This is a genomic window from Metabacillus rhizosphaerae (assembly GCF_037201795.1).
Classification (GTDB): domain Bacteria; phylum Bacillota; class Bacilli; order Bacillales; family Bacillaceae; genus Metabacillus; species Metabacillus rhizosphaerae.
The window spans coordinates 1,305,001-1,362,671 of record NZ_CP147403.1 but is presented as its reverse complement, the minus strand read 5'-3'; the positions used below and the strand labels follow the sequence as shown (position 1 = coordinate 1,362,671).

Below are 57,671 nucleotides of genomic sequence, written 5' to 3'. Positions count from 1 at the left end.
CGCTTCCCCAGATAAACCGAAGATTCCCATAATCGGGGTAATCAGCGTTGCCAACCAATCTAGTACAGGCGTATGCTGTAGCAAACAAACAATTAACGTGATTGGAAAGATCACCTTTCCTAATGTCCAGGTTGTCTGGATCCCAGCTTGAAAGCCGCTTTTTAAACTATTCCCCATAGCCAACCTCTCCTTGATGTGTAATACCTTTATTGACTTGAATCTAAGTATCTTACGTTAGAATGTCCTTTTACTCGGCGGAAAATCATGATTCCTACAGCAACTGCAATTAAAACAATCGAAATAACCTGAGCAATTCGTAAAGTCTCTGTAAGCATCAAGCTATCTGTTCGGAGACCTTCTATAAAGAAGCGACCGACCGAATACCAAATGACATAAGTTAAAAACAGCTCTCCACGTCTAAAATTAGCTTTTCTTAACAAAAGCAAACCGATAACTCCTGCAAAATTCCACAAGGATTCATATAGGAAGGTTGGATGATAATAAGCGCCATTTATATACATTTGATTCACGATAAAATCAGGCAGCATTAATCCCTCTAAAAACTCCCTTGAAACTGTATCGCCATGTGCCTCTTGATTCATAAAGTTTCCCCAACGACCAATTGCCTGACCTAGGAGAATACTTGGTGCACCGATGTCAGCAAGCTGCCAAAAGGAAATTTTCTTTACTCTCGCATAGATTGCACCAGTAATAATTGCCGCAATAAGCCCGCCATGAATAGCGAGACCACCATTCCATATTTTTATAATGTCACCGGGATTTTGAGAATAATAGTCCCATTGAAAAATGACATAGTATGCCCTTGCCCCTAAAATTGCCATTGGGATTGCAAATAACACCACATCAACAAACGTGTCTTTATGTAACCCTCTTCTCTCACTTTCTCTAACTGCAAGTAAAAGCCCGAGTAATGCTCCAACACCAATAATGACTCCATACCAATGAATTTGTATCGGTCCTAATTCAAGAAATATTGGATCAAGAGGCTGTAAATTCTCTTCCATTCTCTCAACTCCCTCTATACTTATTTTTAATATATATAATCTATGTACTATCTTAGGGTCTGACCCCTCAAAACAACACCCTTAGATATGAGGGGTCTGACCCTTTCTAAAACAAAATCCTATTCTTCCTCGCGATCAGCATCTTCTATGACACCAGCGAGCTTATTTGTAAATTGCTCTGCAGCATTTACACCCATACGCTTTAATCGGTAATTCATTGCCGCAACCTCGATAATGACAGATAAATTTCGTCCAGGTCGAACTGGAACAGTTAGCTTTGTCACATCTGTATCAATAATTCGCATTTTGTCTTCTTCAAGACCAAGGCGATCATATTGTTTATTTTGATCCCATAGCTCAAGGTTGATGACAAGTGTAATCCGCTTAAAGCTACGAACAGCACCTGCTCCAAATAATGTCATGACATTGATAATCCCTAACCCACGAATTTCCAAAAGATGCTCAATTAACTCAGGAGCGCTACCAACTAATGTATCTTGGTCTTCCTGACGAATTTCAACACAATCATCTGCAACAAGACGATGACCACGTTTGACTAGCTCAAGAGCTGTTTCACTTTTACCAACACCACTTTTACCAATTATTAATACACCGACTCCATAAATATCTACCAATACACCATGTACTGCAGTAGTTGGAGCTAGCTTTCCTTCGAGAAAGTTTGTTAAATGACTAGATAATCGCGTCGTCTTCATAGGTGACCGTAGAACAGGGACACCATCACGATTTGATGCTTCAATCAATTCAGCAGGTGGTTCATTTTCTCTCGTAAGAATGATTGCAGGTGTAACATCTGTACAAAGCTCGTCCATTCGATGCTTTTTCTCTTGTTCTGTTAATTGATGAAAAAATGAAAGCTCAGTTTTTCCGAGCAATTGAACTCGTTCCTTTGGATAATATGTAAAGAACCCAGCCATTTCAATACCAGGACGAGACAAATCACTTGTAATGATTGGTCGATTAATTCCCTCTTCTCCACTAATTACCTCAAAATTAAATTTATCAATAAGATCCTTTGTGCGAACTTTAGGCACGATTTATCCTCCTTTATGACAAGGGCTTTAACTATAGTTTATAACAAGCTTGGATATACCCTTGTATTCCTTTTCAAATGTTAAGAAAGACTCTGTTTATATTTTAGCATTAGAACATAACATTCCAAAATATTATTTTACTTTAACGCTACTCTCCTGCACTAAACTCCCTATATAAACAGTGAAGAAACTTATAGGAGGGTAAATTGATGAAAATCATGATTGATGCAGGACATGGGTACGATACACCTGGAAAAAGAACGGTAGATGGCATGAAGGAATACGAATTTAATCGCGCTGTTGCAAATGAAATGAAAAAACTTTTTTCAACCTACGAACATGTAACCGTGCAATTTTCACATTCAGACAAAAAAGATATTCCATTAAGTGAAAGGACTGCTAAGGCAAATCAAGCGAAGGCTGATCTATTTGTTTCAATTCATGCGAATGCACATGGAAACGGGAAAGAATGGACGTCAGCCGCTGGTATCGAGACATATGTTTATTCATCGAAACCTAAGGCTGCTTATGAATTAGCAAAAATTGTCCAAGCTAACCTTGTAAAAGAAACTTCTAGGAAAGATCGTGGCGTCAAGACTGCTAATTTTCATGTGTTAAAAGCAACAAGCATGACAGCAATCCTTTGTGAGTGTGGATTTATGACCAACAAAGCTGAAGCAGGTCTACTACGTACAAGTGAGTATCGGAATAGATGTGCAGAGGCGATTGTTCAGGGGATTGTTTCATATTACAAGCTCAAAAGAAAGAGTAAAATAGAAAATCCAACTCCCGAAAACGATTTTTTCAAGGTGCAAGTCGGTGCTTTTAACGAAAAGGAAAATGCAAAAAATCTTGCTGAGGAATTAAAAAGCAAGGGTTATGAAGCTATCATTGTGACTAGTTAAGCTACCCTGCGAAAAAGCCAAATTCAGCTATTTGAATTTGGCTTTTTCAAGGTGAAAAAACAACCTTTTCATCTCGTATTTTCTTATAAACATTTATTTCAAAGTAACTTGTCGCAATCATTTTTTCCGTTCTTTTTACATCTATGTCCATTGAAAATGCATCCTTACCAGGGTATTTATCGGGATCGTAATAGAAATATTGATCCAGGTGGGGTGAGTATGTCTGAACATCAATTGAATTCGTCTCCTCATCAATATGAAGAAGACGGATAAAGCCGTTACCACCTTTAGGTCCCTTTTGGTAATCTGCAAGCAGTTGATAAACCTTACGATCGAAAATCCCATCAAAATTATCATCAATTTCATCCACTAACAATTCACTATTATGATAATGTCCACAAAGAACCGCAACAACATTTTTGTTTGGTACAACTACCTTTTCAAAAATTTCATTGCCTTGTTGACTTCTCTTACCGTTTTTTTCTAAGTATTCGTGCAACGCTAAGATCGCTGTACGGTCTGAATAACGCTTTAATATCTTGTTCATCCACTCTATGTCCTTTTCTTCGATATCCCAGCCCATATAAAGGAAAACATAATCTTTACCATTCGCAGAGATTAGATCATAATGGCCATGATTATTTTGATACGACTCACCATAATAATATTTTTCATAAAATCGATTCTCTCCGAAATATCGCTCATACTGCTTAAAGTCGTCACCTTTATCATGATTCCCTGGGAGTACTCCATACGGGATTTTCGCTACGTCTAATGTATTCATGTAAGTATCAGCACGTTTCCATTGCCTCTCATCGCCACCTTTATTGACGATATCACCAGTATGAAAGACATATTTAATTTTCATCACAGCTTTATTTTGTGAAATCCATTCTGTTAATGTCTTAAACACGGCAGGATGATCTTGTGCATAATATTGAGTATCAGACATCCAGACAAAAGAGTAATCATAGCTTTTTGACTGTGATAATCCTACTTGATCCTGAACAATGACACTTATCTTTTTATCTTTTACATATTCACCAGCTGAGACCGTTCCATTAAGATCAAACTGATATTTTCCGGCTAATTTCCGATCAATCTCCAGCCACTTTTGTTTCGCAACATTCCAACCATACATTGTTACCTGTCTTCCTGGTAAAGACTTTCCTTCCCAATGGACAGTAATATTATCTGATGGTTGTATATCATTATTCACCTTAACGTCAAAACGGTGATAAGGAAACTTTTTTACTGAATTAGTTTTATTTGACTCACTGTCGTTTTCCTTAAGCGCAAGGTATTTTTTAGTTGAAAATTCCTTTTCTCCTTTTGGGGCAAAAGTTTTCGGTGGTTCAGTACTTGTTGCATTTTCACTAACAAGTATGTGATTCTTTTTTGCGGAAGTATATTGATGAGCATGATAAAAATTTTTCCCATTGATCTCAACACTAACCAGATCTGTCGTGTTACTCTTCACAAGATGTGTTGGTATAAAGATTAGAATCATGATACATATGACAAAAAAAACACTGTTAAATTTGTACATGCTTTTCACCCAATGGTAGTATGTGCAGAAATTAGCTTTTTTACCATTAGAAAGCGCGGATTACCTATAAAAAAAGAGCGAGACAGACTCTCTACTCAAATTTAAACAAACGTTTATTTATTTTTTTGCAGCGGCTCAATGATCGCCTTCTGGATCATCAGATGAAGCAATGAAATAACAACGGCTGCAAGTATGGCTGTGCTGAAACCATCGATATTAAAGGCGTCCCCCATAAGACCCTCAGTAATCATCAAGGTGACCGCATTAATGACAAAGAGAAATAACCCTAAAGTTACAACTGTTACAGGCAATGTTAGCAGAATGAGAAACGGCTTAACAAGTACATTTAAAACCGATAAGATGAAGCTTGCCCCTAAAGCCGCTCCGATCCCACTTAAGTAGAATGAATCAAAGTAGCCAGAAACGACAATTAATATGACTGCATTCACAAGAATGCTAACTAGCCATCTCATCATCTTAAATAATGTCCGATTCTTCTGGCACAAGGAATATCCACGCAATATAGATAATACCTAATGGAAAAAATCCAGTTGGTATAAGCAATATGACAAATAATATCCTTAATATTGAAGCATCAATACCCAAATAATCTGACAAGCCTCCAAGTACACCAGAAAGCTTTCGATCTGAGCGAGATCGGTGTAATTTTTTCATACTCTTCACCCTTACATATTTTTAGTCAAAATTGATCCGGTTTTCGAATCAGCAAACATAGAAAGCTTTGTCTCCTTTGCTGTTCTGAACCTTAATTCCTTTTGAATCGTTTCATTCTTCTCAAGTGAAATGTCGATATCCTTTAGTTGTGCTGATAATGCACCAAGGTTGGATTTAAACTCACCTATAACTTTGCTTTCCTCTGGGACATTTATTTCAATATTCCCAGTTGTCGTTTTTGCATACAGTGCTTCACATGCCATATCTGCTAGTGTTAATTGAAGGTTGCCATTAAAGCTTTGTGCATCAATTTTCTCAGCAGATCCATTGAACTGAATGATTCCAGTGATCGATTCTACTTCTACCTTTTCATACTTAGAATTTGAAAGCTTAATTTGACCATTAGCTGTTTCAAACTCACCATGCTTACCATTAATAGAAGAGAATGATAATACACCATTTGCAGTCTTTGCCTTGATAGTGTCTACATTTAAATCTTCCCCTCTTATTGGACCATTAAACAGCTTTATCTTTATTTGATCATATGCTTGTTCTGGAACATACAATACGACATTGATTTTCATTGTCTTTTTATCAGAATGAAGAATAAGACGATTTCCCTCTAGTGTACATTCAACTTCAGATAAGAAACTTTGTCGTGCTTGCTCCATATTCTCTGCACGGTACACTTTCGCATCACATTCTACTCGAATATCCTGCTCAGTCCATGGTTGGATATTCACACTACCATTTGGAAAATTGATATCGATGTCATGAAAGGATGCACCTTGAAATTGAAAGATATGGTGGATATCAATCGATTTCCCAAAATTCAAATCAAGATCGAGCTCCTTTACCCTTTTCACCGCTGTATCAACCCAATCCATTAATTTCGTACCTAATGATGATTGCTTCTCATGGGTTTGTTTAGCATTATCTTCATGGTTAAAATCAATGACTTCTGTTGATAATGCTGTTATCTTTTCTTCTTTTAATTGTTCATCACGATCTAAAGCTTCAATTAAAGACAATGCTTCGTCCGCAGATAACTTTCCATCTTCAACAAGTTTTAAAATTCGTATTCTTTGTTCTTTCATCATATTTCCTCCCCTGATTTAACGTTTTCTAAAGGTTATTTTCTAAGAGATTGTTACTTTAAAAACAAAAACTATTTCAGGTTGATTGGAGCGGAAGTGCGAGACTCCTGCGGGAGTAGCGGGACAGGTGAGACTCATGCAGGCGTTTACGCCGAGGAGGCTCACCGCCCGCCCCGCGGAAAGCGAGCATCTGGAGCGGAAATCAACCACATCGCTTCACTTAGTAAATAGCAACAAAGTTTGCGAGTCAGCCTTTCTAAAAAAGCTTATATTCCTGATAAGAGTTTAATTCCTTTAACAATGTTCCAAATAAAAACAATCAGATTAATTAACCCAACAACAAGAAAACCTCCGAAGAATACGGTTAAAAAGGTTGCTTCAGAAGGATTAGAAAAACCGCTAAACACAATCATCCCTATCACGCCCAGCACCGATAAAAAGGGAATAATATGAGAAATAAGTGCCTTCTTAGCATGCTGCTTCACTTCACTATGGTCGACAATAAAATAGATCGCAATCGGCAAAAGAAACGGTGCAAAAAACACACTAAAATAGTTCAATGATGCTAGCGCTTTATTCGTTTTATCCAATTTCTTTTCACTCTCCTTATCTTTAATACGTATGAAAGTTGGAGAGGTTTCACTATTTTATTTTTTAGGTTTGTTAAAATATATTTCAAAAAAAGAGAGCATCGATTGTTACTTCGATGCTCTCTCTAACTGGATACCTTAGGAAATCAACTTTTTACTGCGCAACTTCCTCTTTCTCTTTAATTAACTTTTTCATTCGGTCACGGTCACGTTCAATTACTGGTTTTAAATATTTTCCAGTGTAGGACTTCTCATTGTTCATAATATCTTCTGGTGTTCCAACGCCAACGATTTGTCCGCCTTTGTCTCCACCTTCCGGACCTAGGTCTACAAGATAGTCTGCCGCTTTAATAATATCTAGATTGTGTTCAATGACTAATACAGTATCACCGTTTTCTACTAGTCTTTGTAATACTTTCAAGAGACGAGCAATGTCATCTACATGTAGTCCTGTTGTAGGTTCGTCAAGAATGTATAAGGAACGGCCTGTTGAGCGTCTGTGTAATTCTGAAGCTAGCTTTACTCGTTGTGCTTCACCGCCGGACAGTGTTGTTGCAGGTTGCCCTAGTGTGATATAGCCTAAGCCCACATCAAAGATGGTTTGAAGCTTACGTTTAATCTTCGGAATGTTTTCAAAGAATTCCACAGCATTTTCTACTGTCATTTCAAGAATGTCTGAAATGTTTTTCCCTTTATAGGTAACTTCAAGGGTTTCACGATTGTAGCGTTTGCCATGGCATACCTCACAAGGAACATACACATCAGGAAGAAAGTGCATTTCAATTTTAATGATTCCATCTCCACGGCAAGCTTCACATCGTCCACCCTTCACATTAAAGCTAAAGCGGCCTTTTTTATATCCACGTACTTTTGCTTCATTCGTTGTTGCAAATACATCGCGGATATCATCAAACACACCTGTATATGTCGCAGGATTTGATCTTGGTGTTCGACCAATCGGAGACTGATCAATATCAATTACCTTTTCTAGGTGTTCAATTCCTTTTACCTCTTTATGCTCACCAGGCTTGGCTTTTGCATGGTGAAGCTTTTGCGCAAGTGATTTATGAAGAATTTCATTAACTAATGTACTTTTTCCTGATCCTGATACTCCTGTTACAGCAATAAATGTACCTAGAGGGAACTTTACACTTACGTTTTTAAGGTTGTTTTCCTTGGCACCTTTGATCTCAATATATCGCCCATCATGCTTCCTACGTTCAAATGGTAATGGGATAAACTTTTTACCTAATAAGTATTGACCGGTTAACGAGTTAGCATCATTCATAACCTCTTCCGGTGTCCCTGCTGAAATAATCTGGCCCCCATGAATTCCTGCTCCTGGACCAATATCAATTAAATAATCAGCAGCAAGCATTGTATCTTCATCATGTTCAACAACAATTAGCGTGTTGCCAATGTCACGCATGTTTTGCATCGTCCCAATCAGGCGATCATTATCACGTTGATGTAAGCCAATTGATGGCTCATCAAGTATGTACAAAACACCTGTTAGTCGTGAGCCAATTTGCGTGGCAAGCCTAATCCGCTGAGCCTCTCCACCAGATAAAGTACCAGCTGCGCGATTCAAGGTTAAATAATCGAGTCCAACATTATTTAAAAACCCTAGGCGCTCACTAATTTCTTTTAAGATCTGGTTTGCAATGGTCTTTTCCTTTTCAGATAGCGAAACATGTTCGAAAAAGATAAGGGAATCCTGTACAGACAGCTTCGTAATCTCACCGATGTGATTTCCATCTATTAAAACAGCGAGCGTCTCTTTCTTTAAACGATATCCTTTACAAGAAGGGCAATTTTGCTGACCCATATACTTTTCCATTTGCTCACGGATATAGTCTGAGCTCGTTTCTTTAAATCGTCGTTCAACATTTCGAACAACACCTTCAAATTGAATATAGTTCTCTCTAATTTGTCCAAAATCATTTTCATAACGGAAATAAATTTCTTCTCCGTCACTGCCAAACAAAATTTTATCCAGCAAGTGCTTTGGAATGTCTTTAACTGGAATTTCCAAATCAATTCCATAATGATTACATACTGCCTCAAGCAATTGTGGATAATACTGTGAGCTTGTCGGCTCCCACGGTGCAATTGCATGCTGATGAAGCGAAAGATCTTTATTCGGAATAATTAGATCCAAGTCAACTTCAAGCTTTGTTCCAAGTCCGTCACATTCAGGACAAGCACCAAATGGGCTATTAAATGAAAACATTCTTGGTTCTAGTTCTCCTATCGAGAAGCCACATTGTGGACAAGCATGGTGCTCACTAAAAAGCAGCTCTTCTTCACCCATCACATCAATTATAACTCTCCCTTCACCAAGTCGTAATGCTGATTCAAGGGAGTCTGCTAAACGAGAGGCAACACCTTCTTTGACGACAATACGGTCAATCACAACTTCTATCGAATGTTTTTTATTTTTCTCTAATTCAATTTCATCAGATAGCTCCTGCATTTCACCATCAACACGAACACGGACATAACCTTGTTTCTTAATATCTTCAAATACCTTAGCATGTGTCCCTTTTCTACCAGAAACAATCGGTGCAAGAACTTGAAGCTTTGTTCGTTCAGGATAGTCTAGTATCCGATCAACCATCTGTTCAATCGTTTGCGAAGATATTTCAATTCCATGGATTGGACATGTTGGTCGACCAACTCTTGCAAATAATAGACGTAAATAATCATAGATTTCCGTTACCGTTCCAACTGTAGAACGTGGATTTCGACTCGTTGTCTTTTGATCGATCGATATCGCAGGTGAAAGTCCTTCGATTGCATCTACATCAGGTTTATCCATTTGTCCGAGGAATTGGCGCGCATATGCTGATAAGGATTCAACATAACGTCTTTGTCCCTCTGCATAAATGGTGTCAAAAGCCAACGAAGATTTACCTGAACCTGATAAACCAGTTAAAACAACAAGCTTATCACGCGGAATGGTGACATCTACATTTTTTAGGTTGTGAGCACGCGCTCCCTTCACAACGATATGTTCCATTGCCATAATTGTTTCATCCTTCCGCTTTAAGCTCTAAAATTAAATCACGTAATTCAGCAGCACGTTCGAAGTTCAAAGCCTTTGCCGCTTCCTTCATTTCGTTTTCCATTTCTGAAATGACTTTGTCTCGTTCCTTTTTCGTCATCTTTGTCAATTTCTTCGTGATCGATGTTTCATACTCTTCCAGTTCTTCAGCTGCAACTGTTGCACGAATTACTTCACGAATATCTTTTTGAATTGTTTGTGGTGTTATGCCATGTTTTTCGTTGTATGCCTGTTGAATTTCACGGCGGCGTTTCGTTTCATTTAAGGCCAATTCCATTGAATTCGTTATCTTATCTGCGTACATAATAACATGCCCTGCTGCATTTCGTGCTGCACGACCAATTGTTTGGATAAGGGAACGCTCTGAACGTAAAAATCCTTCTTTGTCAGCGTCTAGGATCGCGACTAATGATACCTCTGGAATATCTAGCCCTTCTCTTAACAGGTTAATCCCTACAAGAACATCATATTTACCAAGTCTAAGCTCTCTTATTATTTCAATCCGCTCTAATGTTTTAATTTCTGAATGCAGATAATTTATCTTTATCCCAATTTCCTTTAAATAGTTCGTCAAGTCTTCAGACATTTTTTTCGTTAGTGTTGTGATTAGTACACGTTCATTTTTCGCCACTCTAGCATGGATTTCATCAATTAGATCATCTATTTGTCCTTCAATAGGACGGACATCAATGGTTGGATCTAAAAGTCCTGTTGGGCGAATAATTTGCTCGATCATTTCTGGAGTGTGTTCCATTTCATAAGGACCAGGTGTTGCAGAAACAAACACAATGTTTTCAATATGCTTTTCAAATTCTTCAAAGCGAAGTGGACGGTTATCCATAGCTGACGGCAAGCGAAAGCCGTGATCAACCAATACTTGCTTACGAGCCTGGTCACCATTAAACATACCCCTGATTTGCGGTAATGTAACATGTGATTCATCGATGACAATCAAGAAATCATCGGGAAAGAAGTCAAGCAATGTATAAGGTGTTGAGCCTGCTGGACGAAGTGTTAAATGACGTGAATAGTTCTCAATCCCTGAGCAAAAGCCCATTTCTCTCATCATCTCAAGGTCATATCTTGTTCGCTGCTCAAGACGCTGTGCCTCAAGAAGCTTGCCATTTTCGCGCATTATGGCTAAACGTTCCTCAAGCTCAGCTTCAATATTGACGATGGCCTTCTCCATCTTTTCTTCTCTAGTTACGAAGTGGGATGCAGGGAAAATCGCAACATGCTCACGCTCTCCTAAAATCTCACCTGTTAATGCGTCGACCTCACGAATCCGGTCGATTTCATCACCAAAGAACTCAACGCGAATACATTGCTCATCTCGGGAAACCGGGAAGATCTCAACAACATCCCCACGAACCCGAAAAGTACCCCTGCGGAAATCTATATCATTGCGTTCATATTGAACATCAACTAATTTTCTCAATAACTGGTTTCTTTCAACTTCCATGCCTGTTCTTAAAGAAACAACAAGCTCTTTATATTCCTCTGGAGAACCGAGGCCATAGATACACGAAACACTGGCAATAATGATGACATCATTACGTTCAAATAAAGACGATGTAGCTGAGTGACGGAGCTTATCGATTTCATCATTAATACTTGCATCTTTTTCAATAAATGTATCGGTTTGTGGAACATATGCCTCAGGCTGATAATAATCGTAATAACTTACAAAATACTCAACAGCATTGTTTGGGAAAAAATCTTTGAACTCACTATATAGCTGCCCAGCTAATGTTTTGTTATGGGCAATAACCAATGTGGGTTTATTCACTTCTTTTATAAGATTTGAAACAGTAAAGGTTTTACCTGTTCCAGTTGCACCTAGCAATGTTTGATGTTTTTTTCCTTGCTGAATTCCATCGACTAATGACTGGATCGCCTTAGGCTGATCACCCTGTGGCTTGTATTTCGAGACTAATTCAAATTGCTCGCTCACGCAAAAGCCTCCATTCAGAAAGTTTCAATAGTAATAGTTTACCACATTTATATGGAAAAACACTAAAAATACGAACTATAGTTCGTATTTTTTATTTAGGTATGTAAGATCGGTGTAATTCGGGTGTTGATCGTTAATTTGATCTTGCAAGTTTGGCTTTGGATTTTGCAACTTTTTATGTTAATCTTGCAACTTTAGCTTAGAATTTTGCAAACTTGGGGAAATCTTGCAACTTTGGATGAAATTTTGCAACTTCTGCTCATAATCTTGCAACTTTTCATGATAATCTTGCAAATTCCGCTCATAATCTTGCAACTACTCCATCCTTTACCTTCAACCAAAGAAAAAAGAGCACCACCAGGTAGCTCCCATCTCTCTATTAAGTATATCTACTTTTGACGATACTCAAACCTATTTCTTCCTTATTAACTCTGCTTTCATTTTTCGCGCATATAAATATCCTACGACAAGTGAGATAATGTCCAATGCAATGATAAGCGGATCGTCTGTAAAACCTCTTACATATGAAGCTATAAGTAGAGCCGCTGTTAAGGATGTACCAACATAGTGGTTATAGCACACTCTAGTAAAGAGGATAACGAGTAAAAACGGAAGGAATAACGCTAATATAACTTTTAAAACCATTATTGATCTCCTATTCGAAAAATAGTTTGGATGTTACAGAGAAAGGTTGTAGAAAAATACGGCATCCTCTTTCACATAGCCTAACTGTTCATAAAGAGCTTGAGCCTTTGTATTATCCTTTGTTGTTTCTAAAAGAATTCCAGCAGCTTTTGTTTCTAAAGCAAACTCTTTTGCCTGATTCATTAATGCTTTACCAACACCATGGCGACGATATGTTTCGGCTACGAATAAATCATTAAGCAGCCATTTACGTTTCATACCTACTGATTTGAAAATGGGATACAGTTGAACAAACCCCATTGGACTTTCTCCATCCATTGCTAGAAAAATAACGGATTCATTAAATCTCATACGTTCTTCAATAAAGGTCTTTGCTCCTTCAAGATCAGCTTGCTTGCCATAAAAAATTCTGTACTCATTAAATAAGGTTGACACAAGATCTATCTCTTTCAAAGCGGCTCGAAAAATTTTCAACTAGCATCCCTCGCTTCTGATTAAAACTATGTATGATTTCACAAATAATCATACCATGTTCTATTTTAAAAACACATTAAATTAACGGCTCGTCTAAGAGACTTTGCTTTTAAAAACGAAAACTTATTAGGTTGATTGGAGCGGAAGTGTGAGACTCCTGCGGGAGTAGCGGGACAGGTGAGACCCCGCAGGCGTTTACGCCGAGGAGGCTCACCGCCCGCCCCGCGGAAAGCGAGCAACTCTCGCTGCAATCAACCAGACCGCTTCACTTGGTATATAGCAACAAAGTTTGCGAAAACGGCCTAATTTAAAAAGGCTAACTCCGAAGAATTAGCCATAAACATTATTTTTGTGATGTGACACCTTGGTAGTCATTCTCTTCTAAAAGATCAACTAACTCTATTTCCTTTTGATTTTCTAGGAAGTATCTTAGTGTAAATTCATTTTCAAAAAGAACAGCATAGGCACCAAAACGGTCGCGGACTAGCATGCTTCTTGAATCGAAGAAACGTTTTTCAAACTTTTCACTTTTAATCCATCGAGGAATTCGTTCTCCAAGTGATGTGAACTCGATATCGACATTGTATTCAGCCTTCATCCGGTATTCAAACACTTCAAACTGGAGCTGACCAACTGCACCAAGGATCATTGAATCATTTAGTTCCTGTCTAAATAACTGAATGGCACCTTCTTGAACAAGCTGTTCAATTCCTTTTCTGAATTGCTTCGACTTCATGACGTTTTTCGCTTGAACTCGTTTAAATAGTTCAGGTGGAAATTGTGGGAGCTCTTCATAATGATACTGCCCTTTTCCTTCTATTAACGTATCCCCGATTTGATAAATATTTGGATCATAAATTCCAATGATATCTCCAGGATAAGCTTCATCCACCGTATCACGGTCTTTTGCCATGAAGGCTTGTGTTTGGTTCAGCTTAATCGTTTTATTTGTACGACTTAGGTTTACACTCATTCCACGCTCAAACTTACCTGAACACACACGGAAAAAGGCAATACGATCACGGTGAGCCGGGTTCATATTCGCTTGAATCTTGAAGATATAGCCTGAGAATTGATCCTTTTCTGGTTCTACCAAGCCCTGGTCTGTTTTACGTGGCTGTGGCTGTGCAGCAAATTGTAGGAATGTATCAAAAAAGGTTTGTACACCAAAGTTAGCTAAAGCACTACCAAAAAAGACAGGTGTAAGCTCGCCTTTTTGAACACGCTCAGTTGTAAACTCATTTCCAGCCTCTTCAAGGAGTTCGATTTCACCTAATGTATCTTGATAAACAGGTTCATCTGCTAATCCATGGTTGGCAATTTCACTGATAGGGAAAACTTCCTCTTCCTCATCACCTTTAAAACGGACAAATTGATCATTAAAACGATCGTAAATTCCTAAAAATCGTTTTCCGCTGCCAACCGGCCAATTCATTGGGTATGACTCGATCCCAAGTACTTCTTCTATTTCAGAAAGAAGCTCTAATGGCTCTCTTCCTTCACGATCTAACTTATTAATAAACGTAAAAATTGGAATACCTCTCATGCGACAAACCTTAAAAAGCTTAATCGTTTGCGGCTCAACACCCTTTGTCGAATCAATAATCATGACTACACTATCAACCGCTGTTAATGTACGATACGTGTCCTCACTGAAATCTTCATGTCCAGGTGTATCCAAAATATTTACATGAAACTCATGATATGGAAAGCTCATTACACTTGATGTAACAGAAATTCCACGTTTTTTCTCAATTTCCATCCAGTCAGATGCAGCATATTTACCAGTTTTCTTTCCCTTTACTGTCCCAGTAGAACGAATAATCTGACCAAAATATAATAACTTCTCTGTTAACGTCGTTTTACCAGCATCAGGGTGAGAAATGATAGCAAACGTACGTCGTTTATTTATTTCCTGTTGTAAGCTCATTAGCAATACCTCTTTTAAATAAATTCGTGTTTCAAATATACTATAAAGATAAGGAAAGAACAATTTCTATATAGATGGAAATTGTTCTTTGAAACAGAAAAAAACAGGAGCTCGCCCCTGCTTTTCATCTTTCCTACCCTTTTTTTCTTTTATAATTGCTGATAGGATCTCCATCAGAGTAGAGCATATCCCATGAACTTTTGTAGCGATATTTTTTCCCCCATACATGGATTAGCATTCTCAATCCTGTAATAAGGCTTAAAAGTAAAAGCGCGACAATTAAAAACAAGATTTCATTCATATCATTTCCCCCAATCATCCTTGTAGCCATATATATGTTTTCGCGCTAAAAACATGCTAAAAGTTTTTGTTGGGGGGGAAATTTATTTCTTGATAATGAACTGACATTTACGCAGCACTACTACCTCTTAAACGATCTAATAACACTGCCGCTACAATCACACCGCCTTTTACAACTAATTGCCAATAATAATTAACATCCATAAGTGTTAACCCATTACTAATCACACCCATGATTAAAACCCCGATAATTGTTCCTTGAATTCTACCTTTTCCTCCAGTTAAGCTTGTTCCACCTAAAATAACCGCAGCAATGGCATCTAGTTCATACATTTGTCCTGCAGTTGGCTGCCCAGAATACAATCTTCCTGCTAATACAACGCCACCTAAACCAGCTAATAAGCCACTAATGGAATAAACATTTATTAATGATTTTTCAACCTTGATTCCTGTTAAGCGTGCTGCTTCTTCGTTTCCACCAATTGCATAAATATGACGGCCAAACATTGTATATTTCAAAACAAAAAACATCACACCATAGACAAGAAGCATGATATAGATCGGTGTAGGAACTCCTAAAATAGCTCCACCACCAATAAATTTAAAGGTTTCATCTTGCAAAACAATTGGATAACCACCACTTATGACATAAGCAAGACCACGAACATATGTAAAGCTCCCTAATGTAACGATAAATGAAGGTAGTTTGGTTTTTGCTGTAAAAAAGCCATTAATAAGTCCTACTGCATAACCTACCGCTGCACCTGATAGCATCGCAATAATTGGGTTGACTCCTGCAGCAGAAACCATAACAGAGATAACGCCAGATAAGGCAACTGTCGAACCAACTGATAAATCAATTCCACCTGTTAAAATAACAATCGTCATTCCTGCTGCTAATATTGCAATAATCGAAACCTGCTTTAGAACATTTAACATATTTGCTGTATCTAAAAAGTTTGGTGCTGTAAACGAAAGAACAACACATAATAATAATAGAATCATAATCATGCCAAGACGATTCCATAAAGCATGAAAGATTTTGCCTAATTGAATGCTTTGAGATGGTGAAGCGGTTTGAGTATTTACCCTCATTTTTCTTTACTCCCCTCTAGTAGCTAAGTGCATAATTTTTTCCTGTGTAGCTTCATCTCTCGAAAGTTCTCCCGTTAATTTTCCTTCACTCATGACAAGGATTCGATCGCTAACCCCTAGAACTTCTGGCAGCTCAGAAGAAATCATTAATACTGCTAAACCTTCATCTGCAAGCTTTGAGATAATTTTGTGTATTTCAGTCTTTGCACCAATATCAACACCTCGCGTTGGTTCATCGAGGAGTAAAACCTTTGGTGAAATAGATAACCATTTAGCAATGACTACCTTTTGTTGATTACCACCGCTTAGGTTTGAGACCTGCTGTTCGGGAGAGGCAATTTTTATATTTAGTTCTTGGATAAACTGGTCGGCACTGGCATTAACCTGTTTCCAATTAACAATTCCTGATTTGGAATGCCTTTTCAATTCGGCCATTAAAAGATTTTCCTTTACTGACATCGACAAGAATAAACCTTGTTCTTTCCGACTTTCAGGAACATGGGCAATTCCATTTGCCATCGCATTAATTGGCGATTTTATGTTTACAAGCTTTCCATCAACGTATATTTCTCCACTCTTCAATGTCGATACACCAAATAGTGCTCTAACCAGCTCTGTTCTGCCTGCACCTACAAGTCCTGCTAAACCAACAATTTCACCAGGATAAATTTTGAATGAAACATCCTTTACTATGGTGTTGTCAGATACATTTTTCAGCTCAAGAACTGGGGTAGACCCATATGAAAGTGGCGCCTCAGAGACCTTTGTTCGATTAAATAAATCTTTTAGATCACGACCTACCATAAGCTTGACTAAGTGGTCGGGATTTGTCTCTTCAATTGGTCCGCTTCTGATCCACTCCCCATCCCGTAATACAGTGTATCGATTAGAAATCTTAAAAATTTCGTCCATCCGATGCGAAATATAAACGATCGCAACTCCTTGTTTTTTCAAATCGGCAATAATTTGAAACAGCTTCGAAATCTCTTTATCTGTTAGCGAAGCTGTTGGTTCATCCATAATTAGAACCTCTGCCTTAAAGGATAACGCTCGTGCGATCTCGACCATTTGTTGTTGTGCAACACTCAAGGTTGATACGAGTTGACGGGGACTTAGATTAGAGCCCATCGAATCTAATACCTTTTGTGCACGTTCATGTACCTCATCCCATTTGACCATTCCTAGTCGGTTTCTCGGAAAAGTTGATCCCATTAAAATATTTTCACTGATTGTTAGATTAGGAGAGAGATTTAACTCCTGGTGAATTACACTTATTCCTTTGTTCCTTGCATCAACAGGATCCTTCCATGATATAGGTTGACCTTTTAAATAGATCGTCCCGCCATCATGATCAGGAGAATGGATCCCTGCAAGGATTTTCATAAACGTTGATTTCCCAGCACCGTTCTCACCCATTAATGCGTGTACTTCACCTGGATAAAGTTCCATTCTCACATTGTTTAACACCTTTACTCCTGAGAAGGTTTTACTTATTCCTTCCATATTCAGTACCGGCATTTTTATCGAGTGTTGCTTTTTTATTACCTTTTCCTTAATCGCCATATGTAATCACCCCTTGTTAGGGACAGTCCCCACAGGCGGGGACTGTCCCCCTTTGGTTTAAAGACTTACCACCCCTGATAAGAATCTAATGTATCCTGAGTGACAAGCTCAACAGGTACTTTAATAAGCTCTTCAACATCTTCCCCATTTTTCACTTTCATGCCAATTTCAACTGCCTTTTTCACCATTTCGCTAGGTGATTGAGCTGAAGTCGCCATGATCGTGCTTCCTTCTTTTGCCATGGCATCGGCTGCTTCGGGAGCACCATCAACGCCAACTACAAAAAACTCATCCTTACGTCCAGCTTGCTCTTGAGCAATTTCTACCCCGATTGCTTCAGGATCATTGATTGCAAAAACAGCATCAATTGATCCAGAAGGATTTGCTTGTAAAATACTTTCCATAACAGTTAATGCTTTTTCACGGTTCCCCTCGCCATTTTGCTTCGCAACTACTTTTATTCCAGAATCTTTAATGACATCCTCAAATCCTTTAATACGATCGGCAACGGCTGAAACAGGAGGTCCATCAATAATGACAATGTCTCCTTTGCCATTTAATTGTTCAACCACATATTCACCAGCAAGTTTACCAGCTTGGTAGTTATCTGAAGTGACTGTTGCATCAACGCCCCCTTCAGCATTTGTATCAACTGCGATTACTGGTATTCCTGCTCCCTTTGCTTGTTGAACTGCGGCAGCAATCCCCTTCGTATCAACAGCATTTAATAAAATGACATCTACATCTTTAGTAATAAAGTCTTCAATTTGCGAGGTTTGTTTTGCAAGATCATATTCAGCACTTTCAACAAGAACCTCAGCACCTAATTCCTTCCCTGCTTCCTCAGCACCTTTTCCCATTGCAACGAAAAATGGATTTGCTAAAGTACCTACAGTTAATCCGATTTTTAACTGATCATCACTTTTTTTCTCGCCAGTTCCTTCGTTTGATGATTCACTAGCACTACTACAAGCTGACATTAAGGCCATTACAATTATTGACACTAGCACTAATAAGCTTTTTACATTCTTTTTCATTTGTGAACCCCCTAGAAAATTAAAAAATTATAATACCGTTTTTTTACGAATTACAACATTGGCAATCTAATTTGTTAACGTTTACAAAACTATAACTATTTCACCTCCTTAAATCATTCAATTACGGTTCAGTTAAAAGTGCTGTTGAGTAGTTGTTACCGTTTACATATTTTTCAAAAAGATTAACTCACAGGATGATTATTATTGGTTGTTTTAGATTTAATATCGCTTATTATTGACTACTTTTGATTGATTTTGATTATATTACGCTCATTTACAATTGTCAACATATTAGGAATATTCAGTAAATTATGTAAGAATACTAAATTTTTAGCTTTTACGACTAGTACACAACCTGTGTTTTAATAAGAATTTCTGAGCAAATCTCTTTCAAATTCTGATAAAACGATTTTTCAAAATATTTATTTTTGTGAAATTATCTATGTAAAAAAGAATTTTTTTCGAGTTGTTACATAATGAAGGCAAAATAAAAAGAGCTTTAAACCCTCGATCTGTAGACGATCAGTAGACAGAAGAGTCAGCTCCAAATTTAAACACTATATATAAAATAATGAAAGCTTTTTAAAAAGCAACACTGAATATTTCCACTTTCTCCTTATACTTGTCCAGGTTTATTGACTCCTCTTCATTTGTAATAATTTTAGCTTGATGTAGATCAGCAAATTTTGAAAAGGAAACCTCTCCAAATTTCCTATGATCTGTAAGGATAAACGGTTCACGAGAGAGGGCAATAGCCTTTGCTTTCAGTTGTGCTTCTTCAGGATCAGGAGTAGTAAAACCTAGTTCATGGTGAATTGCATTTGTTCCGATAAAGCATTTATCAAAACGATAATTTTGAATACTTTCATATGCATTGCTTCCAATCATCGCTCTTGTTACTTTTTTTACACTTCCTCCGATGATATATGTATTTATATCCTTTTCTAGTAATGCATCCAAATGGTCAATCCCATTTGTAACCGCAACAATGTTCTTTCCTTCTAAATACTGGATCATTTGATAGGTTGTTGTCCCTGCATCTAGGTAGACACAATCTCCATCTTCAATTAGCTTAGCTGCATATTTTGCTATCATGCTTTTTTCTTTTAAATTTTGAGTTGATTTTTCAACCATACTTAGTTCTTCACGTTTTCTTTGTAACAGTGAAGCACCACCATGTACGCGCTTTAAATAGTTCTGCTTTTCTAATTGATCCAAGTCACGTCTCAAAGTGGATTCTGAGCTATTTGTTAACTCGACTAAATCATGAATTTTAACATTTTCTTTTTCTTTTAAAAGCTCTAATATCAAACGATGACGCTCAGTGATAAGCAAAAAAACTCCCCCCAAACAATGTTAATTATCTTTTTACTTTAGTATAGTATAGAAATGCTTAAAAATCTTCCTAGAACAAAGTAGGTTTCTCGAATATGACCTTTCTTAGCTAAGCAGAATTTCTAAAATTACCCATAAAAAAAAGCAGTCATTAACTGCCTAAAAATGGTTATACCTATGCATTTTTCATGATGATCGTATCAAGTGTTTTGGCAACTTTACAGCAATCATTTACGATACCTTCAAGAGATTCGTATATTTCTTTGTATTGAAAAATCATAATCGGGTCTTTCATGGTTGCAAACAAATTTTTAATCGACATTCGCAAAAGATTATTCGTATCTGACTCTAGTTCCTTTATTTTTAAAGAATACGGTGTGATAGAAAGTAACTTTTTCCTGGATAAAAGATTGATAGCACTTGAAATTTCAATTGAGCAGTCATGAATTTTTTGAGCAAATTTCTTCATATGCTCTGTAGACTTTGTAACAGAATACATTTCTAATAAACCAGCCGTATGCTCCATACCATCTAATACATCGTCCAAGTATACCGCCAATTGTAAGAGATCTTCACGCTCAATTGAAGTAATATAGGTATGGCTTAATTCTTTCGTAATTGTTTCTACATATCTATCTCCATTAACTTCATACTCTTTTATTGTTTTTAATAAGAGCTGTAGTCCTTGATTACTTGAAATATCTTGTGCCAAAAAAAACGTTGTTGCACTTTGTATATTATCTGTCATTTTTAATAGTAATTCTGAGAATTTATCCTTTTTTCCCCTAAAAAAAACCATTGTCTTTTCCCCCATTGAAACCCAAAAAAATTAGAAAACGTTGCTTCTCGTAAGAAATGGTGAAAATCTTCGCTCTTTGTAAACGAAGAAAACTTCACATCCTTAACGAATTATATAGAATTTTGACGAGTTTTGATAGATTTTGTCGAATACTTTACAAAAAATTTACAATGTCATCATGTCTTTAATATGAAGAGGTAAAACATGAGGTACAAATAATTGTACATGAAAGCGATTGCTTTTTCTAATATAAAAAAGATCTGACTAATGAAAGCCAGATCCTACATTTTTATTCTTCTTCAACTAATGACTTTTTACGACGAAGCTTACTCAATAATTCATAAACAATTGGGACCATGACAAGCGTTAACAGTGTAGAGCTTGTAAGACCACCAATAACAGTTACACCAAGTCCCTTCGAAATAATCCCACTTCCTTCAAGACCTAATGCTAATGGAATTAATGCACCGATTGTCGCGATAGCTGTCATTAAAATTGGACGGAGACGAGTTGTCCCAGCTTCTAATAACGCCTCACGCGTACTTAGTCCTTCTTTCTCTTTATGGATCACTCGGTCAATTAAGACAATAGCATTCGTTACAACGATACCGATAAGCATTAATGCACCAATCATCGCATTTACACTTAACGTTTCACCTGCAATTAGCAGTCCAACTAATGCACCAATGACCGTGAACGGTAACGAGAACAAGATCGCAAATGGTGCCAAACCACCACCAAATGTAATAACTAGAATAAAATACACGATCGCGATTGCTGCTAACATTGCTAAACCTAGCTGTGTAAACGATTCTTGAATATCTTCGGTTACTCCACCCATGTTAATATCAATTGAGGATGGAACATCGATATCCTCTACTTCAGCTTGAACATCTGCTGATACTTTAGCTACATCATCAGTCTTAATTTCTCCGGAAACTTGAACATAGATTTTCCCATCACGTCTTGTGACCGTATTAGAGGTTTCGCCTTCTTTCACCTCAACAACATCGCCAATCTTCACTTCTTTTCCAAGTGGTGATTGAATCGTTTTATCTGTTAGGTCATCTATTGTTTCATAGTCTTCCTCTTCTACTTGAAGATAAACATCTAATTCTTCTCCATCCTTTTCAACTTTTGTTAAAACAGGACGTTCTCTTGTTGGACTTAATTCCATACCAATTTGTGCTGCAGATAATCCAAGCTTGCTTAACTCTTCATGATTTGCAACAAACGTATATTCATCATACGTTTCAGACATACTTGATTCGACATTCTTTAATGAATCATTACTTTCCATAATTTCTTGTACTTCTTTTACAACTGGCTCGATGTCTTCCATGTTGTTCCCATATACAAACATCGTAATCGCATTACTTGCTCCTGTAGAAGTGAAGTCTTGTGAAGCCCACTCTCCGCCACCCTTTGCAGTAGCCTTTAAGTCTTCAATTACCTTTTCTTTCTCTTCAGTAAAGTTTTCTGTATCATCCTCATATTCAACGAAGAAGATCGCACTATTTGTATCATCAGGATTCATAGGATTTTCACTTCCTAATGAATATTGGACAGTTTTTACATCTTCTCGATCCATAAAGAAGCTTTCGGCAATTGCTGTCTGTTTTTCAGCCTGTTCTCTCGTTTCACCTGGTTTTGGTTTATACGTAACCATCATCATTTTTTCTTCCTCAGATGATATGAAACTCACGCCAATAATTGGAACAAGGAACAAACTACCAACTAACATTAAAATAGCAATCGATGACGTAATCACTTTATGATTTAATGTCCAATTTAAAATGCTGCGATACATTCCAGTGAACTTACCTGGTTTATGTTCATCATGTTTAATCTTAGTTTCGCCGTAAAGGCTTTTCTTAAATAAACTATGCGCCATCATTGGAACAATTGTAATGGCAACTAGCAATGATGCTAAAAGTGAAAATACGATCGTTAAGGCAAAAGGTAAGAATAATTCACCAATCATTCCTTTAACAAGCGCTAATGGCAGGAATACTGCTATCGTAACGACTGTTGAGGACAAAATCGGCATGAACATTTCTTTCGTTGCTTCACGTACCAATGCTTTTCCTTTAAGAACCTCTCCTTTAAGAGACATTCTTCGATAGATATTTTCAATAACAACGATAGAGTCATCAACGACACGGCCAATTGCTACAGTCATGGCTCCTAGGGTCATCATGTTTAGTGTAATATCCATTTGATTTAACAGGATAACCGCAATTAACAATGATAACGGAATCGAGATGATTGAAATCAATGTTGATTTAATATCTCTTAAAAAGATGAGAATAATCACAACAGCGAAGAGTGCCCCAAACAATGCTTTACTTAACATTGTGCTAACAGACTCTTCAATTGGAGTAGCTTGATCAAGTGTATACACAATATCTAAGCCTTTCAGTTCATCCTCAAACTCAGATAATTCTGCTTCCACTTCTTTTGCTACATCTACAGTATTTGCATCTGTTGCTTTTACAATTTGGATACCAATTGCTTCTTTCCCATTTGTTCTAGAAATGGATTCTGCTTTACCAACTAAATTAATTTCAGCTATCTCAGAAAGCTTTACTGTTGGTAGCTCAATTGCTTGTGCTGCTTGTGCTGCTTGTGCTGCTTGCTCCTGACCAGCAGCTGCAATACCCATACCTGACTGACCAGTCATACCTGAAGCTTGTTCCCCCATTGCAGCTTGCCCAGCTCCTGGATTTTGAGGTGTAACAGGTATTTCTAGATTTTTCAGATCTTCTAAGCTTGTAATATTACCGTCTACTACAACTGATTTTTCTGTCTCATCTAATGTGTATAGGCCTAGCGGAAAATTAACGTCAGCTCCTTTAATAAGGTTTTGAACCGTTTCCTCATCAAGGCCGTACTCTTGCATTTTATCATCATTGAAGACAAATTCTACTTCCTCTACTTGCTGACCTGATATTTGAACAGAAGATACCCCGTCAACTCCTTTTAATGCAGGAAGGATGCGGTCTTCAACGATCGTCGTAAGCTCAGCTAGTGATTGCTCATCATTTGCAATACTTAATGCTAGGATAGGAAAGGCATTTAGGCTAAGTCGAGAAACTTTAGGCTCATTTGCACCTTCTGGTAATTCAATATCTTCTAAAGCGTCGTTTAATTCATCCTCTGCTTCATCCATATTCTTTTCAAATCCATATTCTACTTGAATGGATGATGCATTTTGCATGGAGTTTGAACTTACTACATTAACTCCATTTAGATTTTGAACGATTTGCTCAATTGGTACGGATACGTTATCGGCAACTTCCTCAGGTGTTGCTCCCGGATATACTGTTGTAACTGATATGATTGGAGTGTTAATATTAGGTATTGTTTCCAACTTCATATTTAACCCCGAATACAGTCCGGCTACAGTGATAATGATCGTAAGTAACCATACAGCAAACTTGTTTCGTAAGACAAAATTAATTATGCTATTCATGTTATCCCCCAATATATTGATTATCAATTGACTAATAGGTCACAATATCTAATAATATAAATGACCAGGTGGTCATAGTCAACGTTTCTGGAAATAATCAGACATTAATTTTTTGTAAATGTGAACAAAAGGTCATAATACTTTTAGCATATCCAATACAATTGCTAAGAAACTCTTAAGGAGAAAAAGATGAAGGAAAAGGAAAAGAAAATTATTGAAGCAGGAATTAGTCTTTTTGCTAGAAAAGGTTATTCTTCTACTTCGATCCAAGAAATCGTCGATGCTTGCGGGATTTCAAAGGGAGCATTTTATCTCTATTTCAAATCGAAAGAGGCACTATTACTAGCAGCTTTTAAATATCAATTTCAAACCATCCAATCAAAGCTAGATGCCTTGCCAATAAAGGACTTAACACCACGCGAAACCTTTATTGCTCAGCTAGTGACACAGCTGGAAGAAATTCAAAAAAATAAAGAATTTATCATTATGCAAACTCGTGAACAAACGATTCCGATCAATTCAGAGGTCGAAGAATTCGTAAGAAAAATCAGCTCAGAGATCGGAAGTTTTTATCATAAATCACTACTAAATATTTACGGCACAACCATTAACCGGTTTATTTATGATTTAAACATGATTCTCCAAGGTATCGTTCATTCCTATTTAAAGCTAATTATTTTTGATAAAGCTACCATTGATCTACACAAATTAGCGGGGTTTATTCTTAACAGAATGGATGATCTTGCAGCTGGATTTACCAGTTCGAGTGAAGAACCTATTTTAACCGCTGATCGTGTAGAAAAATTGTCTAAATTGTATCCAGAGCCGAGTCGAGAGGATATCGTAAGACAAATAAAGCTTTCTAAGGACAAGATAGATAACGAGGATATTATTATTACTCTAGATGTACTAGAGGGAGAAATTGAGAGGGAGACACCAAGAAGTCCTGTCATACAAGGTATGTTAGGTAATTTAAGGGATGAACCTGCTTTATATGATCTGAAAACAATCATCGAAAAGTATTTTAAATTGAAGTAGATACAATAAGTATGTGATTTTAGTGATTTCTTTATGATGGTCAAAATAATAAAGGGAAAGGCAATTAATAATCTGCCTTTCCCTTTATTTATATTTAACATACTTTATTTCCCTTATGACTCATTTAATTGCTTAACTGAGTTTCTGTAGACAATTTTACCTTTTACAGAAACTTGCTCCCATTTCTTTTGCTTACTTTTCAGCTTAGAAATGATCAAATTTACAGCGGTTCTCGACATTTCCTCGATATCTACTTCAACCGTTGTAAGCTTTGGTTCAGCAATTTGCGCATAAATATCATTATCAAAGCCTACAACTGAGCAATCCTCAGGTACACGATAACCTAATGAATTCAGCTTGTTAATTAAATTATAGGCGATTTGATCACAGTTACAAACAAAGGCTGTAGGAAGCTTTTCGGGCATCTCCAAGTCAATATACTTGCCACGATCATCACGATCATTGATAATATAAGCTTGATTTAATGGTAATTTATGCTCTAGTAGCGATTTATAATATCCTAAAAAACGATCTTGAATACTACTAGTAGAATAGATATTTCCAACAAACCCGATCTCTTTGTGACCATTTTTTATAAGGTGATTCGTCATTTCATAAACACCAGAGAAATTGTCAGTGATAACTGTATCTGCCTCGGCATCCTCATTATAAAAATCTATATAAACGATCGGGATTTCAATACGATTTAACAGATTTATATAGTCATTACTAATTTGTCCTAAAATAAGAAGTCCATCGACTTTTTTATCATAGTAGATTCTTGGTAATACATTGTGGTCCTCATCTTCAGAGCTAAGAATATGAAGAATACCACTATACTGGTGCTGGTCCAAAACTCTTGCAATATGCTGGTAAAATTTCAAATAAAATGACTGTATTTCACCCGTAAAGCGTTCAGGAATAATAACACCAATATTATATGCTTGGCCTTCCTTCATTGATTTAGCTAAAGTATTAAATCGATAGCCCATCTCTTCCGCTACCTCTTTGATTTTTTGCTTTAGCTCATCGCTTACACCTTCTTTATCGTTCAATGCTTTTGAAATGGTGACACTACTTACACCAAGTCGAGCAGCAATGTCTCTCATTGTTACATTATTTCCCAAAATACCCACCTCCGACACTCACTGAAATAAACAATTAAATTAATATAAGTAAATTGAATTAGAACGGAATTCTCCTTGTATATACATTTATTATAATGTAACTTGCATCTAAATGCTCTATTATCTTTAAAAGAAATACTTACTATAAGGACTTGATTACTAGAAAAAAGGGTTCGTTATTATTCTATTTTTGCCTTTATTCAAAAAAAATAGCCCCCTAAAGGAGCTTTAACTTTGACCACACAAATTCATATGCGGTGATCATGGATGGGAAACAATTAGCTCTAGTGTCCCTGTTACAGTTAGCTGTGTTATGTGTGCAGTTAGGATAAAGTGATCACCCTTTTTAACTGGAAGTGTTTCTTGACCAGTTGTTACCTCACCTTGTCCTTTAATCACGCTACAAAGTAAAAACGGCGCTTCACGTTCAGATTGATAGTCACCAGCAACCTCCCATTTATAAACAGAGAAGTACTCTCCTTCTACAAATGTCGTTATTTTTGTTCCACCTTGAACTTCAGATTGGAAATTCGCTTTATTCTCAGTATCAGGCACTGTTGTCACATCGATTGCCTTTTGTAAATGGAGTTCTCTTTTTTCACCGTTTTGATCGACACGGTCATAATCGTATACTCGGTAGGTTGTATCAGAGCTTTGTTGTGTTTCAAGAACTAATGTCTCTTCACATAATGCATGGATTGTTCCGCTTGGTACGTAAAAGAAATCACCCGGCTTTATCTTCACTCTTCTTAAAAGATCTTCCCACCTGCCTGAATGAATCATTTGCACAAGCTGTTCCTTAGAATGAGCATGGTGACCGAAAATCATTTCAGCATCTTGCTTACAATCAATAATATACCAGCATTCTGTTTTACCTAATTCACCGTTTTCGTTTACTTTCGCATATTGGTCATTTGGGTGAACTTGTACACTTAAATCTGTCTTAGCATCCAATATTTTTGTGAGAAGTGGGAAACGATCTCCACTAACATTACCAAAGAGCTCACGATGATGATCCCAAAGCCAGCTTAATTCTTTTCCTGCAAACGGTCCATTTTCAACTGTGCTATTTCCGTTTGGATGAGCACTAATCGCCCAGCATTCCCCAGTTTGTTCACTAGGAATTTCATAACCAAAGGAATCCTTTAAAGTTGTCCCACCCCAAATTCGTTCTTTAAAAACCGGTTTTAATTTGAGTAGCTCGATCACATATTTCTCCTCCTTACAATCTACTTATTTGTGACTAGTAACACTCTATAGGACTGTTCCAACAATCCTTTCTAGGTACGATCGATCATAGGTTTTATTCATCTATTATTCTATGTATCTAACACTCATATAAACGCTTTCATTATAGCATGAAATTATTTAGTAGAAAGGGGGTTTGGGGAGACAAGATGGAAACCCCCTTTTCTGATTTTAGATTACTTTATCGATAACTTCAAATAAACTATATCGTTTAGTCTCTCAAGTTGTCAATGCTTGAATCAATACATCTCGATTACAAAATAGGTGAGAGCAATCGGGAGATCGACTCTTTGAAGCGGATTAATCTTGGGCGCTGATGATAGGCTTCTAATGATAGCTCCCTGGATAATGCGATATCGTTTTGAAAGAAATCATCAAGCTTTCGGGCAATATGAGTGTCATAAATAAATGCATTTACCTCGAAATTTAATTTAAAGCTTCTCACATCTATATTTGCTGTACCTACAGATGAGATTTCATGATCAACGATAATCGTTTTCGCATGGATAAAGCCATTTTCATAAATATAAACACGTGCCCCTGAGCTTAACATTTCACCGATATATGACATGGTTGCCCAATAAACAAATGGATGATCTGGTTTATTTGGAATCATGATATTGACGTCCACTCCAGATAAGCAGGCAATTTTTAAGGCATCAAGCACACTTGCATCGGGAATAAAGTAAGGTGTTTGAATACGAATCGTCTTTCTCGCAGTTGAAATCATTTTAATATATCCGTTTTTAATCTGCTCCCATTCTGAATCAGGACCACTTGTAACAATTTGTAAGCTACTATTCCCTTTTCTCACTGGCTTTGGAAAATGCTCTTGCAAGTACGAAATATTTCTCTTATGTGTTGCCTGGTTCCAGTCTAGGATAAAGCGGGTTTGTATCGCATAAACGGCTGGACCTTGGATTCTTAAATGGGTATCTCGCCAATAACCAAACTTAGGGTCAAGGCCTAAGTACTCGTCACCAACGTTAAAGCCACCTACATATCCGATCTGACCGTCTATAATCACAAGCTTACGATGGTTTCGATAATTAAGACGTAAATTAATCCATCTTAGCTTCGATGGAAAAAATTCTTCCACCTCACCCTCTGCTGCTCTTAGCTCGGCAAAAAAGGAGCTTCGTAATCCTCTCGAACCTAAATCATCGTATAACACTCTTACCTTTATTCCTTGCTGGGCCTTTTTGGTTAACGCCTTTATAAGTCGATTTCCAAGCTGGTCATTTTTTAGAATGTAATATTGGAGATGAATATGATCTTTCGCATTTTCGATATCCTCTAACAGCTTATCAAATTTCTTATTTCCATCAATAAACACATCTACATGATTTTCTTTTGTTAACACTGCATCATTATTGATCAAATGCATGTAAATAAGCTGTTTATTATCTCGCTCAGTTTCACTGCGAAATTCAAACGTATCGTTCCGTATTTGTTCTAATTGCTTGCTTAATAATGTTTCAATCCCAAGCTTTTTCCGATCCTCCCACTGAAACATATGGTACCGACTTAAGTTTTGCCCAAAAAGCAAGTAAAGCAAAAACCCAAGCAAGGGGATAAAAAATAACACAAGTAACCATGCCCATGACGAAGAAGCATCTCTGCGTTCACGAAAAATTACAACAACTGCAAAAACAATATTTAATAAAATAATAATTCCAAGTAAAATTGATACAATATGCATGTATGATCCTCGCTTACTATATTTATATACATAGTATATCGCGGAAACCGCTATTTCAGAAATAAACTACCAGTAAATGTTAGAATGAAGTTTATAATATTTGGCTCTTTTCTAAAAGATTGTTGTTTTTGAACAAAACTGATTAGGGTGATTGGAACGGATATGCGAGACTCCTGTGGGAGTAGCGGGACAGATGAGACCCCGCAGGCGCTTCGCGCTGAGGAGGCTCATCGTCCGCCCCACGGAAAGCGAGCATCCTCTCGCTGCAATCAACCAACCCAATACTATTTTAAAAGCAACAAAGTTTGCGAAAACAGCCTAATATTTTGTCGAATACACTGTGAGAATACTCTTTAGTATGTTAAAATATTTCTTAATGAATTTTCAAAATTTTTATCTTCCATAGAGGTGAAACGAGATAATGAATGAATTAGCACAAGCTTTAAATAATTCAATGAAAGAAGACAACGAACATGTCTATAATATGTTGTCTCAATTAGGGAAAGAATTGTTTTATCCAAAGGGGATTTTAAGCCAATCTGCAGAAGCAGGGAAAAAAGCCCATCGTTTCAATGCAACAATTGGTATCGCTACTGAAAACAATCAACCGATGCACTTTCAACACATTCAAAATCTTTTCGGTGATAAAATCGCACCTAAGGACCTTTTCCCATACGCACCACCACAAGGAAAAGAAGATTTACGTAAAGTTTGGAAGAAAAAAATTCTTAATGATAACCCTAGCTTAAATGAAGAATTAGTCGGTTCACCAGTCGTAACAAATGCCCTTACACATGGATTAAGCATTGTGGCTGACTTATTTGTCGACGAAGGCAACCCAATCATCCTTCCAGATAAATATTGGGGTAATTACAACATTACCTTTAAAGTGCGTCGTGGAGGAACGGTTACAACGTATCCATTATTCAACGAAGCAGACGGTTTTAATGTTGATGGCTTAAGAGAAGCGATCCAATCGCAAAAAGCAGCTGGAAAAGTTGTCGTGTTATTAAACTTCCCGAACAATCCAACTGGCTACACACCTCTTGAATCAGAAGCAAAAGAAATTGTTGCTGTTCTTAAAGAAGCAGCTGAAGAAGGCATAAATGTAGTAGCACTTATTGATGATGCGTATTTTGGATTATTTTACGAAGATTCAATTAAGGAATCAATCTTTAGCCTATTAGCTGACGCACACGAACGCATCCTCGCGATTAAAGTAGATGGAGCAACAAAGGAAAACTACGTATGGGGTTTCCGTGTTGGATTTATCACATATGCTAGCAAAAGCGCTGCCGTTCTAAACGCATTAGAGCAAAAAACAAAAGGAATCATCAGGGGAACCATTTCAAGTGGCTCACACCCTTCTCAATCAATTATTCTACAATCATTACAGTCAAATGAGTTCAATGTAGAAAAAGAGCAAAAATTTGCGCTAATGAAACGCAGAGCAGATAAAACGAAAGAAGTACTTGCAAAAGAAGAATACCAAAAGTACTGGACATACTATCCATTTAATTCTGGATACTTTATGTGCCTTAAACTTAACAACATTAACGCAGAAGAGCTTCGTTTACACCTATTAGATAAATACGGAGTCGGAACAATTTCAATCAATTCCACAGATCTTCGTATTGCATTCTCTTGTGTTGAGGACTCAGACATAGAGGAATTATTTGATTTGATTGCTAAAGGTGCAGCAGACTTGCAGTAATCATATATGATTAGAAATGCCCGCCATGAATGAATTGGCGGGCTTTATATTATCTTAAAAGAGAAGAATACATTCAAAAAAAGACTACCCCTTTGTATCGACCTCACCTCAACCATATACTTTGACGGCTACTCTTGCCATCCAACCTACTATTATAATTCTGTCACTTTAGACGGTATTTTGCACCTTTTTTAAGTACTATTTTGCACACCCAACATTAAAACCTAACAACCTTCACATTAGAAGATAAGCTGGGTTTCTTCATTAATTATGTCCAACACTAAACTATTTCGTGCAGCTTCTACTACTTCGGTGGTAATTGATGTAAGGTGATTTATTTCGAGTTCAATTGAGTAAATAGACGGTGAAGACAGATTGCTTTTTTGATAAAGAGCGCTTTTTTAATTTTGTTCCACAATCTGGCCAGATTCTTGCATAACAGCAGGTAAATTTGTTGATGATGTAGAAATTTAATCGTATAGTCGTTGTTAATCGAATTATACAAGGGTGGGAGTTAATGTGTTAATAAAACCAAAGAAATTGCAGCCAGGAGATATTGTTGCAACAATAAGTCCTTCATGGGGAGGGGCAGGTGATCCTGAGCTAATATGGCGTTATGAGCAAGGTGTAAAGAGATTAGAAGAAGTTTTCGGTCTTAAGGTTGTCCCAATGCCGAATAGTTTGAAAGGTGGAGATTACCTTTATAAGAATCCACAAGCTCGTGCGGAAGATTTGATGACGGCATTTAAAGATAAGAGCATTAAAGGAATCTTTGCAAATATTGGTGGAGAAGATAGTATTCGTTTACTTCCTTATATTGATTTTAATGTAATACATGAGAATCCAAAAATTTTTATGGGCTATTCAGATGTAACGATTTCGCATTTGTTTTGCCATAAAGCAGGTATATCATCTTTTTACGGCCCAGCGATTTTAGTTGATTTTGCAGAAAATGTTGAAATGGATACATATACAATTGAAAGGGTAAGGCGAATGTTCTTTTCAAATGAAGTTATCGGTGAAATTCAACCAGCTAAAGAATGGACAAGTGAGTATTTGGAATGGGATGAAGCGAATAAGAACAAGCGCCGTACGATGCAGCAGAATTCGGGTTATGAATTACTTCAAGGTTCAGGTATCGTACAAGGGCGTTTGATTGGTGGTTGTATTGAAGTGTTAGAGTTCGCGAAAGGAACTGAAATTTGGCCTGATAAGAAATATTGGGATGATAGCATTCTTTTCTTTGAAACATCTGAAGAAAAGCCAAAACCAGAACATATAAAATATTGGCTGCGGAATTATGCTGCACAAGGTATTCTGCAAAAAGCGAATGGAATCATTTTTGGTAAACCACAAGACGAGGAGTATTACGAAGAATATAAAGTAGAAATTCAAAAAGTCATGAAGGAATATGATTTGGAAAATTTGCCGATTCTTTATAACTTGAATTTTGGTCATACCGAACCGAAGTTTATTTTACCATATGGCGCGATGGCAGAGATTGACTGTAACAATGAGACTTTCTTTATTTTAGAAAGTGGAGTGGAGTAAATTAATTTTCTAAACGGTTTCTATTTTTCATGGGGGAATTATCAATGAAACTTTTCCATTTTAGTGAAAATCCTAATATTACTTACTTCGAACCACATGTTCCCAAAACCAATTCCAAGGAAGAATCATTTGTCTGGGCAATTGATGAAGAACACGCACCACATTATTATTTTCCTCGTGAATGCCCACGTGTGGCTTTCTGGACATCTTCAGAAACTACAGGTGACGACTTAATTCGTTTCTTTGGCCATACTTCTGTCAATCGAATTATCGCAATAGAAACATCTTGGCTTAAACGTATTAGAGAAACAGAACTATATGCTTACACGTTACCATCTGAAACTTTTGAGTGCTTTGATGTAAATGCTGGTTACTATGTTTCTCGAAAAGCTGTTACCCCCCTTTCTGTTGACCCTGTTGGAGATTTATTAGATAGACTTGTGCAAACAAACATAGAATTACGAATTACACCAACCCTCTGGAAGCTTCGTGATGAAATCATACATTCATCAGTAAGCTTTTCTATCATTCGAATGAGGAATGCATCACACTAATATTAAGCTATAGGGCAGGAGTATTGAATAAGGGAGCTATTGGAGGAAGTAAGATGAAGACCGTGTGTAAGGCTATTATTGAAGATTTGGAAAAAATAGTTAATATAGACAGTGAGGTTATTGGCAACACAAGCAGACGAGACTATATTGAGAATGCCATTAAGCTAGGACACTGTATAATAGCGAAAGAAGAAGAGTACATTGTGGGATTTTTAATTTACGATACTAACTTCTTTGAATGTTCTTTTATATCACTAATTATTGTGTCACCGTCCAAAAGACGAAAAGGATATGCAAGCTTACTGATGGATTATATGATGAGTACATCCCCTACTACGAAGGTATTTTCTTCTACTAATCGTTCTAACATTAATATGCAAAAAGTATTTAATACAAATGGATTTATTCAGAGTGGCATAGTAGAAAATTTAGATGAAGGAGATCCTGAAGTCATATACTTTAAATCAAAGTAGTAGTTATTCAAGATTAGGGGTCAAAAGTGGAAGGTCGTTATTAATGTCTTTGATCAATTTCCTGCTCTAGTACGTTGAGAAACTCTCGTTGTTGGAGAAGCATTTGAATATACATTTTTAGAGTAACCAAATGGCTTTGATACAGTGTTTTCTTAAATGGATTCCGTTTTGCTGCCTCTTTTAACTTCAATGCCTTTTCGAAAAACCAACCATATGATCTCTTTCCTCCTAGACCATGCATCTCCTTAGCTAATTCATCAGTTTGTACCTTCAACACGTCATCAGAAGTAGGAAGGTGAGTAAAGTCTTTAATGATATAGGAGAATATAAATTACTAAAAACCCCTTTATATTCAGGGAAAACTTGATCAAGAATGGTTTGAAACTGTAGTTTAAGTTGAACATAATTGCGGGTTAATGAATCGTGTTGTCTACTCAAATTTCTCAAGTTCATGGTTTGAACACTCTTACGATGAAACGCTGTTAAGTCTTCTTTGTAGTACAGTTCACACAAATGTTTCGCATCAGCAGGATCCGACTTCACTTTTCGAAGTCTACTTTTTTTCGTTTCGTAAGAAACAACCGGATTTACTAAGTAGTAGGTAATTTTTCTTTCCTCAAGATACTGTAAAATCGGTTCGTGGTAATGACCTGTAGATTCAAAAATGATGACTGGTTCAGCGTCAGCGTGTCGTTCTACCTCTTTATAAAATACATAAAAATCACACAGTCCATTAGTGTCATGCTTAAACTTAAAGGTCTTTCCATAGGGATGCTTTCTTGCCAGGAAAGCTTGAACTTGGCTTTCTCCTTTTGCGACATCCAGGCCAATCACTGGATCCATACTTTATCACATCTCCTCATACTAGATTTGTCGGTAGCCCCTGTCTATCTTGTAGTATCATAGCTTCGCTTGTTATGCGGGGTCTAAGCCCCAACCAGCCTAAAACATGTTTCTACAAGTAGGGGGTGGACAGTATAACGGACGGGATCTATTTGATACCAGAAGTCCAAGGGCGCTTTTCCGGAGTAATTTTAATGCTGAGAAATTGGGCTTTTTTATATTTACTTATAGTGCAAAATAACGCTTAAAATATATGCAAAATAACTCCTAAAGTGACATATAATTCTAGTAATCTTTCAAAAAAATATCCCAATAAGGTGAACCTTATTGGGATATTTTTTAAAAAAGTTGGTTAAAGAAAATTTCATCTTTGTTTATTACTCAGTGAACCAACTTAATGGAACAGTCACTAATTCAGGGAATAGAACTAATAGTATCAAGATCCCCAGCTGTACTAATAAGAATGGCATGATCCCCTTAGTAATATCAACAATACTAATTTTGCTGATACCACACCCAATATAAAGTACGGTTCCAACTGGAGGAGTAATTAATCCAATCGATAGATTAATAACCATTAATAACCCAAAGTAAACTGGATCAATGCCAACTGCGGTCACTACAGGAAGTAGTACTGGAGTAAAGATTAGAATTGCAGGTGTTAAATCCATTACACAACCAACAACCAGCAAGAAAAGCATAATAATCAATAATAAAATGGTCGGATTGGTTGTAAGGCCACTTAAAAACTCAACCAATTCTCTAGGTATTTGTGCAACAGTGATGGCATAACCTGAAACAACAGCAGTAGATGCTACAAACATAACGATACCTGTTGTTTTTGCAGTATCCACAAACACATTAGACAACTGTCTCCATTTAATTTCTCTATAGAAAAAGCTAATAATCAATGCATAAATTGCTGCTACTACTCCCGCTTCTGTAGGAGTAAAAATGCCACCGCGAAGCCCTACAATAATAATGACTGGAAGCATAAGCGCCCAAAAAGCTCGTATAAAGGCTGTCCATTTTTGTTTAGCCGTTGCTTTTGGCATTGTTTCACTTTGATCTTTTTTTGATACAAAGTACCAAACAACTACAAGTCCTACAGCAATTAAGATTCCTGGAACGATACCTGCCATGAATAGTTGTGTAATTGAAACGCCTCCAACTACTCCAAATAAAATCATTGGGATACTTGGTGGAATAATTGTACCAATGATCCCTGTTGCTGCAACAAGACCTGTTGAAGAGTTTTTGTTATAACCTTTTGCAATCATCATAGGAATTAAGATCGCACCTAGTGCTGCTGTATCTGCTACAGCTGACCCTGACAACCCTGCAAAAATAACACCTGACATAATGACAACATATCCAAGTCCGCCTCTAATATGCCCTACAAATGCACTCGCGAATTCTACTATTCGCTTTGAAACACCACCAGCATTCATGATTTCACCGGTTAGGATGAAGAATGGAATGGCCATCAATGAAAAGTTATTTGCCCCTTTTACTAAATAATCACCCAGAATACCAGTATCAAATAAACCTAGCACAGCTAGCATGACTATCGCACTGCTTAGCATAGAGATGGCAACAGGAACTCCTATTAGAAGAAAAAGAAACAAGGTTAGCAAAAATACTAAGATCATTTTGTTTCCCCCATTTCATTCTCAGACTTTGCCCAAAGTGGAGCATCTTGATTAAAAAATACAAAACGAATTGTTTGTACAATCGTTATGATAATCATAAGAATAGAGGCAACAATACCGGCTAAATAAAAGACTGCTTCTGGTATTCCCGTCGCAGGACCCGATACCATTTTATTGACCTCCATCATTTTGAAAAGACCATCAATAAATAGGGTTAAAACAAATACTATTAAAGAGTTAGCTATAAAGTACAGAACTTTTTGGAATTTTCTAGGGACTGAGCTAATCAAAAGATCCACGCCAAGATGACCTTTTTCTTTTGTTGCAACAACTGCTCCCAAAAAAACAACCCATACGAACAAATAACGAGCAAGTTCTTCTGACCATGTAATCCCGGAGTCAAAGGCATAACGTAGAACAACGTTTAAAAACACCAGTGATACCATGGAAACAAGGATCAATATGATGACGCCATTTAATATGCTATTGAGAACTTTTAACACTTTCTCCATCTTATTTTCACCTCTCAAAAATCATTCAAAGTCTACTTAAATGAACAAGATTGACTGAAGATTTTTTCTATTTTTGACTTTCAATTAATTGAATGAATTCTTCTGCCCAATCGTATTTCTTATAAAGCTCTTCATAAACAGGTTCCATAGATTCCCTCAAATTAGCGATAAACTGTTCATCTGGAACAATGATTTCAAGACCTTCCTCTTTTAAGTCTTGCTTTACTTTTTCCTCTGACTCTTGTAGCAGCTCCCACTCATAATTGGCTGATTCCTGGGCTGCTTCTAAAACGATATCCTTCGTTTCTTCATCTAAATTATCAAAGAATGTTTTATTCATAAGATAAACATTTGGACTGAACATATGATTTGTTTCTACGACATGACTCTGTACTTCATACAATGCTGATTCCTTTAAAGTTACATAAGGGTTCTCTTGTCCATCGATAACACCTTGTTCAAGTGCAGTAAATACTTCAGACAACGCAAGTGGTTGTACATTTACCCCCATAGCATTACCCGTATTAATAAAGATAGGAATGTTAGGCATCCTTAGACGTAATCCTTTAAACTCTTCTTTTGATTCAATAGCCCGATTGGATGATACAACACGGAATCCATTTGCTGTCCATGCGATTGGTTCCACCCCGAGTTCTCGGAAGGATACAGAGATTTCCTCTCCTACTTTACCGTTCAAAATACGTTTTGCTTGGTCATAATTATCAAACAAATATGGCCATTCGACAGCCCCGATTTTCGGATTTGCTGTTTGTAAACCCATCCCTGTGATTGCCATTTGAATTGATCCAATGCGTGCACCGCTAGTGAATTGTGCTTCATCTCCAAGCTCATTTGCTGGATAGATTTCCACTTTGTATTTTCCATTTGTTTTTTCTTCAATAATAGGTTTAAACTTTTCTTTAAGTGCAATATTTTGCGGATGTGTTTCTGAGAAATAGTGTGCAATTTTAATAGTAGTAACTCCGTCTGAATTAGCTTTCCCTGCTGTTTCCAGCAAGGTACAGCCAGTTGTCATGAAGAGGCATGCTGTTGCAATAATACCAGCTAAAAACGCTTTCATTTTCATTAAAAGCCCTCCCTTATCTTGAAAGTAGAGGCAGGATAGCATATTACTCTCCTGCTTAGAATATTAATCAATCTCTTGCATTGCGAACCGCTTCGACAAATAGTGTTGCCTTTTGTTCTAGGTCAATGAAATACTGATCATTCATTGATTTCTTTGTATTTACAAGTGAGCTTCCGATTCCAGCCGCCACTGCTCCGGCTTTAATATATTCTCCTACATTATGCACATCAAGCCCACCTGTTGGCATTAATGGGATTTGCGGTATTGGTCCATGAATGTCCTTTAAATAGCTTGGACCAAATACATTTGCAGGAAACACCTTTATTATATCAGCACCATTTTCATAGGCAGTTACTATTTCCGTTGGTGTTAAAGCACCAGGTATACTAATAACTCCATAGCGTTTTGTAATTTTTATTGTTTCAATATTCACAGTTGGAGAAAAGATAAATTTGGCACCTGCCATAATCGCTGAACGTGCTGTTTCAGGGTCAAGCACCGTTCCTGCTCCAACTATCACCTCATCACCCATATCGCTTGAAACCCTTTGAATCAATTCTAGGACTCTTGGAGTTTCTACGGTGATTTCAAGAGTCTTTACACCACCAGCTTTCAAAGCTCTAGCGATTGGGACAATATTTTCAGGTTCAGCACCGCGGATTACGGCTACAATGCCGTTTTCTTTAATCTTGTCTAGTAAGTTCATCACCATACCACCTTGTCCAATTATCGATCAACATCTTGATTTATGTTATTGAAAAGTCCTTCAATTTCTTCAGCCTCTGGAAGACCTTCAACATCTCCATTCACTGTTGTGACAAAGGCTCCTACAGCATTAGCCTGTTTTACTGCATCTTGAAGGCATAATCCTTTTAGAAGTCCTGAAAGGAACCCAGCCGCAAAACCATCTCCGGCACCAACCGGATCTACTACCTGGTCTACTGGATATCCTGGTACAAATTCATAGTCTTTATTTGTATAATACGAGGCTCCTTTTGCGCCAAGTTTAACTACAACAGTCGAAGCACCGTTATTCAAATAGCACTCCGCTATTTTTTTAGGATCACTTTCTCCAAACATAAACTCACCTTCGGAAATACCTGGTAGAACGATATCTGCTTTAGAAGCTATATTTAAAAGAACACTTCTTGCTTTTTCTTCACTCCAGAGTTTCCTCCTTAGATTTGGATCAAAAACAACTTGCACTCCATTCATTTTTGCAATTTCAATCGCTTTCAAAATTGTGTCTTCACAAGAGTCACTTAAGGCTGGAGTAATGCCTGTAACATGGAGGTACTTTGCCTTCGCAATATATTCACCATCTAAATCTACTTTTGATAATGCACTTGCTGCAGAGCCTCTTCGATAATAGTAGACTCTTACATCATTTGCTCGACGAAGTTCCTTGAAATAGATCCCTGTAGGTAGTGTTTGATCTACTTTCACTCTGCTTACATCAACGCCTTCACCTTTAATAAAGGAAACCAGCGCTTTTCCAAACTCATCATTCCCTACTTTGCTAATCCAGCCTACCTGATGTCCTAATCTCGCCAAACCAATAGCAACATTTGATTCAGCTCCACCAAACTTCATGGAAAACTGATTAGCATATCTCATAAATCCAGTTGTGTTAGGTGTAAAGAGCACCATTGTTTCTCCTATTGTTACAACATCCATTACCATCACACACCATTTCTTAATTTTGACTTAAGTAGTCGTATACAGTTTGAGTAACAGGGACACCATTAATAAGCCTTTCCTCTTCTCGTTGCTGCTCTGGTTCTCCTGGCACCATCACTTTAGTGAACCCTTGAGCAGGCGTTGTATGATGAATTTCATCTATCATTCTATCCATATTTTCTAAGAAGGCTTCGCTTTCTGTAAATACAGCTGGGTTAATTACAAACATGAAATGCCCTAGTTTACGTTTTTTATCGTAATCCCCATACATTGTAGTAATATGAGGGCCAAAAGCTGATCCCGTTAAAAGGCCTGATAATATATCAACTACCATTGCTAGACCATATCCTTTAGGACCAGCGAAAGGTAATAAAGCATTTACCTCATGAGGATCAGCAGTTGGTGAACCGCTTTCATCAACACCCCAATCACTTGGTATAGATGTTCCCGCTTCTCTCGCATGAAGCACTTTACCAAAAGCTACATTACTAGTTGCCATATCTAAAATGACTGGCTTATTTTTTTTAGCTGGGAAACCGTATGCAATTGGATTTGTACCAAAATAGGGTTCTGCACCACCAAAAGGGACTACCACTTTATCAGTATGTGTAACTGCCATTCCAACAAATCCTTGCTCTGCCGCTTGGTTAACAAAATAAGATAATGCACCACAATGACTACTGTTTATAACAGCAACTGTACCAATACCATTCTTCCTAGCAAGCTCGATCGCGTGATCCATTGCTTCTTTAGCGATAACATGCCCAATCCCATCATCACCATCAAAAATAGCAGAAGAAGGACCAGTACCTTTAATTGAGAATTCAGGATTTGGATTCAAACCTCCTTCTAATAGACGTTTTACATAGTGCTCTGTTCGCAATACACCGTGTGAACTTACACCTCTCAAATCAGCATGAACAAGTACATCGGCAACGATTTTAGCGTGCTCCTCTACTAATCCACCTTTAACTAGCTTATTGATTACTAACTCTTTTAATTTTTCGTGATTAACATTTGTAGTTGTCATATAAATTCCCTCTTTTTAATTTAGTCAATGTTTTTTTAACTGTGTTGCGAAATACAAGAAAATTGGACCATATTGGATGTGGCTCACACCATTTAAAACGCTTACTTTTTAGTTTTTAATATACATAGTTTCAATCATCAGCGGATGAATTGCTGATTGAAACTATGTAGAGTAAGAGAGTCTACATTAATAATTGAATTCTGAATTTAATATTGTAAGCAGCTCATGCAATCAGAAATATATTTTAATATTTCGAAATGTGATATGTAACATTTCACACTTTACATGTTATGAACTAATATTATAGCTTTCTAGTTTATTCGTCAATTCTTTTATAAAAAATTTAAATAAAAGTTTATTATTATTGTCATCTATGTTATTAACTTGCATAAGAAATTGACTATATTTATCAAATTATCCTATAATTTATTAAAAGATGTTACATGTAACATGTTAATTATAACTATTAGGAGGGTTACTTTGGCCGAAATGATTGAAACTTCAGCTCTTGCTACACAAATATATAAAGTACTTCGAAAAGAAATAATTAGTGGGATTTTTGCCCCCGGAGATAAATTAGATATAAATGAATTAGCAAATAAATATGGCGTTAGCCGATCACCCGTAAAAGAAGCAGTTAATCAATTAGTACACGAAGGTTTAATTGAAATATTACCACGGAAAGGAACTTACATAACCCAATTACGTTTCAAAGATTGTATGGAAGCATTAGATGCTCGATTTATGGTTGAAACATGGGCCGCAGCACAGGCAGTTAAGCTTGTATCAGATGAACAGATAGGTAATTGGAACCAAATAATTAAAAAAATGGATGCATTATTGGTCGTACAACCCTTTTCGTATGAAGCATACAGTAAACTTGATATGGAGTTTCATCAATTATTAGTGCAATGGACTATGAATCAAAAGGTTCAAAACATTTATTATTCAATTAATCCACTTATTTCATTGGCACGAGTTGGTTACAGTGAGGTTTTTGAACACAGCTTAAAAAGACATAAAGATCATCATAATATGCTTGAAGCTTTAAAAAATCGTGATCTCTCCTCCTTAATTGATGCATTGCAACAACACAACCATACCTTAAAAGAGGACACTAAGTTACATTGGAATGAACAATTGTATGGACCAATTGATGAATCCAATTAATATCACCCTTTACTTTTTTAAAGGGACATATCTTCTAAACAGGGAAACAATTTCATGATAAATTTGAATATACCTATCTTATTAGAGCGGTAGGATAAAATTGATCGTTTCGATAATTGCCAATCAATCCAATGATCGACTCCTTTTTCCTTCTACAAATTAAAAAAGATCCCCTTTGCTTATTAAATACCTAAAGGGGACCTGATTCTTTTTAATATAATGCTACTACTTTCTCAACTAACTGATGATCCAGCGCAAGTCCTGTAATTTCACTAAAAGCAGGTCCAACACCTTTTTCTTGAACCTTCTCCTTAAGTGTTAAGGATTCCTGATCTTCCTCAGAAACAAATTTTAGCGCAGCAACAATGACATTTACTAAGTGTTCTGGTACTTGATCAAATTCGTTCATGTATTCAAGCGCAGGGGCAACTAAGCGATCCTTTGCACCCAATTTACGAAGTGGTGCTCTTCCTACTCGTTGTACATCATCGATGATATTTGGATTTGCGAATCTACCGATAATTTTTTCGATATATTTCTGGTGTTCGTCTGCCTGAAAGCCATATTTTGCGATAAGCACTTTACCCGTTTCTTCAAGGGTACCCAACACTGCCTGCTTAATCTTTTCATCACTAATTGTTTCGGCAATCGTTGTGTGACCGGCCAAATTCCCAAGATAAGCAGTTGCAGCATGGCCTGTATTCACGGTAAATAACTTCCGCTCAATATAAGCTTGCAGATTTTCAACAAAAAGAGCTTCCTTAATACCAGGTTTTGTCCCTTTTAATTCAGTAGAGTCTATAACCCATTCGTGGAAGGGTTCAACTAAAACGTCTAAAAGTTTTTCATTATGCTGATTTGGGACAATTCGATCTACAGCTGAATTCGGGAAGCATACATGCTCCTGCACCCATGCTGCTTCATCTGCGGTTAATTTTTCGAGAACATGTTTTTTAAGCTCGCTGCTTCCGCCAACCATGTTTTCACAAGCAATAATATTAACAGGCTGACTATTAGCTTGCATGCGCTTTTTGAGTCCTTCAGCGATAAGAGGTGCAACAAATTTTAAAATATGCGGGCCTACAGCTGTTGTTACTAGATCGGCTGTTGAAATTGCTTGAATCACAGCTTCTGGAGCTTGCCCACTGTTTATTCCTGATACACCTTTAACTTGAAATGCTTGTTTTTGTTCATTAGCAAGGATGACACGATAGGCCTTTTCTTTGTTTATTTCATCGATTACTGTTTCATTTACATCGACAAATTCCACTTCATAGCCAGATTGATGTAATAAAAGACCAATAAAGCCTCTTCCGATATTTCCAGCGCCAAAATGAGTCGCCTTCAAATTAGTTCACCTCGCTTAGAAGCTGAAGAATTTCCTCTTTCGACTTTGCTTGGACTAATTTCTCAACATTTTCTTCCTCTGAGCAGACAATCGCAATTTTTGATAGAATATCTAAATGCTCGTCGCCCTTACCTGCAATACCGATTAAAATTTTAACAATATTTCCGCCGCCAAAATCAACACCTTCTGGAGCTTGGATAACAGAAAGTCCTGATTCTATGACAGCCTCCTTCGCTTCTTCCGTTCCGTGTGGGATTGCTATGAAGTTCCCCATGTATGTTGAAGATAACTCTTCTCTTTTTAGCATTTGCTCAATATATTCTTGCTTTACATACCCATTATCAACTAAGATTTGACCAGTTGCTTTAATTGCTTCTGTTTTGTTTTCAAGGTTTTTATTTAATACAATGTTTGCTTCATTTAAAATACTCATGTTTTATTCACTCCTTAAATTTTGGACAAAGTTTGTAAAATATTTTTGGCTTATATATTGAATTAAGCTACTTTTAGCAGCTGTTTCAAAGTTATGAATACTCTCTTTTGATTCGATAATGCTTGCACTTATAAAGCTCATAATCTCTAATTCGTTAGGATCTGCTTGTTCTGGAGCTAATAATAAAAGGATTCTGTTCACATTGATTATCTCGTTGTCCATCGCTTTTAATGTCATTGGTGAGTTCAAATCAATTGTATGAAAGCTAGCTCGAGCAACAGCATCACTTCTAGTATGAAACAATGCAAGCTTTGTTCCAGGTATCGCTAATCCGCCAATACGCTCACGATGCAGTAAGGCCATCACAAGCTCTTTCCCGTTATGAACAAGCCCTTTACCTACTAGCATTTCACTTACTTTGTTTAAGATACCTTCTATCTTTAACGTTTGATCTATCTGAAATGCCTCCATTACCTCTAATAAATCGAGAAGCAATTGAGATTGACCTGTAAAAGATTTGTAAGCCTCATAGCTTACATACATGTCTGCTTTTTCATACTTGTTATCATTCACTTGATTATTTGTGATTGTAACTCCCTTTTGATGAATAAAGTCCTTTATCATGTCTAATTGATCAGGTGTTAGTATCGGACTAACAAGCAAATAGTCGACTGAAATTTCCTCAATCGGAATCGTAGAAAGGATAATATCATATTCATTCAAATCCATATCCTTTAACTCAAATGCAGAAATGTTTTTGAGTTCTGCAAGGTCAGGGATTTGGTTTTTTATTTGCGTTGCTAGCATCTTTGATGTACCAATACCACTTGAACAAATAATTAATACCTTTAATTTCGCCTTCATTATCCGCTCATTGATCGCAGCTCCAAAGTGGAGAACGAGATAGCCGATTTCTTCATCAGGTACATCATCAAATGGAAAAGCATTTTCTACTGCTTGTGTGACGATATCAAAAAGCTCACGATAATCTCTTTTGATTTCTACAAGGAGTGGATTTGTAATTTTCATCCCTTGCTTTATGCGATAAATCGCAGGTTGTAGATGTGCTAATAACCCTTGAAATAACGATGAGTCTTGCTTTAGATTTTTTCCAGCAATGTGTTCAACCTGTTCGATTAAACGTTGCACAAGATAAGCAATTTCAACATTTTCATCCTGAATATCGATTTTTCCTTCGAAGCGGAGTTTTGCTCCCCTTAAATGCATAGTAATATAGCCTATTTCATCTTCTGGAATTGCTAATTGAAAGGTTTCTTCAAGCCTTTGGGCGATTTCTTGTGCAAAATGAAATTCCTTGGAGCTTTTGAGCTGTGAAAGGTATTCATGTTTTATTGTGATGTTTTCACCACGCTGAATTCGTTCAATAGCTAACGCTAGATGGACAACTAATCCAACGTAAGAGCTATCAGCCAAAGGATAAGGTAACTGTGAATTAATTTGATTAATTAAATTCTCAATGATAATAAGCTTTTCCTTTTGAACGAGACCGAGTAATCGTTCTGATATGGAATCAATTTTATTCGTCGATTTTTTTTCAATACTGCCTTTTACCATTTTTAAAAAATCAGGTACATCAAATTGGTCAGAGATGAGACTACTTATTGCCCTTCTTTTCGCTGCCTCAGAACCAATAAGTTCAATCCCGTACCCTCTTCTTCTTATGAGTGTTAGGCCATATTCTTGAACAAATGGTTCCATTTTGTCGAGATCATGACTAATTGTTGCTGTTGTTACACCTAATTCATTTGCTAGTGTTAGCAACTTAATTGGCTCCTGATGATCTAACAGGGTGCAAAGTGCAACCATCAATCTCTCATCTGGGGTATATTCCTTATAATCCTGCTTTTGAATTGCTAATCTTAATTCATGCAAATTTGCTTTATTTCCAACGATCTTAATTCCAATACCGGCTCGCTTGATTAGTTCTAATTGAAACTCTTTTAGAATCGACTCGATATTTTTCAAATCACGATGGACCGTTCTTTCGCTGACATCGATTTGCTCAGCGAGTTCTTTAATTGTCACTTCCTGGTTCGCCTCATCCATTAAAAACTGCAAAATGAGACGTTCTCTCGCCGAAACAATCATTACTATCAACTCGTTTCAAAGTGAGTTATTGACATAGTTTAATTATAAATGTGAATGATTGGTTGTTTCAAAGGAATGTAAAGTTGATTTTTTCAGATGGGTTGCTGACATTTTTTAATTGTTTGTGGTGCCTGTCACCACCCGAATTTTGTCGAATAACAAACCTCACACTAAAAAGGAGGACGCATCTACACAAAGTAGCAGCATCCCCCTTCTTCAATTCGTTATTTTAATTCATTTATGATCTCTTCATATCTTGGACTGTTAAGGAAGTTATCAACTGAAACATGATGTGCATTAGGCAGTTTCGCTTTTGCTCGATCAGTTAAGTCCTTATGTGTGATCACGATATCAGCATCATTTGGGATGTTATTAATAGAAGTATTTGTCACCTCTACATCTTTTATGTCTGCCTTTTGGACTTTATTGCGTAGGATAGAAGCACCCATCGCACTAGAACCCATCCCCGCATCACATGCGAAAATAATTTTATGAACATTGTTAAAATCAAATTCTTCAGCAGTTTTTACAGGTTCTGCTGTTGTTAATTTTTCACTTACTGAGCTCTTTTTACCTTTTAATGCTTCCATTTTTGCTGTTGCATCTGTTAAATCTTCTTCTTTTTGCTTGCTAGCTTTTAAGATTAATGAAGCAACTGCAAATGATACAGCTGTAGCCACAATTACACCTAGTAGTACACCAGTATAGTTACCTCTTGGTGTCATAGCAAGTAAAGCAATAATACTTCCTGGTGAAGGACTTGCAACTAAGCCTGCATTAAAGATTGAGAACGTGAAGACCCCACTAATTCCACCAGCAATCGCTGCAAGGATTAACATTGGTTTCATAAGAATATACGGGAAGTAGATCTCATGAATACCACCTAAGAAGTGGATAATAACTGCTCCAGGAGCTGTTTGTTTTGCAGAGCCTCTTCCAAAGAACATGTAAGCTAATAAAATCCCCAAACCAGGACCAGGGTTTGATTCTAGTAAGAAAAGAATTGATTTGCCAGCTTTTGACGCTTGCTCAATACCAATCGGACTTAGAATACCGTGATTAATGGCATTGTTTAGGAATAGAACCTTTGCTGGTTCTATGAAAATACTTGCAAGTGGTAATAAACCTGCATCAAAAATTGCTTGAACCGCACCGGCTAGTACTTTATTTATTCCTTCAACAACAGGGCCGATCCCCAATAGTGCTGCTAATGTTAACAAAGCACCTAAAATACCAGCTGAAAAGTTATTCACTAGCATTTCAAAACCTGATCTAACTTTATCCTTTAATAAGCCATCAAGTTTTTTGATTAAATATCCACCAAGTGGACCCATAATCATTGCACCCAAGAACATTGGGATTTCCGCGCCAACGATTACCCCCATTGTTGCGGTAGCACCGACTACACCACCACGGACATCATAAATCATCTTACCACCTGTATACCCAATTAAGAGTGGCAACAGATACGTAATCATTGGACCTACTAATGTTGCAAGTTGTTCATTTGGCGTCCATCCTGTAGGAATGAATAATGCAGTAATAATTCCCCATGCGATAAATGCTCCTATATTTGGCATAATCATGCCGCTTAAATAACTTCCGAAACGTTGAATCTTAACGCGGAAGTCACCTTTATTTTGGTTTGTTTCCATGTAAGTCACCCCTTTTTATATCTTGACTTAATAATAAAGCGATTACAGTCTTTAAACAATTTAAACTAAATACGATTTTGTCGAATAGGATGTTGACAAGATTAATTTTGGAAAGAAGTAGGTATTTTATGCGCTTTTTTACTTTGTACACAGGGAAACGAACTCTATTTTCTTATGAATTACACATGAGATGGTGATAATTTTGCAACTTTTACTATTAATATTGCAAATTCAGTTCATAATTTTGCAAATACTCAATTTCACCATAAAAAAAAGAGTATTTTCGAAAACTTTGTTGCTATTCACCAAGTTATGCGGTGTGGTTGATTTCCTCTCCAGTTGCTCGCTTTCCGCGGGGCGGGCGGTGAGCCTCCTCGGCGTAAACGCCTGCGGGGTCTCACCTGTCCCGCTACTCCCGCAGGAGTCTCGCACTTTCGCTCCAATCAACCAGAATTAGTTTTTGTTTTATAAAGCAACAATCTCTTAGAAAACAGCCTAAAAAAAAAGAGTTAAAGCTCAATAAAAGCTCTAACTCTGAGAAAAACATCTATTAATGCTCAACTCGCACGCGTTTAATAAAAAATGCAATTATCAATGCAATCCCTGCAGCAATTAACGCAAATATAAAGCCATCCTGAATTCCTGCTGTTAAGGAAGCTGGGATGTTGATTGGATCAGCAGGATCTTCTACCGTACCTAAATAATCTTGTTGACCAGCAGACATGATACTTACAGCAACAGCGGTACCTATTGCACCCGCTACCTGTTGCAGGGTATTCATTATCGCTGTTCCATCTGGATAATACTGCTTTGGCAATTCATTAAGACCATTTGTTTGTGCAGGCATCATCACCATCGCAATACAGATCATTAAAAAGATGTGCAATGTAACAATTAATGTAATCGTTGATGCAGTTGTAACTCCTGATAAAAACCAGAGCACTGCGGCTACAATTACTAAACCTGGAATGACAAGCCACTTCGGTCCGTATTTATCAAACAACCTACCCATAACTGGTGATAAAAGCCCATTTATAACCCCACCCGGTAAAAGTATAAGCCCTGCGACAAACGCAGATAACACCATTCCACCTTGTAAATAGAGTGGCAGTAGTAACATTGAGGAAAGGATCACCATCATACAAATAAACACGAGCACTACGCCTATTGTAAACATCGGATAGCGAAAGGCTCTTAAGTTAATCATCGGCTGCTCCATTTTTAATTGACGTAAACAAAAAAGAACAAGAGAGACAATTCCTACAAGGATGAAAATAATCACTTTAGGACTGCTCCAGCCTTCTGGTCCTTCACCAGCACTACTAAAGCCAAACACCACTCCTCCGAAGCCTAATGTTGATAAGACAACAGAGAGAACATCAATTTTTGGTTTGGTTACTTCTGAAACATTTTCCATATAAAAAACGCCCGCTAACAAACCAATCACTAAAAACGGAAGTGACAACCAAAAAATCCAATGCCATGAAAGGTTTTCAAGAACCAATCCAGAAAAAGTCGGTCCCACAGCTGGTGCAAACATAATAACCAAACCGATCATTCCCATTGCTCCTCCACGTTTTTCTGGAGGGAAAATCAGTAAAATCGTGTTAAACATTAAAGGTAAAAGCAATGCAGTTCCCATCGCTTGAAACACACGGGCAACCATTAAAATTTCAAAACTTGGTGCCAAAGCGGCAATCAACGTTCCAATAATTGATAAACATAACGACGTAATAAACAGCTGTCTCGTTGTAAACCATTGCAGCAAAAGCCCTGAAATCGGAACTAAAATACCTAATGTTAATAAATATCCAGTCGTTAACCATTGAACAGTTGCAGCATTCGTATTAAAAACCTGGATTAATTCACTCAATGCTATATTCAACGCTGTTTCACTGAATAACCCAATAAAACCACTAATAAGAAAAGCAACCAAAATCGGAACTACCTTATACTCTTTATCAGCACTTTGTGGAGCTGATACACTTGCAGTTGCATTCAAAATAAATTCTCCTCTCAAACTAGTTATTTTTGATCTTTACAAAAACAGTCTATCTTGTAAAATATTGTTTTTTTATTCAACCGGTAAATTATAGTTTACTCTTTCTTTTGCTGTCAATTAAGAAGCATTTTAAAGCACAAAAAGAGAAGTGAAAAATCACTTCTCTTTTTGGAGGAAATGCATGTTATTTAGTTATTGAGTAAATATCTGTAATTATACGTTTTATAGACTCCCTAATAAATTTGGGAGATAAGATACTATTCTTCATTCTAGACTGTTTTGTTAGATCACTTTTGATTCAACTTTTTTAAATTAGTAAATAAGGTTTATAGATTAAAACCTTTATACTTTCTAAACAAAAATATAGCAGAAAAACCATTCATTTTCAAGAAAAATGCTATCAATAATAGTTGCAGGTTTCGGTAACACTTTACCTTCTATTTTATTAAAATAAAATAAATCTATATTAACGAGCATTTTAACCTCCTTCCATAAGCTATATGCGATGCCATTCATTGTTTTCATCTTTATAAATTTAGCTATCTCAATTGAACATCTAGTTAGTTTTTCTCTGTTAGTGATCCTTTTTTTGAAACGGTAGCATTTTTGCCTAATATAACAGAAAAGACAACAATCACTGCTATTACAAAAGTGAAAAATGTGATGGATTCATCGAGGAAAACTGTTGCAAATAGTATCATCAAAAATGGTTGTAAGTATTGAATCTGACTAACTCTTGCTATTCCGCCCATAGCCATTCCGCTATACCAAGCAACATATGCTAGAAATTGACTAACAACTGCGAGATAAATAAAACTGACCCAAGCTTGTATTGGAGCATTGAGCATTTCAGTTGTAAGGTTTAGTCCAACTGGAATAATGAAAAATGGGGCACCGATCATAATCGCCCAAGCAATTACTTGCCAACTCCCTAATTCTTTCGCTAATTTCCCACCTTCTGCGTAACTAAGTCCAAGGATAATCACTGCTGCTAATAAAGCTAAATCGGCAAATTGTAATTTTCCTAACCCTAGATGAAGTGCATACACAATAACTGCTAAAGAGCCGATTATACTAGAAATCCAGAATTTTAGAGAAGGGACTTCACCAGCTCTAAACATTGCAAATCCAGCTGTAGCTAATGGTAACAGAGCTAATTCCACCGCTCCATGAGAAACAGGCAAGGATTCCATTGCACTAGAAGTGAGGAGAGGAAATCCTAAAACTGCACCAAAAGCAACAATAAGTAGACTTTTGAATTGGTGAAGAGAAGGGAGCTTTTCTTTACGAACAATGAATACACCAGCAACTAAAATTGCGGCAACAACTGTTCTTCCTAAACCGACGACCGTGGTCCCAAAATACTCTACTGCAATACTTGTAGAAGGGAGCGTTAAGCTAAAACAAATAACACCTACTAATCCTAACAATAACCCAAATTTCTCTCTGGTTTCACTCTGCATCATATCCTACCTACCTTTTTACTTCGTATTATATCTGTACCATTTTCTGCTTTTCTTAAAAAACAGTTCTGATATAATTAACATATTAATAGGTACACACAATAAAAATAAACCATTTTTTTACCCATCTGTACCAGTACAGTTGAAGGAGGATAAATGTATGAGCTCAAAATATATTGAGATAATGGAAGAAATTAAGCTTCAGCTAGCAGATAGGTCGCTTATTGCAGGGAGTAAACTTCCTTCTGTTCGTCAGCTATCTGAGCATTTTTCATGTAGCAAAAATACTGTCATTAAAGCATACGAAGAACTAGAAAAAGAGCATTTAATTTATTCTGTTCCTAAAAGTGGCTACTTTGTTTTGAATGAATTTCAACATGCGACCAATGAAAATGACGTGATTGATTTCTTGTCTGCTGGTCCAGATAAAAACGTTATGCCTTATGTTGAATTTCAACATTGTATGAATCAAGCAATTGAACAATATAAAGAAGAGCTTTTTACATACTCTGATCAACAAGGGCTTTACTCATTACGAGTCCAGTTAGTGAAATATTTGCAGAATCTACAGGTGTTCACTCAACCCGATAGAGTAGTTGTTGTTTCTGGTTCGCAGCAAGCACTTAATTTATTAGTTTCAATGCCGTTTCCAAATGGAAAAAACAATATTCTAATTGAACAGCCTACTTATTTCGGATTCATTGAGTCCATCAATATACAAAAAGCTAATACTTTTGGAATTGAGTTATCGATGGAAGGCATTGATCTCGATCGTCTGGAATACATTTTTCGAAATAACGATATAAAGTTTTTCTATATAATCCCGAGATTTCACAATCCACTTGGACATTGTTACTCGAATAGCGAAAAGAAAAAAATCGTTGAGTTAGCTGAAAAATACGATGTATATATAGTGGAAGATGATTTTTTAGGAGACCTTGACCCAAATGCAAAATCCGATCCTTTATTTTCTTTCGATCCTTCAGGGAGAGTGATTTATATTAAAAGCTTTTCGAAAATATTCCTCCCAGGGTTAAGGATTGCTACAATCGTTCTTCCTACATTAATGATTAACAATTTTTTACGATATAAATTTAGTTCGGATTTTAATAGTTCAGCACTTTCACAAGGTGCTCTAGAAATCTATTTAAAAAGTGGAATGTTTAATAGCCATCTCAAAAAAATAAAAGAGGTATACCATACTAAAATGCAAATCCTTCAAGAAGCCTGTGAATTATTGCTACCGGCTGATACTCATTTTTCAAAACCGACTTCAGGGTTCTATCTATCCATCAGTTTGCCCGAAAATGTGACAGCAAAACAGGTAGTTCATATGCTAAACGAGCAGCGTATATTTGTTGATGATGCCTCTAGAATGTTTTTGCCAGAATATAAAAAGGAAAATCTCCTTCGATTAAGCATCTCACAAGTGAACGAGAGTCAAATTAAACTAGGGGTAGAGCGATTGGCTCATTGTATTTCTTTAATTAACAGTAGAAAAAATCATATTACTCCAAATAACTTTTTACTCTTGTAGTATGGGTGAGTTTAATTGAGGGTAGCATCATCTGTTCCAATGTAACATCTTTCAACTAATGTAAGTTTCACTTCATCACCTATCTTAATTGCAGCAGATTTCCTAAGTATAATAAAAACAACAAAGCGACCATTTCTATTCTAATCAGAATAAAAAGGTCGCTTATACGATTTCTACACTCATAATTTTTTCCCTTCAGTTCAGTTAATCCATTGTTTTACCAGATTATCTTTTGAATGATCCTTAACATCAGCATTAAATTTATCAAATAAATAAGTTAAATAAGAATTTAATTCAAATCGGTCCCCCTTAACAAAATCAGATAAAATATGTTTTTTCTCCATCAATACATGTCTCCCTTCTTTATTCTTATCTACATGATTCCCAAACTATTAATATCTTATACATATAAAATAAAAAATCTTTATAAATTTTCTACGAAAAACAAAGCAAGAACTTCGATGCGATGGCTGTTATTTTATTAAATTTATTCATTTGCACCCTCTTCGATCTGATATTCCTTCTATTTCTTCAGAAAAAAATTTTGCAAGTTTTAAGAGAAAAATTGGGAAATTTATGGCTGATGCTGAAAATGACTGTAAGAATACTTCGAATTGAGTGGATGACTTTGGAGATCGTGCTGGAAGCGATAGCTAAAGACCGATGTCGGAGGAGACACATAAGGACTTCTGCGAAAAGACATTGTTAGAATATTTAAAAGTGAAGAATTAAAGAAATAAACGTCTCTCCTTATAAAGGTTTATTCTTATTTGTGATCTACAGCTTTGTAAAGAGAATTCAATGCAAAAAAACTAATCCAAGTTAGATTAGTTTAAACGTGCCTTAGAGGTTTCGAACCTCTGACCGACGGCTTAGAAGGCTGTTGCTCTATCCAGCTGTGCTAAAGGCACAAAATAAAATATTAAATGATGGGCCTAAATGGACTCGAACCATCGACCTCACGCTTATCAGGCGTGCGCTCTAACCAGCTGAGCTATAGGCCCATTTTAAAAATTGGAGCGGGTGAAGGGAATCGAACCCTCATCATCAGCTTGGAAGGCTGAGGTTTTACCACTAAACTACACCCGCAAGTAAATGGGGCGACTGATGGGAATCGAACCCACGAATGCCTGAACCACAATCAGGTGCGTTAACCACTTCGCCACAATCGCCACTATATTTTAAACTGGCAGGGGCAGTAGGAATCGAACCCACATCAAAGGTTTTGGAGACCTCTATTCTACCGTTAAACTATGCCCCTATTTTAAATGGTGGAGGGGGGCAGATTCGAACTGCCGAACCCTAAGGAGCGGATTTACAGTCCGCCGCGTTTAGCCACTTCGCTACCCCTCCGCGTATTTTCAATATTTAGATAATTTATGTTAAATGGTGGCTCGGGACGGAATCGAACCGCCGACACATGGATTTTCAGTCCATTGCTCTACCAACTGAGCTACCGAGCCATTTAGTTTACGGCTTCCACTAAGCTTCGAATCTCTTCGTCAGCTCCATCGCTCACATCCTCACGTATTTACATACGCTCCGGTGTTCGCTCAGTCGCTTCCTCGACCTTCTCGCTTATTGAAACCCTTCTCCTTGAGACAAGGGAGTTTTAAAAATAAAAATGGCGGTCCGGACGGGACTCGAACCCGCGACCTCCTGCGTGACAGGCAGGCATTCTAACCAACTGAACTACCGGACCATTTTGGTTGCACTAAAACACTCCTATGTTTCCTTGCTAAGAAGTAAGAGTAACTGAGTTTCGTCAACTGAATTTGGTTGCGGGGACAGGATTTGAACCTGCGACCTTCGGGTTATGAGCCCGACGAGCTACCAGACTGCTCCACCCCGCGATAATAGAAATATAAATTTTAATTAAAAAAAGTATGGAGGAGGAAGGGGGATTCGAACCCCCGCGGGTTTTGACACCCCTGTCGGTTTTCAAGACCGATCCCTTCAGCCGGACTTGGGTATTCCTCCAAATATATGGACCTTATATAACCAAAAACTTTGACTGGTCGGGAAGACAGGATTCGAACCTGCGACCCCTTGGTCCCAAACCAAGTGCTCTACCAAGCTGAGCTACTTCCCGGTTATATGGCGCGCCCGAGAGGAGTCGAACCCCTAACCTTTTGATCCGTAGTCAAACGCTCTATCCAATTGAGCTACGGGCGCATTAAATATATTTGTCTAGCTACGAAAGCCAAACCGTACGGCTGTTTCACTTCTTCCTGCGGAGTCAAACAACGACTCCTTCTCAGAAGCTCCAACATCCTATCGGTTTAAGCGGGCTTTCTCCGCTTTTCTAAGTGGTGCCGAGGACCGGAATCGAACCGGTACGGTAGTCACCTACCGCAGGATTTTAAGTCCTGTGCGTCTGCCAGTTCCGCCACCCCGGCACTTTGCTAATGTAGAGATGCGGGTGAAGGGACTTGAACCCCCACGTCACAAGGACACTAGATCCTAAGTCTAGCGCGTCTGCCAATTCCGCCACACCCGCAAGATGTGTATATGATGAGCCATGAAGGACTCGAACCTTCGACCCTCTGATTAAAAGTCAGATGCTCTACCAACTGAGCTAATGGCTCATTATAAAAATGAGTAGTATTATGTTGTTTTGCACTTGTAATGACGCCCATATTCCAGAAAGTCTAATCAAGTAGTAGTTCAATATGTGCGCTGAAGTATCGCTTTGATGCTTATTCGATCGTGCTCTACCAACTGAGCTAATGGCTCATATATAAATAATAAAGTGGTGCCGGCAAGAGGACTTGAACCCCCAACCTACTGATTACAAGTCAGTTGCTCTACCAGTTGAGCTACACCGGCACAATAGATTTAGATGGTGGAGGATGACGGGATCGAACCGCCGACCCTCTGCTTGTAAGGCAGATGCTCTCCCAGCTGAGCTAATCCTCCAAATGGTGACCCGTACGGGATTCGAACCCGTGTTACCGCCGTGAAAGGGCGGTGTCTTAACCGCTTGACCAACGGGCCAATTACAAAAACAAACAAAATAATAGCCCCGAATAAGGGGCTATTGCCTGGCAACGTCCTACTCTCACAGGGGGAAACCCCCAACTACCATCGGCGCTGAAGAGCTTAACTTCCGTGTTCGGCATGGGAACGGGTGTGGCCTCTTCGCCATCATTACCAGACAAATTTAATTGAAAGGTTGTTCCTTCAAAACTAGATAACGATTTACAATTCAATTCACTGAGTTTACGCTTTTACTTTGTCCAGCTACAGAAGCCAAATCCTACGGTAATTTCGCTATCTCGTACGAAGTCAAAGAACGACTTCTTCTAAGGTCGCTCCAATTCCCTATGGATAAAAGCTAAGCTTCTTCCGCTTTTCTATTTAGGTTAAGTCCTCGATCGATTAGTATCTGTCAGCTCCACACGTCACCGCGCTTCCACCTCAGACCTATCAACCTGATCATCTTTCAGGGATCTTACTAGCTTACGCTATGGGAAATCTCATCTTGAGGGGGGCTTCATGCTTAGATGCTTTCAGCACTTATCCCTTCCGCACATAGCTACCCAGCTATGCCTTTGGCAAGACAACTGGTACACCAGCGGTGCGTCCATCCCGGTCCTCTCGTACTAAGGACAGCTCCTCTCAAATTTCCTACGCCCACGACGGATAGGGACCGAACTGTCTCACGACGTTCTGAACCCAGCTCGCGTACCGCTTTAATGGGCGAACAGCCCAACCCTTGGGACCGACTACAGCCCCAGGATGCGATGAGCCGACATCGAGGTGCCAAACCTCCCCGTCGATGTGGACTCTTGGGGGAGATAAGCCTGTTATCCCCGGGGTAGCTTTTATCCGTTGAGCGATGGCCCTTCCATGCGGAACCACCGGATCACTAAGCCCGACTTTCGTCCCTGCTCGACTTGTAGGTCTCGCAGTCAAGCTCCCTTGTGCCTTTACACTCTACGAATGATTTCCAACCATTCTGAGGGAACCTTTGGGCGCCTCCGTTACATTTTAGGAGGCGACCGCCCCAGTCAAACTGCCCACCTGACACTGTCTCCCAGCCCGATAAGGGCTGTGGGTTAGAATTTCAATACAGCCAGGGTAGTATCCCACCGACGCCTCCACCGAAGCTAGCGCTCCGGCTTCTCAGGCTCCTACCTATCCTGTACAAGCTGTACCAAAATTCAATATCAGGCTACAGTAAAGCTCCACGGGGTCTTTCCGTCCTGTCGCGGGTAACCTGCATCTTCACAGGTACTATAATTTCACCGAGTCTCTCGTTGAGACAGTGCCCAGATCGTTACGCCTTTCGTGCGGGTCGGAACTTACCCGACAAGGAATTTCGCTACCTTAGGACCGTTATAGTTACGGCCGCCGTTTACTGGGGCTTCGGTTCAAAGCTTCGCTTACGCTAACCTCTCCCCTTAACCTTCCAGCACCGGGCAGGCGTCAGCCCCTATACTTCGCCTTGCGGCTTCGCAGAGACCTGTGTTTTTGCTAAACAGTCGCCTGGGCCTATTCACTGCGGCTTTTCCGGGCTATTCACCCTAAAAAGCACCCCTTCTCCCGAAGTTACGGGGTCATTTTGCCGAGTTCCTTAACGAGAGTTCTCTCGCTCACCTTAGGATTCTCTCCTCGCCTACCTGTGTCGGTTTGCGGTACGGGCACCTCTCACCTCGCTAGAGGCTTTTCTTGGCAGTGTGGAATCAGGAACTTCGGTACTATAGTTCCCTCGCCATCACAGCTCAGCCTTATACGACAACGGGATTTGCCTCGTTGTCAGCCTAACTGCTTGGACGCGCATATCCAACAGCGCGCTTACCCTATCCTTCTGCGTCCCCCCATTGCTCAAATGGTGAGGAGGTGGTACAGGAATTTCAACCTGTTGTCCATCGCCTACGCCTTTCGGCCTCGGCTTAGGTCCCGACTTACCCTGAGCGGACGAGCCTTCCTCAGGAAACCTTAGGCATTCGGTGGAGGGGATTCTCACCCCTCTTTCGCTACTCATACCGGCATTCTCACTTCTAAGCGCTCCACTAGTCCTTACGGTCTAGCTTCACAGCCCTTAGAACGCTCTCCTACCACTGTTCTAAAAGAACAGTCCACAGCTTCGGTGATACGTTTAGCCCCGGTACATTTTCGGCGCAGAGTCACTCGACCAGTGAGCTATTACGCACTCTTTAAATGGTGG

The 57,671-nt window shown here is 37.8% G+C and carries 46 protein-coding genes, 18 tRNA genes and 2 rRNA genes (2 of these 66 only partly in view); 8 read left to right on the top strand and 58 right to left on the bottom strand.

The window, feature by feature from the left end:
- The 3 genes from WCV66_RS06510 to hprK form a co-directional block, all read right to left on the bottom strand.
- Positions 1-177, bottom strand: partial view of a nucleoside recognition domain-containing protein gene (locus tag WCV66_RS06510; protein WP_338788341.1) — the start only. 771 nt of this gene lie to the left of the window's left edge; only the first 177 of its 948 coding nucleotides appear in the window; its start codon is at positions 175-177; the stop codon falls past the left edge of the window.
- Between the two features lie 29 nt (positions 178-206).
- On the bottom strand, positions 207-1,025 hold the full coding sequence (gene lgt, locus WCV66_RS06505) for a prolipoprotein diacylglyceryl transferase (RefSeq protein ID WP_066329261.1): 819 nt from the start codon (positions 1,023-1,025) through the stop codon (positions 207-209).
- A gap of 119 nt (positions 1,026-1,144) precedes the next feature.
- On the bottom strand, positions 1,145-2,080 hold the full coding sequence (hprK, locus tag WCV66_RS06500; protein WP_066329263.1) for an HPr(Ser) kinase/phosphatase: 936 nt from the start codon (positions 2,078-2,080) through the stop codon (positions 1,145-1,147).
- 209 nt (positions 2,081-2,289) lie between these two features.
- On the opposite strand from hprK, the gene WCV66_RS06495 reads away from it, so the two are divergent.
- Positions 2,290-2,985: an N-acetylmuramoyl-L-alanine amidase gene (locus WCV66_RS06495; RefSeq protein WP_338788339.1), complete on the top strand. Its 696-nt coding sequence runs from the start codon at positions 2,290-2,292 to the stop codon at positions 2,983-2,985.
- A 46-nt stretch (positions 2,986-3,031) separates the two neighbouring features.
- On the opposite strand, the gene WCV66_RS06490 is transcribed toward WCV66_RS06495, so the two are convergent.
- The 17 genes from WCV66_RS06490 to WCV66_RS06410 form a co-directional block, all read right to left on the bottom strand.
- The gene (locus WCV66_RS06490) at positions 3,032-4,534 is read right to left on the bottom strand and encodes a metallophosphoesterase (protein ID WP_338788338.1); all 1,503 of its coding nucleotides are present in this window, start codon (positions 4,532-4,534) and stop codon (positions 3,032-3,034) included.
- Between the two features lie 113 nt (positions 4,535-4,647).
- A complete protein-coding gene (locus WCV66_RS06485) occupies positions 4,648-5,010 on the bottom strand; it encodes a phage holin family protein (RefSeq protein WP_066329268.1) in 363 nt (120 codons plus the stop codon).
- Position 5,011: 1 nt separating this feature from the next.
- On the bottom strand, positions 5,012-5,209 hold the full coding sequence (locus tag WCV66_RS06480) for a PspC domain-containing protein (protein WP_066329269.1): 198 nt from the start codon (positions 5,207-5,209) through the stop codon (positions 5,012-5,014).
- 11 nt (positions 5,210-5,220) lie between these two features.
- Entirely contained in the window at positions 5,221-6,306 is a 1,086-nt protein-coding gene (locus WCV66_RS06475; protein WP_338788337.1) for a DUF4097 domain-containing protein, read from the bottom strand.
- 266 nt (positions 6,307-6,572) lie between these two features.
- Positions 6,573-6,896, bottom strand: a complete 324-nt coding sequence (locus tag WCV66_RS06470) for a DUF4870 domain-containing protein (RefSeq protein ID WP_066329272.1) — start codon at positions 6,894-6,896, stop codon at positions 6,573-6,575.
- A 154-nt stretch (positions 6,897-7,050) separates the two neighbouring features.
- The gene (gene uvrA / locus WCV66_RS06465; protein WP_338788336.1) at positions 7,051-9,924 is read right to left on the bottom strand and encodes an excinuclease ABC subunit UvrA; all 2,874 of its coding nucleotides are present in this window, start codon (positions 9,922-9,924) and stop codon (positions 7,051-7,053) included.
- 7 nt (positions 9,925-9,931) lie between these two features.
- Positions 9,932-11,917: an excinuclease ABC subunit UvrB gene (gene uvrB / locus WCV66_RS06460; protein WP_066329276.1), complete on the bottom strand. Its 1,986-nt coding sequence runs from the start codon at positions 11,915-11,917 to the stop codon at positions 9,932-9,934.
- 411 nt (positions 11,918-12,328) lie between these two features.
- Positions 12,329-12,562, bottom strand: coding sequence for a CsbA family protein (locus WCV66_RS06455; RefSeq protein WP_338788333.1), 234 nt, complete (start codon positions 12,560-12,562; stop codon positions 12,329-12,331).
- A 33-nt stretch (positions 12,563-12,595) separates the two neighbouring features.
- A complete protein-coding gene (locus WCV66_RS06450) occupies positions 12,596-13,036 on the bottom strand; it encodes a GNAT family N-acetyltransferase (protein ID WP_338788332.1) in 441 nt (146 codons plus the stop codon).
- 343 nt (positions 13,037-13,379) lie between these two features.
- Complete coding sequence (locus WCV66_RS06445) at positions 13,380-14,966, bottom strand: peptide chain release factor 3 (protein ID WP_066329283.1); 1,587 nt, start codon at positions 14,964-14,966, stop codon at positions 13,380-13,382.
- Positions 14,967-15,099: 133 nt separating this feature from the next.
- Positions 15,100-15,267: a hypothetical protein gene (locus WCV66_RS06440; RefSeq protein ID WP_157094321.1), complete on the bottom strand. Its 168-nt coding sequence runs from the start codon at positions 15,265-15,267 to the stop codon at positions 15,100-15,102.
- A 107-nt stretch (positions 15,268-15,374) separates the two neighbouring features.
- Positions 15,375-16,361, bottom strand: a complete 987-nt coding sequence (locus tag WCV66_RS06435; protein WP_066329286.1) for an ABC transporter permease — start codon at positions 16,359-16,361, stop codon at positions 15,375-15,377.
- A 6-nt stretch (positions 16,362-16,367) separates the two neighbouring features.
- Positions 16,368-17,924 (bottom strand): sugar ABC transporter ATP-binding protein, encoded by a 1,557-nt coding sequence (locus WCV66_RS06430; protein ID WP_338788331.1) that lies wholly within the window; start codon positions 17,922-17,924, stop codon positions 16,368-16,370.
- Positions 17,925-17,989: 65 nt separating this feature from the next.
- Positions 17,990-18,961, bottom strand: a complete 972-nt coding sequence (locus tag WCV66_RS06425; protein WP_338788330.1) for an ABC transporter substrate-binding protein — start codon at positions 18,959-18,961, stop codon at positions 17,990-17,992.
- Positions 18,962-19,543: 582 nt separating this feature from the next.
- Positions 19,544-20,296: a DeoR/GlpR family DNA-binding transcription regulator gene (locus WCV66_RS06420; RefSeq protein WP_338788329.1), complete on the bottom strand. Its 753-nt coding sequence runs from the start codon at positions 20,294-20,296 to the stop codon at positions 19,544-19,546.
- 175 nt (positions 20,297-20,471) lie between these two features.
- The gene (locus WCV66_RS06415) at positions 20,472-21,095 is read right to left on the bottom strand and encodes a DUF47 domain-containing protein (RefSeq protein ID WP_338788328.1); all 624 of its coding nucleotides are present in this window, start codon (positions 21,093-21,095) and stop codon (positions 20,472-20,474) included.
- Positions 21,096-21,384: 289 nt separating this feature from the next.
- Entirely contained in the window at positions 21,385-24,570 is a 3,186-nt protein-coding gene (locus tag WCV66_RS06410) for an efflux RND transporter permease subunit (RefSeq protein ID WP_338788327.1), read from the bottom strand.
- Between the two features lie 189 nt (positions 24,571-24,759).
- On the opposite strand from WCV66_RS06410, the gene WCV66_RS06405 reads away from it, so the two are divergent.
- A complete protein-coding gene (locus WCV66_RS06405; RefSeq protein WP_338788325.1) occupies positions 24,760-25,608 on the top strand; it encodes a TetR/AcrR family transcriptional regulator in 849 nt (282 codons plus the stop codon).
- A 113-nt stretch (positions 25,609-25,721) separates the two neighbouring features.
- Here WCV66_RS06405 and WCV66_RS06400 read toward each other — a convergent pair whose 3' ends face one another.
- The 3 genes from WCV66_RS06400 to cls all read right to left on the bottom strand — a co-directional run bounded on the left by WCV66_RS06400 (position 25,722) and on the right by cls (position 29,685).
- Entirely contained in the window at positions 25,722-26,735 is a 1,014-nt protein-coding gene (locus tag WCV66_RS06400) for a substrate-binding domain-containing protein (RefSeq protein ID WP_338788324.1), read from the bottom strand.
- Positions 26,736-26,996: 261 nt separating this feature from the next.
- The gene (manA, locus tag WCV66_RS06395; protein ID WP_066335574.1) at positions 26,997-27,944 is read right to left on the bottom strand and encodes a mannose-6-phosphate isomerase, class I; all 948 of its coding nucleotides are present in this window, start codon (positions 27,942-27,944) and stop codon (positions 26,997-26,999) included.
- 292 nt (positions 27,945-28,236) lie between these two features.
- On the bottom strand, positions 28,237-29,685 hold the full coding sequence (gene cls, locus WCV66_RS06390) for a cardiolipin synthase (RefSeq protein ID WP_338788323.1): 1,449 nt from the start codon (positions 29,683-29,685) through the stop codon (positions 28,237-28,239).
- Positions 29,686-30,106: 421 nt separating this feature from the next.
- Between cls and WCV66_RS06385 the strand changes: the two genes are divergently transcribed.
- From WCV66_RS06385 to WCV66_RS06370, 4 genes are all read left to right on the top strand, one after another.
- Positions 30,107-31,399 carry an aminotransferase class I/II-fold pyridoxal phosphate-dependent enzyme gene (locus WCV66_RS06385; RefSeq protein ID WP_338788322.1) on the top strand — a complete coding sequence of 431 codons (1,293 nt, stop codon included), beginning with the start codon at positions 30,107-30,109 and terminating at the stop codon, positions 31,397-31,399.
- 519 nt (positions 31,400-31,918) lie between these two features.
- Entirely contained in the window at positions 31,919-32,950 is a 1,032-nt protein-coding gene (locus tag WCV66_RS06380; RefSeq protein ID WP_338788321.1) for a S66 peptidase family protein, read from the top strand.
- A 44-nt stretch (positions 32,951-32,994) separates the two neighbouring features.
- On the top strand, positions 32,995-33,504 hold the full coding sequence (locus WCV66_RS06375) for a DUF6886 family protein (RefSeq protein ID WP_066335583.1): 510 nt from the start codon (positions 32,995-32,997) through the stop codon (positions 33,502-33,504).
- Between the two features lie 53 nt (positions 33,505-33,557).
- Positions 33,558-33,977, top strand: coding sequence for a GNAT family N-acetyltransferase (locus WCV66_RS06370; protein WP_066335589.1), 420 nt, complete (start codon positions 33,558-33,560; stop codon positions 33,975-33,977).
- Between the two features lie 40 nt (positions 33,978-34,017).
- Here WCV66_RS06370 and WCV66_RS06365 read toward each other — a convergent pair whose 3' ends face one another.
- From WCV66_RS06365 to allD, 8 genes are all read right to left on the bottom strand, one after another.
- Positions 34,018-34,251 carry a hypothetical protein gene (locus WCV66_RS06365; RefSeq protein WP_338788320.1) on the bottom strand — a complete coding sequence of 78 codons (234 nt, stop codon included), beginning with the start codon at positions 34,249-34,251 and terminating at the stop codon, positions 34,018-34,020.
- The gene (locus WCV66_RS06360; protein WP_338788319.1) at positions 34,248-34,820 is read right to left on the bottom strand and encodes an IS110 family transposase; all 573 of its coding nucleotides are present in this window, start codon (positions 34,818-34,820) and stop codon (positions 34,248-34,250) included. Before WCV66_RS06360 ends, WCV66_RS06365 begins: the two co-directional genes overlap by 4 nt.
- 377 nt (positions 34,821-35,197) lie before the next feature.
- Positions 35,198-36,472 (bottom strand): TRAP transporter large permease, encoded by a 1,275-nt coding sequence (locus tag WCV66_RS06355; protein ID WP_338788318.1) that lies wholly within the window; start codon positions 36,470-36,472, stop codon positions 35,198-35,200.
- A complete protein-coding gene (locus WCV66_RS06350) occupies positions 36,469-36,984 on the bottom strand; it encodes a TRAP transporter small permease (RefSeq protein WP_338788317.1) in 516 nt (171 codons plus the stop codon). Before WCV66_RS06350 ends, WCV66_RS06355 begins: the two co-directional genes overlap by 4 nt.
- Before the next feature lie 67 nt (positions 36,985-37,051).
- Entirely contained in the window at positions 37,052-38,071 is a 1,020-nt protein-coding gene (locus WCV66_RS06345) for a TRAP transporter substrate-binding protein (protein WP_338788316.1), read from the bottom strand.
- A 67-nt stretch (positions 38,072-38,138) separates the two neighbouring features.
- Positions 38,139-38,777, bottom strand: a complete 639-nt coding sequence (locus WCV66_RS06340; protein WP_338788315.1) for a bifunctional 4-hydroxy-2-oxoglutarate aldolase/2-dehydro-3-deoxy-phosphogluconate aldolase — start codon at positions 38,775-38,777, stop codon at positions 38,139-38,141.
- 20 nt (positions 38,778-38,797) lie between these two features.
- Positions 38,798-39,748, bottom strand: coding sequence for a sugar kinase (locus WCV66_RS06335; RefSeq protein ID WP_338788314.1), 951 nt, complete (start codon positions 39,746-39,748; stop codon positions 38,798-38,800).
- Between the two features lie 19 nt (positions 39,749-39,767).
- Complete coding sequence (allD, locus tag WCV66_RS06330; protein ID WP_066335608.1) at positions 39,768-40,781, bottom strand: ureidoglycolate dehydrogenase; 1,014 nt, start codon at positions 40,779-40,781, stop codon at positions 39,768-39,770.
- Between the two features lie 489 nt (positions 40,782-41,270).
- On the opposite strand from allD, the gene WCV66_RS06325 reads away from it, so the two are divergent.
- The gene (locus tag WCV66_RS06325) at positions 41,271-41,951 is read left to right on the top strand and encodes a GntR family transcriptional regulator (protein WP_066335634.1); all 681 of its coding nucleotides are present in this window, start codon (positions 41,271-41,273) and stop codon (positions 41,949-41,951) included.
- A 211-nt stretch (positions 41,952-42,162) separates the two neighbouring features.
- Here WCV66_RS06325 and WCV66_RS06320 read toward each other — a convergent pair whose 3' ends face one another.
- The 6 genes from WCV66_RS06320 to WCV66_RS06295 all read right to left on the bottom strand — a co-directional run bounded on the left by WCV66_RS06320 (position 42,163) and on the right by WCV66_RS06295 (position 50,961).
- Entirely contained in the window at positions 42,163-43,299 is a 1,137-nt protein-coding gene (locus tag WCV66_RS06320; RefSeq protein ID WP_338788312.1) for a mannitol-1-phosphate 5-dehydrogenase, read from the bottom strand.
- A gap of 1 nt (position 43,300) precedes the next feature.
- Complete coding sequence (locus WCV66_RS06315; RefSeq protein WP_338788310.1) at positions 43,301-43,732, bottom strand: PTS sugar transporter subunit IIA; 432 nt, start codon at positions 43,730-43,732, stop codon at positions 43,301-43,303.
- A gap of 3 nt (positions 43,733-43,735) precedes the next feature.
- Complete coding sequence (locus tag WCV66_RS06310; protein ID WP_338788309.1) at positions 43,736-45,841, bottom strand: BglG family transcription antiterminator; 2,106 nt, start codon at positions 45,839-45,841, stop codon at positions 43,736-43,738.
- Positions 45,842-46,065: 224 nt separating this feature from the next.
- Positions 46,066-47,496, bottom strand: coding sequence for a PTS mannitol transporter subunit IICB (locus WCV66_RS06305; protein ID WP_338788308.1), 1,431 nt, complete (start codon positions 47,494-47,496; stop codon positions 46,066-46,068).
- 550 nt (positions 47,497-48,046) lie between these two features.
- Positions 48,047-49,498: a lincomycin efflux MFS transporter Lmr(B) gene (lmr(B), locus tag WCV66_RS06300; RefSeq protein ID WP_338788307.1), complete on the bottom strand. Its 1,452-nt coding sequence runs from the start codon at positions 49,496-49,498 to the stop codon at positions 48,047-48,049.
- A gap of 560 nt (positions 49,499-50,058) precedes the next feature.
- Positions 50,059-50,961 carry a DMT family transporter gene (locus WCV66_RS06295; protein WP_338789407.1) on the bottom strand — a complete coding sequence of 301 codons (903 nt, stop codon included), beginning with the start codon at positions 50,959-50,961 and terminating at the stop codon, positions 50,059-50,061.
- 160 nt (positions 50,962-51,121) lie between these two features.
- Between WCV66_RS06295 and WCV66_RS06290 the strand changes: the two genes are divergently transcribed.
- A complete protein-coding gene (locus WCV66_RS06290) occupies positions 51,122-52,498 on the top strand; it encodes a PLP-dependent aminotransferase family protein (protein WP_338788306.1) in 1,377 nt (458 codons plus the stop codon).
- A gap of 200 nt (positions 52,499-52,698) precedes the next feature.
- On the opposite strand, the gene WCV66_RS06285 is transcribed toward WCV66_RS06290, so the two are convergent.
- The 21 genes from WCV66_RS06285 to WCV66_RS06185 all read right to left on the bottom strand — a co-directional run.
- On the bottom strand, positions 52,699-52,842 hold the full coding sequence (locus tag WCV66_RS06285; protein ID WP_338788305.1) for a hypothetical protein: 144 nt from the start codon (positions 52,840-52,842) through the stop codon (positions 52,699-52,701).
- A 493-nt stretch (positions 52,843-53,335) separates the two neighbouring features.
- A tRNA-Arg gene (locus WCV66_RS06280) sits at positions 53,336-53,409 on the bottom strand.
- A 19-nt stretch (positions 53,410-53,428) separates the two neighbouring features.
- A tRNA-Ile gene (locus tag WCV66_RS06275) sits at positions 53,429-53,502 on the bottom strand.
- 11 nt (positions 53,503-53,513) lie between these two features.
- Positions 53,514-53,587 (bottom strand) — tRNA-Gly (locus WCV66_RS06270).
- 7 nt (positions 53,588-53,594) lie between these two features.
- Positions 53,595-53,670: transfer RNA gene (locus WCV66_RS06265), tRNA-His, on the bottom strand.
- A gap of 15 nt (positions 53,671-53,685) precedes the next feature.
- Positions 53,686-53,759, bottom strand: a tRNA-Trp gene (locus tag WCV66_RS06260).
- An 8-nt stretch (positions 53,760-53,767) separates the two neighbouring features.
- Positions 53,768-53,851: transfer RNA gene (locus tag WCV66_RS06255), tRNA-Tyr, on the bottom strand.
- 34 nt (positions 53,852-53,885) lie between these two features.
- A tRNA-Phe gene (locus WCV66_RS06250) sits at positions 53,886-53,961 on the bottom strand.
- Between the two features lie 162 nt (positions 53,962-54,123).
- Positions 54,124-54,200, bottom strand: a tRNA-Asp gene (locus tag WCV66_RS06245).
- Positions 54,201-54,274: 74 nt separating this feature from the next.
- A tRNA-Met gene (locus WCV66_RS06240) sits at positions 54,275-54,351 on the bottom strand.
- Positions 54,352-54,385: 34 nt separating this feature from the next.
- Positions 54,386-54,478, bottom strand: a tRNA-Ser gene (locus WCV66_RS06235).
- A 35-nt stretch (positions 54,479-54,513) separates the two neighbouring features.
- Positions 54,514-54,590: transfer RNA gene (locus tag WCV66_RS06230), tRNA-Pro, on the bottom strand.
- 6 nt (positions 54,591-54,596) lie between these two features.
- Positions 54,597-54,673 (bottom strand) — tRNA-Arg (locus WCV66_RS06225).
- Positions 54,674-54,808: 135 nt separating this feature from the next.
- Positions 54,809-54,897 (bottom strand) — tRNA-Leu (locus WCV66_RS06220).
- Between the two features lie 18 nt (positions 54,898-54,915).
- Positions 54,916-54,998 (bottom strand) — tRNA-Leu (locus tag WCV66_RS06215).
- A gap of 15 nt (positions 54,999-55,013) precedes the next feature.
- Positions 55,014-55,086, bottom strand: a tRNA-Lys gene (locus WCV66_RS06210).
- Between the two features lie 165 nt (positions 55,087-55,251).
- A tRNA-Thr gene (locus tag WCV66_RS06205) sits at positions 55,252-55,327 on the bottom strand.
- A gap of 14 nt (positions 55,328-55,341) precedes the next feature.
- Positions 55,342-55,417, bottom strand: a tRNA-Val gene (locus WCV66_RS06200).
- A 3-nt stretch (positions 55,418-55,420) separates the two neighbouring features.
- Positions 55,421-55,495: transfer RNA gene (locus WCV66_RS06195), tRNA-Glu, on the bottom strand.
- Between the two features lie 45 nt (positions 55,496-55,540).
- Positions 55,541-55,656: ribosomal RNA gene (rrf, locus tag WCV66_RS06190) — 5S ribosomal RNA — on the bottom strand.
- Positions 55,657-55,859: 203 nt separating this feature from the next.
- Positions 55,860-57,671: ribosomal RNA gene (locus WCV66_RS06185) — 23S ribosomal RNA — on the bottom strand; it runs 1,120 nt beyond the window's last position.

Excerpts from the sequence above, each read along its gene's own strand:
- WCV66_RS06405 (WP_338788325.1), top strand. The coding sequence starts at position 24,760 with ATGAAGGAAAAGGAAAAGAAAATTATTGAAGCAGGAATTAGTCTTTTT.
- WCV66_RS06285 (WP_338788305.1), bottom strand. The coding sequence starts at position 52,842 with ATGGAGAAAAAACATATTTTATCTGATTTTGTTAAGGGGGACCGATTT.
- WCV66_RS06290 (WP_338788306.1), top strand. The coding sequence starts at position 51,122 with ATGAGCTCAAAATATATTGAGATAATGGAAGAAATTAAGCTTCAGCTA.
- WCV66_RS06315 (WP_338788310.1), bottom strand. The coding sequence starts at position 43,732 with ATGAGTATTTTAAATGAAGCAAACATTGTATTAAATAAAAACCTTGAA.
- WCV66_RS06425 (WP_338788330.1), bottom strand. The coding sequence starts at position 18,961 with ATGAAAAAGAATGTAAAAAGCTTATTAGTGCTAGTGTCAATAATTGTA.
- WCV66_RS06480 (WP_066329269.1), bottom strand. The coding sequence starts at position 5,209 with ATGAAAAAATTACACCGATCTCGCTCAGATCGAAAGCTTTCTGGTGTA.
- WCV66_RS06385 (WP_338788322.1), top strand. The coding sequence starts at position 30,107 with ATGAATGAATTAGCACAAGCTTTAAATAATTCAATGAAAGAAGACAAC.
- WCV66_RS06495 (WP_338788339.1), top strand. The coding sequence starts at position 2,290 with ATGAAAATCATGATTGATGCAGGACATGGGTACGATACACCTGGAAAA.
- WCV66_RS06360 (WP_338788319.1), bottom strand. The coding sequence starts at position 34,820 with ATGGATCCAGTGATTGGCCTGGATGTCGCAAAAGGAGAAAGCCAAGTT.
- WCV66_RS06325 (WP_066335634.1), top strand. The coding sequence starts at position 41,271 with ATGATTGAAACTTCAGCTCTTGCTACACAAATATATAAAGTACTTCGA.
- allD (WP_066335608.1), bottom strand. The coding sequence starts at position 40,781 with ATGACAACTACAAATGTTAATCACGAAAAATTAAAAGAGTTAGTAATC.
- WCV66_RS06410 (WP_338788327.1), bottom strand. The coding sequence starts at position 24,570 with ATGAATAGCATAATTAATTTTGTCTTACGAAACAAGTTTGCTGTATGG.
- uvrA (WP_338788336.1), bottom strand. The coding sequence starts at position 9,924 with ATGGCAATGGAACATATCGTTGTGAAGGGAGCGCGTGCTCACAACCTA.
- WCV66_RS06295 (WP_338789407.1), bottom strand. The coding sequence starts at position 50,961 with ATGCAGAGTGAAACCAGAGAGAAATTTGGGTTATTGTTAGGATTAGTA.
- WCV66_RS06305 (WP_338788308.1), bottom strand. The coding sequence starts at position 47,496 with ATGGAAACAAACCAAAATAAAGGTGACTTCCGCGTTAAGATTCAACGT.
- WCV66_RS06445 (WP_066329283.1), bottom strand. The coding sequence starts at position 14,966 with ATGAGCTTACAACAGGAAATAAATAAACGACGTACGTTTGCTATCATT.
- WCV66_RS06335 (WP_338788314.1), bottom strand. The coding sequence starts at position 39,748 with ATGGATGTTGTAACAATAGGAGAAACAATGGTGCTCTTTACACCTAAC.
- WCV66_RS06475 (WP_338788337.1), bottom strand. The coding sequence starts at position 6,306 with ATGAAAGAACAAAGAATACGAATTTTAAAACTTGTTGAAGATGGAAAG.
- WCV66_RS06370 (WP_066335589.1), top strand. The coding sequence starts at position 33,558 with ATGAAGACCGTGTGTAAGGCTATTATTGAAGATTTGGAAAAAATAGTT.
- cls (WP_338788323.1), bottom strand. The coding sequence starts at position 29,685 with ATGCATATTGTATCAATTTTACTTGGAATTATTATTTTATTAAATATT.
- WCV66_RS06350 (WP_338788317.1), bottom strand. The coding sequence starts at position 36,984 with ATGGAGAAAGTGTTAAAAGTTCTCAATAGCATATTAAATGGCGTCATC.
- WCV66_RS06430 (WP_338788331.1), bottom strand. The coding sequence starts at position 17,924 with ATGGCGATTAAGGAAAAGGTAATAAAAAAGCAACACTCGATAAAAATG.
- WCV66_RS06375 (WP_066335583.1), top strand. The coding sequence starts at position 32,995 with ATGAAACTTTTCCATTTTAGTGAAAATCCTAATATTACTTACTTCGAA.
- WCV66_RS06415 (WP_338788328.1), bottom strand. The coding sequence starts at position 21,095 with ATGGTTTTTTTTAGGGGAAAAAAGGATAAATTCTCAGAATTACTATTA.
- WCV66_RS06355 (WP_338788318.1), bottom strand. The coding sequence starts at position 36,472 with ATGATCTTAGTATTTTTGCTAACCTTGTTTCTTTTTCTTCTAATAGGA.
- WCV66_RS06440 (WP_157094321.1), bottom strand. The coding sequence starts at position 15,267 with ATGAATGAAATCTTGTTTTTAATTGTCGCGCTTTTACTTTTAAGCCTT.
- WCV66_RS06340 (WP_338788315.1), bottom strand. The coding sequence starts at position 38,777 with ATGAACTTACTAGACAAGATTAAAGAAAACGGCATTGTAGCCGTAATC.
- WCV66_RS06345 (WP_338788316.1), bottom strand. The coding sequence starts at position 38,071 with ATGAAAATGAAAGCGTTTTTAGCTGGTATTATTGCAACAGCATGCCTC.
- WCV66_RS06310 (WP_338788309.1), bottom strand. The coding sequence starts at position 45,841 with ATGATTGTTTCGGCGAGAGAACGTCTCATTTTGCAGTTTTTAATGGAT.
- WCV66_RS06485 (WP_066329268.1), bottom strand. The coding sequence starts at position 5,010 with ATGATGAGATGGCTAGTTAGCATTCTTGTGAATGCAGTCATATTAATT.
- lgt (WP_066329261.1), bottom strand. The coding sequence starts at position 1,025 with ATGGAAGAGAATTTACAGCCTCTTGATCCAATATTTCTTGAATTAGGA.
- WCV66_RS06455 (WP_338788333.1), bottom strand. The coding sequence starts at position 12,562 with ATGGTTTTAAAAGTTATATTAGCGTTATTCCTTCCGTTTTTACTCGTT.
- WCV66_RS06435 (WP_066329286.1), bottom strand. The coding sequence starts at position 16,361 with ATGAGGGTAAATACTCAAACCGCTTCACCATCTCAAAGCATTCAATTA.
- WCV66_RS06490 (WP_338788338.1), bottom strand. The coding sequence starts at position 4,534 with ATGTACAAATTTAACAGTGTTTTTTTTGTCATATGTATCATGATTCTA.